Annotated in this window: 40 protein-coding genes and 1 pseudogene; 4 read left to right on the top strand and 37 right to left on the bottom strand. The window is 60.8% G+C overall.

What is annotated here, in order from left to right; genetic code table 11:
* Positions 1–133 precede the first annotated feature (133 nt).
* Positions 134–685 (top strand): hypothetical protein, encoded by a 552-nt coding sequence (locus HMPREF2845_RS04995; protein WP_141749079.1) that lies wholly within the window; start codon positions 134–136, stop codon positions 683–685.
* A 291-nt stretch (positions 686–976) separates the two neighbouring features.
* Here the strand turns inward: HMPREF2845_RS04995 and rpsT are convergent, their stop codons facing one another.
* The 19 genes from rpsT to pyrR all read right to left on the bottom strand — a co-directional run bounded on the left by rpsT (position 977) and on the right by pyrR (position 23,204).
* Complete coding sequence (gene rpsT, locus HMPREF2845_RS04990; RefSeq protein ID WP_005505969.1) at positions 977–1,240, bottom strand: 30S ribosomal protein S20; 264 nt, start codon at positions 1,238–1,240, stop codon at positions 977–979.
* A 261-nt stretch (positions 1,241–1,501) separates the two neighbouring features.
* On the bottom strand, positions 1,502–2,161 hold the full coding sequence (locus HMPREF2845_RS04985; RefSeq protein ID WP_070634042.1) for a type II toxin-antitoxin system PemK/MazF family toxin: 660 nt from the start codon (positions 2,159–2,161) through the stop codon (positions 1,502–1,504).
* A gap of 15 nt (positions 2,162–2,176) precedes the next feature.
* A complete protein-coding gene (holA, locus tag HMPREF2845_RS04980) occupies positions 2,177–3,211 on the bottom strand; it encodes a DNA polymerase III subunit delta (RefSeq protein ID WP_070634041.1) in 1,035 nt (344 codons plus the stop codon).
* Between the two features lie 168 nt (positions 3,212–3,379).
* On the bottom strand, positions 3,380–5,425 hold the full coding sequence (locus tag HMPREF2845_RS04975; RefSeq protein WP_070634040.1) for a ComEC/Rec2 family competence protein: 2,046 nt from the start codon (positions 5,423–5,425) through the stop codon (positions 3,380–3,382).
* Positions 5,425–6,597, bottom strand: a complete 1,173-nt coding sequence (locus tag HMPREF2845_RS04970; protein ID WP_070634039.1) for a ComEA family DNA-binding protein — start codon at positions 6,595–6,597, stop codon at positions 5,425–5,427. Before HMPREF2845_RS04970 ends, HMPREF2845_RS04975 begins: the two co-directional genes overlap by 1 nt.
* Positions 6,598–6,842: 245 nt before the next feature.
* On the bottom strand, positions 6,843–7,808 hold the full coding sequence (gene whiA / locus HMPREF2845_RS04965) for a DNA-binding protein WhiA (RefSeq protein WP_005505961.1): 966 nt from the start codon (positions 7,806–7,808) through the stop codon (positions 6,843–6,845).
* Between the two features lie 83 nt (positions 7,809–7,891).
* A complete protein-coding gene (yvcK, locus tag HMPREF2845_RS04960; protein WP_049345462.1) occupies positions 7,892–8,944 on the bottom strand; it encodes a gluconeogenesis factor YvcK family protein in 1,053 nt (350 codons plus the stop codon).
* A 109-nt stretch (positions 8,945–9,053) separates the two neighbouring features.
* Complete coding sequence (gene rapZ, locus HMPREF2845_RS04955; protein ID WP_005505957.1) at positions 9,054–9,968, bottom strand: RNase adapter RapZ; 915 nt, start codon at positions 9,966–9,968, stop codon at positions 9,054–9,056.
* A gap of 371 nt (positions 9,969–10,339) precedes the next feature.
* Positions 10,340–11,794: a bifunctional phosphopantothenoylcysteine decarboxylase/phosphopantothenate synthase gene (locus tag HMPREF2845_RS04950; RefSeq protein ID WP_070634038.1), complete on the bottom strand. Its 1,455-nt coding sequence runs from the start codon at positions 11,792–11,794 to the stop codon at positions 10,340–10,342.
* A gap of 30 nt (positions 11,795–11,824) precedes the next feature.
* Positions 11,825–12,283: a DNA-directed RNA polymerase subunit omega gene (gene rpoZ / locus HMPREF2845_RS04945; protein ID WP_044150418.1), complete on the bottom strand. Its 459-nt coding sequence runs from the start codon at positions 12,281–12,283 to the stop codon at positions 11,825–11,827.
* A 311-nt stretch (positions 12,284–12,594) separates the two neighbouring features.
* Positions 12,595–13,152, bottom strand: a complete 558-nt coding sequence (gene gmk, locus HMPREF2845_RS04940) for a guanylate kinase (protein WP_005505951.1) — start codon at positions 13,150–13,152, stop codon at positions 12,595–12,597.
* 41 nt (positions 13,153–13,193) lie between these two features.
* Positions 13,194–13,574 carry an integration host factor, actinobacterial type gene (gene mihF, locus HMPREF2845_RS04935; protein ID WP_005505949.1) on the bottom strand — a complete coding sequence of 127 codons (381 nt, stop codon included), beginning with the start codon at positions 13,572–13,574 and terminating at the stop codon, positions 13,194–13,196.
* Between the two features lie 412 nt (positions 13,575–13,986).
* Positions 13,987–14,862: an orotidine-5'-phosphate decarboxylase gene (gene pyrF / locus HMPREF2845_RS04930; RefSeq protein ID WP_070634037.1), complete on the bottom strand. Its 876-nt coding sequence runs from the start codon at positions 14,860–14,862 to the stop codon at positions 13,987–13,989.
* Positions 14,862–18,182 carry a carbamoyl-phosphate synthase large subunit gene (gene carB, locus HMPREF2845_RS04925; RefSeq protein ID WP_070634036.1) on the bottom strand — a complete coding sequence of 1,107 codons (3,321 nt, stop codon included), beginning with the start codon at positions 18,180–18,182 and terminating at the stop codon, positions 14,862–14,864. Before carB ends, pyrF begins: the two co-directional genes overlap by 1 nt.
* Positions 18,183–19,370: a glutamine-hydrolyzing carbamoyl-phosphate synthase small subunit gene (gene carA, locus HMPREF2845_RS04920; protein ID WP_049327218.1), complete on the bottom strand. Its 1,188-nt coding sequence runs from the start codon at positions 19,368–19,370 to the stop codon at positions 18,183–18,185.
* A gap of 152 nt (positions 19,371–19,522) precedes the next feature.
* The gene (locus tag HMPREF2845_RS04915; RefSeq protein ID WP_049345467.1) at positions 19,523–20,062 is read right to left on the bottom strand and encodes a PH-like domain-containing protein; all 540 of its coding nucleotides are present in this window, start codon (positions 20,060–20,062) and stop codon (positions 19,523–19,525) included.
* A 143-nt stretch (positions 20,063–20,205) separates the two neighbouring features.
* Complete coding sequence (locus tag HMPREF2845_RS04910) at positions 20,206–21,507, bottom strand: dihydroorotase (protein ID WP_070506251.1); 1,302 nt, start codon at positions 21,505–21,507, stop codon at positions 20,206–20,208.
* Between the two features lie 30 nt (positions 21,508–21,537).
* The gene (locus HMPREF2845_RS04905) at positions 21,538–22,539 is read right to left on the bottom strand and encodes an aspartate carbamoyltransferase catalytic subunit (protein WP_070634035.1); all 1,002 of its coding nucleotides are present in this window, start codon (positions 22,537–22,539) and stop codon (positions 21,538–21,540) included.
* The gene (pyrR, locus tag HMPREF2845_RS04900) at positions 22,536–23,204 is read right to left on the bottom strand and encodes a bifunctional pyr operon transcriptional regulator/uracil phosphoribosyltransferase PyrR (RefSeq protein WP_070634034.1); all 669 of its coding nucleotides are present in this window, start codon (positions 23,202–23,204) and stop codon (positions 22,536–22,538) included. Before pyrR ends, HMPREF2845_RS04905 begins: the two co-directional genes overlap by 4 nt.
* 326 nt (positions 23,205–23,530) lie before the next feature.
* Between pyrR and HMPREF2845_RS04895 the strand changes: the two genes are divergently transcribed.
* Positions 23,531–24,250: a methyl coenzyme M reductase subunit gamma gene (locus HMPREF2845_RS04895; RefSeq protein ID WP_168163713.1), complete on the top strand. Its 720-nt coding sequence runs from the start codon at positions 23,531–23,533 to the stop codon at positions 24,248–24,250.
* 369 nt (positions 24,251–24,619) lie between these two features.
* Here the strand turns inward: HMPREF2845_RS04895 and nusB are convergent, their stop codons facing one another.
* The 16 genes from nusB to aspS form a co-directional block, all read right to left on the bottom strand.
* Entirely contained in the window at positions 24,620–25,030 is a 411-nt protein-coding gene (gene nusB / locus HMPREF2845_RS04890) for a transcription antitermination factor NusB (RefSeq protein ID WP_005505934.1), read from the bottom strand.
* Positions 25,030–25,593 carry an elongation factor P gene (gene efp / locus HMPREF2845_RS04885; RefSeq protein ID WP_005505932.1) on the bottom strand — a complete coding sequence of 188 codons (564 nt, stop codon included), beginning with the start codon at positions 25,591–25,593 and terminating at the stop codon, positions 25,030–25,032. Before efp ends, nusB begins: the two co-directional genes overlap by 1 nt.
* Positions 25,594–25,819: 226 nt before the next feature.
* Positions 25,820–26,950 carry a 3-dehydroquinate synthase gene (gene aroB, locus HMPREF2845_RS04880; RefSeq protein WP_070634032.1) on the bottom strand — a complete coding sequence of 377 codons (1,131 nt, stop codon included), beginning with the start codon at positions 26,948–26,950 and terminating at the stop codon, positions 25,820–25,822.
* A 25-nt stretch (positions 26,951–26,975) separates the two neighbouring features.
* On the bottom strand, positions 26,976–28,571 hold the full coding sequence (locus HMPREF2845_RS04875) for a shikimate kinase (RefSeq protein WP_070634031.1): 1,596 nt from the start codon (positions 28,569–28,571) through the stop codon (positions 26,976–26,978).
* Complete coding sequence (aroC, locus tag HMPREF2845_RS04870) at positions 28,571–29,788, bottom strand: chorismate synthase (protein ID WP_005508730.1); 1,218 nt, start codon at positions 29,786–29,788, stop codon at positions 28,571–28,573. The genes HMPREF2845_RS04875 and aroC overlap by 1 nt, the downstream gene beginning before the upstream one ends.
* A 119-nt stretch (positions 29,789–29,907) precedes the next feature.
* Positions 29,908–30,843, bottom strand: coding sequence for a shikimate dehydrogenase (locus HMPREF2845_RS04865; protein WP_049345481.1), 936 nt, complete (start codon positions 30,841–30,843; stop codon positions 29,908–29,910).
* Positions 30,844–31,115: 272 nt separating this feature from the next.
* Positions 31,116–32,309, bottom strand: a complete 1,194-nt coding sequence (gene mltG, locus HMPREF2845_RS04860) for an endolytic transglycosylase MltG (protein WP_049341921.1) — start codon at positions 32,307–32,309, stop codon at positions 31,116–31,118.
* Positions 32,306–32,869 (bottom strand): Holliday junction resolvase RuvX, encoded by a 564-nt coding sequence (gene ruvX, locus HMPREF2845_RS04855; RefSeq protein WP_012903482.1) that lies wholly within the window; start codon positions 32,867–32,869, stop codon positions 32,306–32,308. Before ruvX ends, mltG begins: the two co-directional genes overlap by 4 nt.
* Positions 32,870–32,871: 2 nt before the next feature.
* Positions 32,872–35,559, bottom strand: coding sequence for an alanine--tRNA ligase (gene alaS, locus HMPREF2845_RS04850; RefSeq protein ID WP_070634030.1), 2,688 nt, complete (start codon positions 35,557–35,559; stop codon positions 32,872–32,874).
* 132 nt (positions 35,560–35,691) lie between these two features.
* Complete coding sequence (locus tag HMPREF2845_RS04845; protein WP_070616387.1) at positions 35,692–36,189, bottom strand: peptide chain release factor 4; 498 nt, start codon at positions 36,187–36,189, stop codon at positions 35,692–35,694.
* Entirely contained in the window at positions 36,189–36,626 is a 438-nt protein-coding gene (locus HMPREF2845_RS04840) for a DUF948 domain-containing protein (RefSeq protein ID WP_012903480.1), read from the bottom strand. The genes HMPREF2845_RS04845 and HMPREF2845_RS04840 overlap by 1 nt, the downstream gene beginning before the upstream one ends.
* A 305-nt stretch (positions 36,627–36,931) precedes the next feature.
* Positions 36,932–37,564: a 30S ribosomal protein S4 gene (gene rpsD, locus HMPREF2845_RS04835; RefSeq protein ID WP_005505914.1), complete on the bottom strand. Its 633-nt coding sequence runs from the start codon at positions 37,562–37,564 to the stop codon at positions 36,932–36,934.
* A 728-nt stretch (positions 37,565–38,292) separates the two neighbouring features.
* Positions 38,293–39,789: a replication-associated recombination protein A gene (locus HMPREF2845_RS04830; RefSeq protein WP_070634029.1), complete on the bottom strand. Its 1,497-nt coding sequence runs from the start codon at positions 39,787–39,789 to the stop codon at positions 38,293–38,295.
* 164 nt (positions 39,790–39,953) lie between these two features.
* Complete coding sequence (dtd, locus tag HMPREF2845_RS04825; RefSeq protein WP_049327228.1) at positions 39,954–40,388, bottom strand: D-aminoacyl-tRNA deacylase; 435 nt, start codon at positions 40,386–40,388, stop codon at positions 39,954–39,956.
* Positions 40,389–40,494: 106 nt separating this feature from the next.
* Positions 40,495–41,022, bottom strand: a complete 528-nt coding sequence (locus HMPREF2845_RS04820) for a P-loop NTPase family protein (RefSeq protein ID WP_070634028.1) — start codon at positions 41,020–41,022, stop codon at positions 40,495–40,497.
* A gap of 192 nt (positions 41,023–41,214) precedes the next feature.
* On the bottom strand, positions 41,215–42,987 hold the full coding sequence (aspS, locus tag HMPREF2845_RS04815; RefSeq protein WP_044150411.1) for an aspartate--tRNA ligase: 1,773 nt from the start codon (positions 42,985–42,987) through the stop codon (positions 41,215–41,217).
* A gap of 407 nt (positions 42,988–43,394) precedes the next feature.
* Between aspS and HMPREF2845_RS04810 the strand changes: the two genes are divergently transcribed.
* Positions 43,395–44,351, top strand: a complete 957-nt coding sequence (locus HMPREF2845_RS04810; protein WP_246824599.1) for a DUF559 domain-containing protein — start codon at positions 43,395–43,397, stop codon at positions 44,349–44,351.
* A gap of 267 nt (positions 44,352–44,618) precedes the next feature.
* Here HMPREF2845_RS04810 and hisS read toward each other — a convergent pair whose 3' ends face one another.
* Positions 44,619–45,980, bottom strand: a complete 1,362-nt coding sequence (hisS, locus tag HMPREF2845_RS04805) for a histidine--tRNA ligase (RefSeq protein ID WP_049350086.1) — start codon at positions 45,978–45,980, stop codon at positions 44,619–44,621.
* Between the two features lie 302 nt (positions 45,981–46,282).
* On the opposite strand from hisS, the gene HMPREF2845_RS04800 reads away from it, so the two are divergent.
* Entirely contained in the window at positions 46,283–47,551 is a 1,269-nt protein-coding gene (locus HMPREF2845_RS04800) for a DUF349 domain-containing protein (RefSeq protein WP_044150409.1), read from the top strand.
* 592 nt (positions 47,552–48,143) lie between these two features.
* Here the strand turns inward: HMPREF2845_RS04800 and HMPREF2845_RS04795 are convergent.
* Positions 48,144–48,543: pseudogene (locus tag HMPREF2845_RS04795) on the bottom strand (peptide ABC transporter ATPase); the annotation flags it as partial.

Raw genomic sequence — 48,543 nt, 5'->3', positions numbered from 1 at the left:
GCAAGCGGTTTCGTCACCGGGCGGGCGCCTCCCCATAATCCTGCTAAAAAATTCAGTACCGAATCATCAAGTACGAATACATCATTCACCCGCAGTTGCGTTTAGTCTTTCACATGTTGCAGTGTGACTGGTTATGATGACTGGTATGGACTCACAATTCATAGCAAACTTTCACTCTGGTATAGCTGCTTACGCAGCGCTCTTTTCTCTTATTCTCGCGATAGTGGTGTGGTACTGCTCCAGTGGCTCTAAACGTGCAAAAGAAAAGGCTGAAGCAGCACACCAAGCAGCACTACAGATGAGTGATGCAGTTGTCCGGTCTGCGGAAGCGGCTGAGAAGTTGCTTGAACAGAAGGAGCAGGTTGTTACAAAACAACCAATTCAATTACAGTCTGAAATTGCAACTAATCTACGGCGGCCTGAGTTTGAACTGACTCATGTAGTGAGGACGACCTTTAGTCTACGTAATGTCACTATGGGTCCTATTAAGGTTCTTGATGTGGTGAACTCAGACCAGTTTATTGAACTAGATCTCGAAAAGATTGTTAAGGAGTTTCAATCCGGCGAGATGGTCCAAGTTACCCTAAATTATTATGGGGGCGACGCTAACCTGAGCCTCCGAATCGACGGGCGGGAGAATATCCTCTGCGTCCCAATTGAATATAATCTCGACCTCCTAAAATAGGTCGAGTGCATTATCAATCTATTTTAAACCAGTTTAAGGTTAAAACTGGTAAGGGTCTTTCTGAAGGAGTCTCTAATTTTAGTTGTACTAATGACAACTAGGTTATAGTTCAGAGAGCGTCATCAGGTACATAGATTGATTGATTGCGATTTACTCACAACTTTATAACGGGTAAGCACCCACAATAAACGATTCGGGCATAAAGAAACCCCCTGCGTTCCCCTTAGAGGAGGGGGAACACAGGGGGTCTCTGCCCTTAAACCAGAGAGGTACTTAGGTACCCCGCAAGTTTTAGAAAGCCTTGTTTACCAGCGCAGCAAGACCGGACTTCTTGTTTGCAGCGGTCTTCTTGTGCAGAACACCCTTAGAAACAGCCTTGTCCAGCTTACGGTTCACAAAACGCAGAGCCTCAACAGCAGCTTCCTGGTTCTGTGCCTCAACAGCAGCCTTGACCTTGCGGGTCGCGGTCTTCAGCTCGGACTTTACAATGTTGTTGCGCAGGCGAGCCTTCTCGTTGGTGAGGATACGCTTCTTCTGAGACTTAATGTTAGCCACAATTAAACTTTCTGTTTTGTCTTATTGGTCGGTGAGGGCGACGCTGGCCGATCATCGACTGAGCGGCGTGGGGATGCCTATGGCAACCGGCCAGCAGTGCCCGATGACCATCGGACACTCAACCACACATAATACCAGATGAACAGCCTCCACGACAGACCCCCGCGGAGAGAAAAATACTGTGAAAACCGCTACACACAGCCTCCACATCCGGCGCAGATAATCCGCACCAGTCGCCGGTGAAACTACCGGCACAGGGCGTTAGCTGTTATGGCGAGTCCACGCACGCTCAATCAGACGGAACGTATCCTCCGGCATAATGGCACCCTCGCGGCGCATCGCATCCGGGCGAACACGAATCACACGGTTCAGCTTCACCTCAGAAGCGCGGCCCTGCGGATCCCACGGACCCGAACCAATATCAAGGTAGTTCGGGTCAGCGTGCTCACGGTTATTGTGATCCTTGCTGGTCATCATCAGCGCCAGCAGGTACTCACCGTCACGACCCACCAGAAGCACCGGGCGGTCCTTACCCTGCGAGTGGTCCTCCTCGAAAGGAACCCACGTCCACACGATTTCACCCGGGTCAGCGTCGCCGTCCAGGGAGGGCGAGTACTCAAAGTTGATCATGTCGCGGTAATCGCCCGGGTAATCCGAACCGTCGGATGCGACGGTCGAAGCCGGTGCGGAAGGCTTAGGTGCCGAGGGCTTTGCCGAGGAAGGCTTCGGGGCGCTCGGCTTAGGCGCCGAAGAGCCGGAGGTACGAGCCTCACCCCGACGAGATTCATCCTTGCGGGATTCACTCTTCTGGGAGGACTCGGAGCCGCCCTTAGACGCAGTAGCGTCGTTCAGGGCATCCTCTGCCGCCTTCTGCAGGAAGGGCAGCAGGGCAAAGAAAATTTTCTTCAGAATTTCGAGCATGGGCTCTATTATGCACTACAGGCGCGGAGGTAGAGCAATCGCCAAAACAGCCTGCTCCACCGCATACACCGCGTCCTGCGACTCGCCCTTCAGCTGGGCGTCCGCATCAGCCAGAAGCTGCACAATATGCGCCAACTGGGCGCCGGTAAAACGGCGGCCGTCACGCTGAGCCTGCTCCACCTGCCACGGTGACATACCCACCTCACGCGCCAGCTCGTTAGCACTCAAACGCACGTGGTGCACGCGCGCAATATTGCGGATACGCATGGCGAGCGCACCCAGCATCGGAATCGGCTCCGTGCCGGTGGCAAGGGAGTGGCGGAGCAGACGCAGAGCCTCCGGGGCGTTACCGGAAATCGCGGCGTCACTCACACGGAACGCGGTGACTTCGGTGCGGCCGCCGTAGTAGCGGTTCACCGCCTCTTCGGTGATTTCGCCGGGCACGTCAGAGAGCAGCTGCTGGCATGCGGCGGCAAGCTCCGCAGTGTCAGAGGCGGCGGCAGTCAGCAGGGCCAGGGCCCCGCCGGTAATCGGGCGCTGAGCTGCGGCGAACTCCCCCGCCAAGAACTCACTCTTCTCACGATCGGTCTTGAGCGCCTTGCAGTTAATGAGCACGAACTGGGAACGCACCAGGTCGATGAGCTTCTTGCCGCGGTTACCGCCCGAGTGGTTCAGAATCAGCATGATGTCCGGCTCGGGGGCGTTCAGGTAGGCGAGCGTATCGGTCAAAAACTCGTCGCTCATGGAGGCTACGTTCTCAACCTCAATGATCTTCGCCGAACCGAATAGGGAGGGCGAAGCGTGCAGGATCAGCTCTCCCGCCGTGTAGGTGGCGGCGTTAATCTGAACGCGGTCCACCTCCGGGTGGATGCTACGGAACAGCTCACGCAGGCGTGCTGCAGCGCGGGAGGCGAAGTACTCCTCCGGGCCGTAGAGCATGACGGCGGGTGCCGGGGTGACGGTACGCCACGCGGTGTCGAGGGCGGGGCCGCCTCGGCGGGCGTAGCCTCGGGAACCACCACGCTGGGTTGAACGCTTACGCTCGGACACGCTTATCACTCGCCTTTATCTGCAGGGTACGGGCTGAACTCGACCCCGCTGCGCACGGGGTGCTGCGCGGGTAGAGTCTCGAGTATCCATCATAGCGTTTTCTTCTCAGATGCCTCCTAGCGGTGGTTAGGGGTAGTCAGTCAGAGGTAGATGCCCAGGGTTAGTCGGTCAGGAACGGGCGGGCTGATGGGAGCGCGCGGTGCGCGGTACCACCCGCAAATACTGCCGGTGCGTGACCGCACGGTAGCGGCGCGCATCCACCCACCACAGGGCAATACTCAACGCCAGCACACAGAGGGCGCTACACACCACCGCAGGCATGCTCGAACCGGGCTCCCACGGGTTACCCGGCGCGTGCGCGGCAGTGTGTGCCGCCCACTCGATGCCCTGCGAGGCAAGGCCACCGGCACGCAGGCACAGATCCGCCGCAGTGGGCAGACCCAGGAGCATGAATCCGAGCGCCGCCAGCCCGGCGAGCATACTCAGCGGCGCCAAAGGAGCCGCAATCAGGTTCGCCGGAACCGAGTAGAGCGGCACCTTACCGCTCATCGCCAAAATCAGCGGGGTGCACCACAGGGACGCCACAATCGGCGTGGCGAGCATTTCCGCGCAGAACACCGGCATGACGCGCATGAGCAGACGAATCAGCGGCGGGCCCAGCAGAATCAGCGCGGAGGTTGCCGTCACCGACAGGGCGAACCCCATATCCACGGCGAGGTGCGGGGCGGCAAGCAGACACATCAGCACCGTGGTTTGAAGCGCCGCCAAAGACTGGCGACCCGAACCGCGCAGCATCGCGTAAGCACCGAGCAGACCCATGGCGAGGGAACGAATCACGGAACCCTCAGAGTCCAGCAGCATGGCGTAGGCGAGCACCGCCGTAACCCCGCACAGCACCATGACGCGGTGCGGAATGGCGAGGGTGCTCAGCCGGTGCACGAGCGGCGGCAGGGGTTGGGCGTTTGGAGGAGCAGGTAGCTGAGGGCGGGCAAGTTGATGAGGCTGGGCGGGATTCCGGGGGTACGCGGGGCGGCGAGAACGAGCCGTGCCTCTCCCCCGCAACCACTGCATCCAGGAACGGAACAGCAGGTATGCGCTGGCGAAACGGTACGGGCGAACCGCCAACACCAGCCGGTACGCACCCAGAAACACAATGGCAATATTCGCCCCGGACACCGCTGTAATATGGCTGAGCCCGCTGAGCTTATACTCCTCCCGCGCGGTGGAACTCATCAGCGAATCGTCCCCGTAGGCGGTGCCCAAAACTAGCGCCGCCGACTCCGTGCCGAGGGTGTCCAGGGCGCGGGTGCGCAGCTGCTCCTTGACCGTGGACAGGTACGGCTCCGCCGCCGTCCGGGTGACAGCGTTCGACCCGGTACCGTAGGCGGGCGCAGGAAAAATAGTCGCGCCGCTCAGCTTCGCCGTGGAACCGTTGAACTCCACCGTGCCGAGGGCGGTCACCTTCATGCCCGGATAAATCGCCTGCGAGCGCGCGGTACCGCTCCCCTGGTGCTGAGCTACCGAGCTCGCCGCTGAACTTGCCTCTAGACGCTGCGCGGCGCTCTTTGCCGAACCGTCACGCCGATACACGCGCACCCGCTCATTAACCAGCGCACGCACGCTCCGCCCCTGAATTTCCTCCAGCTTAATAACCACCAGAGTAGTGCGCGGATCCACGCGGCGAACCTGCTCCACCGTGCCATTCAGACGAAGCGAGGCACCCTGCGCCTGCTGTAGGGTGGCGCGGGATGCATCCACCCCCGTAGCGCACAAAAGCACCGCCTGAACCGTGACAATACACGCCAGAAAAACCAGCTGACCGGTCGTGCGAAAGAGTAAGCTGTAGGACATCACCGCACGCGGCGGAAAGAACAACAGAATCGCCAGGCACCCCAGCAGGGCAATGAGCACGCACGCCAGCGGATGCACCACCCGCCACGTGCCCACGGTCAGCGCCGCCGCGGTAAAAGCCCACAGCGCCAGCACCGTAAAACTCAGGCGAAAGTCCAGGTGAATGAGGCTTCCCTGGGCGCGCAGCTCCTGCTCATCACGGCGGGTACGCCACCGTTCAGCGCCGATGCTCCAGCGGTAGCGGACGCGGTCATACGCCGTAGCCGCGGACCGGATGAGGCGCTGGGTGAGGCGCAAGGAACCGGGAAAGAGTTCCTGCTCCCCTGCCTGCGGGCGGTTCGGCCTGCGGTTTTGCCGGGGCATTAGACCGTCACCAGCGGACGCAGATTCTCCAGCATCGACGGACCAATGCCAGGCACCGCATCCAGCTCATCCACGCTACGGAAACCGCCGTGCGCCTCACGCCAGGCAATAATGCGCTGAGCCATCGCCGGACCAATACGCGGCAGGGTCTGTAGCTCCTCAGCGGTGGCGGTGTTAATGTTCACCGGGGTTGAACCCTTCTGCGCGCTGCCCGCAGGAGTTAGCGTGCGCGCAGGCTGAGGCTGAGTGCCACCCTGAGAAGCGCCGTTCTGCGCTGCACCATTCGCCGCGTTACCCTGACCCGCATTTGCCGTTCCACCATTGGGCTGAATCTGCGCCGGAGCAGCCGTCTCACCACGATGGGGCACATAAATCTGCACCCCGTCACTGAGCGCACCGGCAAGATTCACGCGGTCCAGGTCAGCATCCGCGGCGGCACCGGAGGCGGCGGCAATCGCATCCACGGCACGACCCTGCGCGGGCAGCGTGTACACGCCGGGGTTGTTCACGGCACCCGCCACGTGCACTCGCACGGTAGTCTCACCGGAGGCGCCACCACCCTGCGCAGATTCACTCGGGTTAGCGCCCGGCTGAGCAGTGGACTGGGTGCCAGGCTGAGCACCGGGGCTCTGCTGGGCACCCACCGCCTGCACCGACTCAGCGGAAGCACTCGGGGAAGTGCTCGGGGAGGCGACCTGCTCGGCACGCGGCGCCGCCGAAAACTGGGTCACACCCCACACCACGGCAACCAACGCCAACACCGCCACCAGAAGCAGCACGCGCGGCGACAAGCCCCAACGGGTACTGCGGGTGGTGCCGGGCTGATCAGCCTGCTCCCACTCCGCCCAGTCGTCCACCTCGTTCCAATCGGGTTGCTGATCCCAGTCAGCCCAACCATTCGACTCCGGCTGGGATGCCGCGGGCTCGGCAGGTGTTTCTTCGGCAGGCGCCTCCGCGGGCGTTACCTCAGTTGAGATTGCCAGCGGCACGGTGTCCTCAGCATCCGGCGCACCGTTCTTGCGGGCGCGCGGGCTGCGGTAGAGGCTGTTCATCAGGGAGCGGGCGCTACGCTGCGCACCGCTCGGCTGAGTTGTGCCGCCCTGCTGGGCTGCACTATCCTGCACAGGGCTCTGTACAGCGTTCTGGTCGGGGTTGGGGGTCATGCTCGTCATACCCCTACCCTAGGCTCACGCGCGCGAACGCACGAGCGCGAACAAAGAGCCTGTGGATAACTTCCCTCTCGCAACGAGAAAGGAGCCATCCACAGGCTCATTTTTGAAAAATATGCGGTTTTTGTTCAAAAACGGCGGGTTCAGGTTTGTCATAAAACCGTCACAAACACCTCAGCCACACGCCCAGACACATGCCTCACCACACGGGCAGTCAGCCCCGCGCAAGACCAGAATCTAGTCCTCGCCTAGTCCTCACGCGGCAGCTCAGTGCCCGGAACACCCAGCTCCGAAGCACGCTTATCAGCCATCACCAGCAGGCGGCGAATACGGCCCGCAATCGCATCCTTCGTCATCGGCGGATCAGCCAGACGACCCAGCTCATCCAGCGAAGCGTGCTTATGCAACACACGCAGCTCACCGGCATAGCGCAGGTGATCCGGCGCCTCATGACCCAGAATCTGCAGGGCACGCTCCACGCGGGCGCTCGCCGCAACAGCTGCCTGGGCGCTACGGCGCAGGTTCGCATCATCAAAATTTGCCAGGCGGTTCGCGGTCGCACGAACCTCCTTGCGGGTGCGCGCCTCACGCCAGGTGGTCAGGGTGCCGGTCGCGCCCATACGCTCCAGCAACTGCGAAATGGTCTCGCCGTCACGAACCACCACGCGGTCGGTGCCGCGCACCTCGCGCGCCTTCGCGATAATGTCCAGGCGACGAGCCGCACCCACCAGCGCGAGCGCCGCCTCCGGGCCGGGGCAGGTAATCTCCAGCGAGGAGGAACGACCCGGCTCAGTCAGCGAACCGTGCGCCAAGAACGCACCGCGCATGACCGCCTCGGCGTCCTGCAGGGAACCGTTCACCACAGCCGGCGGCAGGCCGCGCACCGGGCGGCCACGCAAATCCAGCAGACCGGTCTGGCGAGCCAGCGCCTCACCGCCGTGATCCACGCGCACGATGTACCTGCCGCCTCGACGCAGACCGCCGCCGCTGACGCTGGTCAGCTCGGAGTCGTGGCCGTAAATCTCGGCGATGGTGCGCCGCATGCGGTGGGCGGTTGCCTCGTGGTCGACCTCAGACTCCACCACGATTCGCCCCGAGACAATGTGCAGGCCTCCGGTAAAACGCAGAATCGTAGAGATTTCTGCCTTACGAGCAGAGACTTTCGTTGCCTCGTAGTTGGCGAGTTCGTCCTTGACGAGCGTGGTTAATGCCATGAACAGGTCCTTCTGGGCGTAGTGTCTAAGAGTCTATAACTTCGGGAAATGGGCACACCAAAATAGCAGCCGCAACGGTGATTCTAGGAGCTCAGCTCAAACGCTTCGTTATACGCAGCCGCAAGCTTCAGCGGGTCGTGCACATTCGGCTGGGAGCTCGAACGCAGATGCGCCCACACAACCTTCGCACCCATCGCAGAAGCCTCACGCTCCAGCTCGGAACGGTGATCAGCCTGCATGTCAGCGTCAGCAATCACCGCGTCAAGGTGAAGCTTCGGGGCGTACTGGCGCAACAAATCCAGGTGCGTTGCCGGGGTGAAGCCGACCGTCTCCTTATCGTCGGAGAGGTTCATGACCACGCAGCGGCGCGCCTCCGTGCGGATAATCGCCTCACGCTGAGCGTCCAACAGCAGATGCGGCAGAACCGACGTACGCCACGAACCCGGACCCAAAACAATCCAGTCGGACTCCTCAATAGCGGAGAGCGCCTCCGGGCAAGGACGCGCATTTGCGGGAGATAGACCAATATCGTGAACCCGCTCCTCCTTCGAGAGGTTCACCTGGCCGACCACCTTCACACGCTCAATACCGCCGCCGTTATGCTCACGCAACACGGTGCCGTAAATGACCATCGGATCCAGCGCCATCGGCAGCACGCGGCCGCGCGCATTCAGCAGCGCACCCGCCCAGTCCAGACCCGCAACCGGGTCATCCAGCAGCTGCCAGAGAGTAGCAATCAGCAGGTTACCGAGCGCGTGATAATCCAGCGGGAACTCACCCTCATAACCCTCGGGTGCGCTAAAACGATGCTGCATCACATCACGCCACGTGCGACCCCAATCGGTGTCATCACACAGCGCAGAAAGCGCCATACGCAAATCACCCGGAGGGAGAATACCCATCTCCTCACGCAAACGACCCGACGAACCGCCATCGTCAGCAACCGTCACAACAGCCGTCAAATCAGGCGTGACGTGGCGCAACGCAGACAGGGAACCGTACAGCCCGTGGCCGCCGCCCATCGCCGTAACCTTCGGCGAACGGTGCGTGGTCTTCAACAAGCGCAAAGCCTGAGTCGGCAGAGCCGGCAGGCGCGGAATACCCTGAGTGTCATAACTGGTCGAATGGGTAGACATAGTAATACCTCACATACCCGGAAGGAGTGGTATGCCGGCCCCACGGTGTGCGGGGCCGGACGGCGGCTAATGAAACACGACGCGGTGGTTGGGACGCGCCGGGAAAAACTTACTCGCGGCCCTTGTCGCGGTGCTGAACATTCACGTTCAGCTCACCGAAAGCAGAGAGACGACGAGCCAGTTCCTCCGTCACAGCCACGGAACGATGCTTACCACCGGTGCAGCCAATTGCGATGGTGGCGTAGTACTTACCCTCACGGCGGTAGCCCTCAAGCACGGGGCGAAGAGCCGCAAGATAGTTGCTGATGAACTCCTCGGTGCCTGCGTGCTCCAGCACGTAGTCGCGCACCGGGGCGTCCTGACCGGTCAGGGGGCGCAGCTCCGGAACCCAGTGCGGGTTCGGGATGAAACGCATATCAGCCATGTAGTTAGCGTCCGAAGGTGCGCCGTACTTGAAGCCGAAGCTCATCACGGTCAGGTTCAGCTTCTTATCCGCACCCTCAGCGAACATTTCACGCACGGTACGAGCCAGCTCGTGAACGTTCATGCCGGTGGTGTCAATGGTGCGGTCAGAAGCGAGACGCAGACCCTCAAAGAGAGTGCGCTCAGCACGGATGCCATCGAGGACGCGACCCTCACCCTGCAGCGGGTGCGGGCGGCGCTGAGCCTCGTAGCGGGCAATAATGGTCTCGTCCTTGGCGTCAAGGAAGAGCATGGAGAAGTCAATATCGGACTTGCGCAGAGTCTCAATCGCAGCGGGAAGATCGGAGAACAGCGCGCGGGCGCGAACGTCAATACCGAGCGCCACCTTCGGAACTCGCGCACCGTCGCGGGTCACCAGCTCAGCCAGGGAACCGAGCATCTGCGGCGGGATGTTGTCGATAACGTACCAGCCCTCATCCTCCAGCACATTTGCGACAGTGCTGCGGCCAGCACCAGAAATACCGGTAATGACCAGAATCTGAGGACGCTCCTCGCTCTGGGCGGACTGTACCGTGGCGGGCTTGCTCTGATTCTCGGGCATGGTGCTTCTTCCCCTTCGACGCGAAATACTCTCTATGCCATGATACAAGACCTTTATCTGACGGTTCGGGGGTACGGTCAGAAATTTCACCAGTATGACAGAAATATGAGACGCTCCCCGGCGGAAGCTCGGAAGGAACCCCAGAAGAAAGAAACCCGCATCACAAGTGCTTGCGCATAATGCTCTCCGAGGGGTCTACAAAAAGAGGCGGGCGGCAGAGCTACGGAGGGGACAGCAAAGTCGTAAGGGTACAAGCAAAGCCCGCACGATACCTCCCACAGGAAGTACCGCACGGGCTTTGAAGATACGTAAGCAAGCGCGCACTAGCTGAGTAGCTACGCGGACGCGCCGGGATTCTCGCGCCAGGACTCTTAGGCAGAAAGCTTAGGCAGGAAAGCCGCCACATGCTCCAACAGACGCACAGACAGCTCCTTCTTCGAACCGGAGAACACCGGCGCCTCATCATTCAGAGTCGACAGCAGCGTAATCGTGTTATCGTCCGTGCCGAAACCACGATTCACACCCACCGTATTGACCGCCAAGAAATCCGTGCCCTTACGCTGCAGCTTCTCACGACCCAGCTCCAACGGAGTCTTCTCCGCCGAACCGGTCTCCGCCGCAAAACCAACAATGAGCTTCGGACCGAGGGTGCTCTCCCCCGCCTCACGAGCCTGCTGGCGGCGCACCACGACCTCACGCAGAATATCCGGGTTGCGCACCAGCTGAATCACCGGCGCATCCTCAGAATCGGCGCTCTTCTTAATCTTGAACTCGGCGAACTCGGCGGGCCTAAAATCAGCCACCGCCGCAGACATAATCAGCACATCCGCCGCCGTGCTCGCCTCCAGGGTTGCCTCACGCAGCTCCAGGGCGCTCACCACGCGGGTCACCTGCACACCCTCCGGCGCGGGAACCTCAAGGTTCGCACCGATCAGGTGCACGGTCGCGCCCAGGTCGCGTGCCGCCTCCGCGAGCGCCACACCCTGCTTGCCGGTCGAACGGTTGCCGAGGAAGCGCACCGGGTCCAGTGCCTCACGGGTGCCGCCAGCGGTAATGACCACGAGGCGACCTGCCAGAGGACCACGCAGTGATTCGGATGCGCTAGCTGCCTGGCTGTGTTCACCCTGGCTGGGTTCAATCTGACCAGGCTCAGCCTTGCCCGAATCCCCCTGACCCAGTAGCGCCGAAGTCAGCGTCGCCGCACGCGCCGCCGCCATACGCTCCTGCTCCGTACCGGTGTACAGGGGCTCAGTCGGCGCGTAACCGGGCGTGTACACCGGGTGCACCTGACCCTTCGGGAAGCGGGCAATCACATCCAGCGCCACCGCGAAAATATCCTCCGGCTCGGGCATGCGACCCGGACCAGAATCCGGGCCCGTCAAACGCCCAATCGCGGGCTCAATCACGTGATAACCCCACGAACGCAGCGTCTGCACGTTCGCCTGAGTCGCCGGATGCTCCCACATCTGGGTGTGCATCGCCGGCGCCAAAATCACCGGGGCGTGCGTCGTCAACACCGTAGAGGACAGCAAATCATCCGCACGACCAGCCGCCAAACGAGCCAGCAAATCAGCGGTCGCCGGGGCAACCACCACAGCGTCAGCCTGCTCGGCCTGACGCACGTGGTTCACCTCAGGCACACGGTCAAACACGTCCGTTGAGACGGGGTTGCCGCTCAGCGCCTCCAGGGTGGGAACACCCACGAACTTCGTCGCGTTCGGGGTGGGCATGGCGATTACCTCGTCGCCATTCTTCGCAAAAAGACGAAGGAGCATCGCCGCCTTATACGCAGCAATGCCCCCTCCAATACCAACGATAATGCGCATGGTACGTCAAAGAATCCTTGTAGAAGCAGATTACTCAGCGGACTCGTCGAGGATAACCTCTTCGATAGCAATAACCTCTTCGCTACCTGCGGGGATGTACTCCTCCTCGATAGCGCCAGAGAACTCAGCCGCGCTGAAATCAATCACAGCGGACAGATCCTCGGGAATCGGGTAGCCGTCCTCGTCGAACTTAGCGTCCGGGCGGTGCTCTGCCACAACACGGTCAGCAATGATTTCACGCATTGCCACCGACAGGGACTTCTCGTTCGACTCAGCGTCAACCAGCGGGCCAACGTGCGCAGCAGTATTGTCCTGCAGGTTAGCGTAGTACGCGTTAATCTGGCGTGCACGGCGGGCACCGAAAATCACCAGGCCGTACTTGGACTCCGCCTTCTCAATCAGCGCGTCAGCGCTGGGGCTCACGATGCCCTCGGGAGCGACACCGTCAACGAAGTTGTAGTCCTCGTGTTCCTTGATTTCGTTTGCCACTAAAAACTCCAAATAGCTTGATGGAATGTACGTACCGAACGCCCCCGTACACCGTTCGCGCTATGGCGCAAACCGGGCAGACTGAGGGCACGGTCAAAACTAAAGAACTATTCTACCCTCTCAACGGCTAAAACGCACGTACCAGCCCAGATAAAAGGCAGACCGGCAGGCACAGAGTAGCGGGCACAGGGCAAACAAAAAGGTGGGGGCCCGAAGAAAACTCTTCGAAACCCCCACCTTTCACAACGCCTCACGGCAGAACTACAGGTCGGAAGAAACTCTAGCCCCACCGCAAACGCAAAGCATGCAGATTAGGCGGCGCCAATCAGCTCAGCAATCTCCTTCGCTGCACGCTCAACAGAGTCGTTGACGACCGTGACGTCAAATTCCTTCTCAGCAGCCAACTCAACCTTCGCGGTTTCAAGGCGACGAGCTTGCTCCTGCTCACTCTCGGTACCTCGACCCACCAGACGCGACACCAGCTCATCCCAGCTCGGAGGAGCCAAGAAAATCAGGCGAGCATCAGGCATGGTCTCGCGAATCTGGCGAGCACCCTGCAGGTCAATCTCAAGGATCACCGGGCGGCCAGCGTCCAGAGCCTCCTGGACCTTAGCGCGCGGAGTACCGTACTTGTTCTTACCGTGTACCACAGCGTACTCAAGCATCTGACCGTCAGCAATCATCTGGTCAAACTCTTCCATCGAAACGAAATAGTAGTGAGTACCGTCAACCTCACCGGGGCGAGGATCACGAGTAGTAGCGGAAACAGAGAACCACACGTTCGGGTAGTTCTCACGAATGTACTGGCACACCGTACCCTTGCCAACAGCAGTGGGGCCAGCCAGTACGGTGAGAGTCGGCTGAGACATAGCTTCCTTACTGCGCCTTCATCGGCTGAAGGCACGATGTGTTAGGACTGAGAAGATTCAGGAGGCAGAGTATTAGTCCTGCGACGTGCACGGTTCAAATACCGCGAATTACGGTTGAAGTACTCCACCATCTTGCGACGCTGGTGTACACCCAGGCCGCCAAGGCGGCGAGTCGGTGCAATATGAAGTTCTTCAATGATGCGTTCAGCTCGAACGGCACCAATGCCCGGAAGTGCGCGCAGCATCTGCCCCACCGGCATTTTAGCCAGTGCAGGGTCGGAATCGACCATATCAAGCACCTGACGCACGGAAAGTTCACGGTCACTCAGTGCACGCTTAATTTCCTGGCGGTGTGCTCGGGCAAGTACTGCCTTCTCGCGGGCGGAGGCGCGCGCATCCTCAGTTAGCGGAGTCAGCGGCATGGTTGGGTCCCCCATTTCTGCGAGTTATAGAATTTTACTTATCAACTAATGTAACACGGATAGCACGAGAATCCTCGTTCCACCCGCGGCACTCACCCTCGCACCAACAATGCGTCTACGCACGTCAGCACGTAAATATCAGGGAGTACCCCTATAGCATAGCGGAGTATTCGCCCTATCAAAAGTGGAGCCACGCACGCACCTCAAAGAGCAGGCACGCTCCCCCACTACAGAGGTGAGCAAACTCGCATCGGCGCGAGCGGGCGGTGGCAAAATTATGCATGCGGGTGTACCGAAAAAATGCGATAAAACAGGAACGCACAGGGGGTACGCAAAAGGGGGGGCGCACACCCCGAGCAGACCCTCAACAGAATCCACTCGGAGCACACGCCCCTCTCACACAACACGCGAACTATGCGCCGCGAGCCGCCAATAGGTCATCACGAGCCGCCTGCGCAGCCTGAGCCAAACCCTCAACCGACGGGCCAGCAGCAAGCACGCCACGGCTGGAATTCACCAGCACCTGCGACTCAACACCCGCAAACACGCGGTACAAATCAGCCGCCGAAGCGCCCTGCGCACCATAACCCGGCGACAGAATCGGGCCGTTGAACACGCTCAGGTCAATACCCAAATCAACCAGCGCCTGACCAACAGTCGCGCCAACCACCAGGCCGCACGGGCCCATCTGCTCCCACTGGCGGGAAGCATTCTCAGCGGTAGCCGCAGCAATAATACGCTTAGCCACAGCGCCCCCAGACTCGCCGGAATGACCAGACTCCGACGCGCCCACGTGCTGAACGCTCTTACCCTCAGGGTTCGAGGTCAACGCCAGCACGAACGTGCCGCGGTCATTCTCATCAGCCAAATCCAGCGCCGGACGCAGCGATTCAAAACCCAGATACGGGCTCAAAGTCACCGAATCGGTACCCAGCGGCGACGAGGAGCCGAGCCACGCATCCGCGTACGCCTTCATGGTCGAACCAATATCGCCGCGCTTAGCGTCAGCAACAATCAGCACACCATCGGCAGCAGCGCGGGCGAACAGCGCCTCCAGCACAGCCAAACCAGCCGAACCGTGACGCTCAAACAACGCCACCTGAGGCTTCAACGCAGCCGCAAACGGTGCGCAACCCTCATAGACCGCCTCAGTAAAAGCAGCCAGACCGGTAGCGGAATCCTCAAGACCCCACTGCTCCAGCAGATTCGGATGCGGGTCAATACCCACACACAGCGGGCCGCGCTCCGCCATCGCCTTCGCCAGGCGATCACCAAAAGCAGCGGACATTACGCCTCGCCACCCTCGGAACGAGCATCCACAGCGGCAGCCAGCTGAACGCCGTGCTCCTGCAGGCTCATGATGTCCCAGCTGTGCTCACGCAGAGCATTAATCGCCTGAACAGCCGCAGCGAACTCAGAAATGGTAGTCATGACCGGGCAACCCACCGAAACCGCAGCGGCACGAATCTCGTAACCATCGCTACGAGCAGCACCACCGGCAGGGGTGTTCAGAATCAGGTCAATGTCACCGTTGCGGACCATGTCCACAATCGAGTGGTCGCCATTCGCCTCAGCGAACTTCGAAGCCACAATCACCGAGTTCAGGCCGTTACGGCGCAGAATCTCAGCGGTACCACCGGTCGAAACGATCTCAAAGCCCAGCGACTCCAGCATCTTCGCGTAAATAATGACGTTACGCTTATCGTGGTTAGCCACCGAAATGAACACCTTACCGGAAGTCGGCAGCGGCGAACCAGCACCAGCCTGAGCCTTCGCGAACGCGGTGTCATAGTGCTTATCCAGACCCATGACCTCACCGGTCGAACGCATCTCCGGGCTCAGCAGCGAATCCACCACAACACCCTCGGGGGTGCGGAAACGAGCGAACGGCAGAACCGCAGCCTTCACAGCAATCGCAGTTTCCTCAGGCAGGGACGCGCCATCCATGTTCGACGGCAGGTAGCCCTCAGCCTTCAGCTCAGCAATGCTCTTACCCAGACCAATCAGCACAGCAGCCTTAGCCATCTGCACGCCGGTAGCCTTCGACACGAACGGAACAGTACGAGAGGCACGCGGGTTCGCCTCAATCACGTACAGGTTCTCAGACACGTACGCGAACTGAATGTTAATCAGGCCGCGCACACCGGTGCCGCGAGCAATCTTCTCGGTAGCGTCCTTCACCTTCGCGATGATGTCCGGGCCGAGAGTAATCGGAGGCAGAGTACAGGAAGAGTCACCCGAGTGAATACCGGCTTCCTCAATGTGCTCCATGACGCCGCCCAAGTACAGCTCCTCGCCGTCGAACAGGGCGTCAACGTCGATCTCGATAGCGTCCTCAAGGAACTTATCAATCAGAGCAGGCTGCGAAGGCGAAACCTCGGTAGCGTTCTCCAGGTAGCGTGCCAGGTTCGCCTCATCGTAGACGATCTCCATGCCACGGCCGCCCAGCACGTACGAAGGACGAACCAGAACCGGGTAACCAATCTCGTCAGCGATGCGCTTAGCACCCTCGAAAGTGAACGCGGTACCGTTCTTGGGCGAAATCAGGCCGCCCTCCTCCAGCACGCGGGAGAACTCGCCGCGGTCCTCAGCCAGGTCAATAGCCTCGGGGGTGGTGCCCAGAATCGGCACGCCCGCATCCTTCAGGGCACGAGCCAGTTTCAGCGGAGTCTGACCGCCCAGCTGCACGAACACGCCCATCAGACCGCCGGTACGACGCTCCGACTCAACAATCTCAAGCACATCCTCAAGGGTCAGCGGCTCAAAGTACAGGCGAGTCGAAATATCGTAGTCAGTCGAAACAGTCTCAGGGTTGCAGTTGACCATGACAGTCTCGTAACCGAGCGAACGCAGCACCAGCGAAGCGTGCACACAGGAGTAGTCGAACTCGATACCCTGACCGATACGGTTCGGGCCCGAACCCAGAATCATAATCGAGGGCTTCTCGTGGTGCGCAACCTCATCCTCCAGGTCGTAGGAGGAGTAGTGGTACGGAGTGAACGCCTCAAACTCGGCTGCACAGGTGTCAACAGTCTTGAAGACCGGGCGGATACCCAGAGCGTGGCGAACACCGCGCACAACATCCTCAGAAGAGCCGATAATCTCAGCAATCTGAGCGTCCGAGAAACCGTGACGCTTAGCCAGCTTCAGGGTCTCCGGGTCAAGGTTGTCACGCTTAGCGTGAACCACACCGGCAACCTCATTCAGCAGCACCAGCTGATCCAGGAACCACGGGTCAATCTTGGTCGCCTCGTGCAGCTGCTCCACGGTAGCGCCAGCCAGCAGAGCCTGCTGAACCTGGTAGATACGCTGAGTGGTCGCAACCTTAGTCTTCTCAACCAGCTCAGCCAGCTCAGCCTCAGACAGGGACAGCGGCTTGAACGAGAAGGACGCACCCTTCTGCTCCAGCGAACGCATCGCCTTCTGCAGAGCCTCAGTGAAGTTACGGCCCAGAGCCATAGCCTCACCAACACTCTTCATGGTGGTGGTCAGGGTCGGGTCAGCAGCCGGGAACTTCTCAAACGCGAAGCGCGGAACCTTCACGACCACGTAGTCGAGGGTCGGCTCGAAGGACGCCGGGGTCTTCTGGGTGATATCGTTCGGAATCTCATCCAGGGTGTAACCCAGGGACAGCTTGGTCGCAATCTTCGCAATCGGGAAGCCGGTAGCCTTCGACGCGAGCGCCGAGGAACGAGACACGCGCGGGTTCATCTCAATGACGATGATGCGGCCGGTCTTCGGGTCAATCGCGAACTGGATGTTACAACCACCGGTGTCCACGCCAACCTCACGAATCACGTTAATCGCGATGTCGCGCAGCTTCTGGAACTCACGGTCGGTCAGGGTCAGTGCGGGTGCCACGGTGATGGAGTCACCGGTGTGCACGCCCACGGGGTCGAAGTTCTCGATGGAGCAGACGACCACGACGTTGTCGTTGGTGTCACGCATCATCTCCAGCTCGTATTCCTTCCAGCCGAGGATGGACTCCTCCAGCAGGACCTCGCTGGTCGGCGAGTACTGAATACCGGCGCCAGCAATACGGTAGAGGTCTTCCTCGTTGTACGCCATACCTGAGCCGAGACCACCCATGGTGAAGGAGGGGCGGACCACCATCGGGTAGCCCAGCTCCTTAGCGGCTTCCAGCGCCTCCGGCATGGAGTGAACAATCACCGAGCGTGCAGACTCGCCGCCGGCGCGATCCACCACGCCCTTGAATGCTTCACGGTCCTCACCGAGGTTAATCGCCTCAATGTTCGCGCCGATCAGCTCAACATTGTACTTGGCGAGCACGCCGCGCTCATCCAGGGAGATAGCCGCGTTCAGCGCGGTCTGACCACCCAGGGTCGGCAGGATTGCGTCCGGCTTTTCCTTCTCGATGATCTTCTCAATCACCTCGGGGGTGATGGGTTCAATGTAGGTGGCGTCCGCGAACTCGGGGTCGGTCATGATGGTTGCCGGGTTCGAGTTCACGAGGATGACGCGCACGCCCTCCTCCTTCAGCACGCGCAGTGCCTGAGTGCCGGAGTAGTCAAATTCCGCTGCCTGACCGATGACGATGGGGCCGGAACCGATGACGAGGACGCTATTAAGGTCAGTACGACGAGGCATTTATGCTTCCTTTGCAGTCTTGGTTGCGACCATCAGGTCGATGAAACGGTCAAAGAGGTAGGCGGAATCGTGCGGGCCCGCGGCAGCCTCGGGGTGGTACTGCACGGAGAACGCGGGGATGTCCTTACAGGTCAGGCCCTCAACCACGTTGTCGTTCAGACCCACGTGGGAGACCATGACCTGACCGAACTCAGCGTTCGGTGCGGTCACGTAGTCGCCAATCGGCGCGTCCACAGCGAAGCCGTGGTTCTGCGCGGTGATTTCAACCTTGCCGGTGGTCTTGTCCATGACCGGCTGGTTGATGCCGCGGTGGCCGAAGGGCAGCTTGTAGGTGCCGAAGCCCAGGGCGCGGCCGAGCAGCTGGTTACCGAAGCAGATGCCGAAGAACGGGGTGCCCTTACGCAGCACGCCCTGCAGCAGCTCAACCTGCTCGTCAGCGGTTGCCGGGTCACCGGGGCCGTTGGAGAAGAACACGCCGTCGGGGTTGTGGGAGTAGATGTCCTCGAGGGTTGCGCTTGCGGGCAGCACGTGCACGCGCACGCCACGCTCAGCGAAACGCTGCGGGGTCATCGACTTAATGCCCAGGTCCAGGGCGACGATGGTTGCGACCGGGGGTGCGAACCAGTTGAACTGGTGCGGCTCAACGGTGTAGGCGGTGTCAACCGAAACGGAGTCAGCGAGCTTACGGCCAGCCATCGGCTCGGAGGCGCGCACCTCCTCCAGCAGTTCAGCTTCGGGGCGTTCTGCGTGCTCACCGGAGAACACGCCCGCACGCATCGAACCGCTCGAACGCAGGCGGCGGGTCAGGGCGCGAGTGTCAATGCCCTGAATACCGACGATGCCCTGCTCGATGAGCTCTTCGTCGAGGGTGCGCTCAGAACGCCAGTTGGATGCCACACGTGCTGCGTCGCGAACCACGTAGCCGGCAACCCAAATCTTGCGGGACTCAGCGTCGGTGGTGTTCACGCCGGTGTTGCCGATATGGGGAGCGGTCTGAACCACAATCTGACCCGCGTAGGAGGGGTCGGTCAGGGTTTCCTGGTAGCCGGTCATACCGGTCGAGAAAACCGCCTCGCCCAGGGACGCGCCGGTTGCGCCGTAGCCGTAGCCGCGGTAGACGGTGCCGTCCTCCAGGACGAGCAGCGCGCGGTCCGTACGCAGGGCGCCGGATCGTGTCATGTCAGTCATGCTCTTCTTCCTTTTCTCTGGTGTTCTCCCCCGCTTCCTGTACGGCCTCTACCGTGCAGGTTCCGGGGTAGTCTATGGTGCCTTCGGCGGGTGTTCGCCTGACCTCAGGCAAAATCTATGGGTGTGGGTGCGCAGGGATATTACACCGGGATTTAGGCTTCCGGTTCTGCCGTCCACTTCTCGGGCGCATCCACCGCGTTCGGGGCGATGCGGCGCAGCTCCTGCAGTACCGCCTGCTTGTCCTCGGCGTAGCGGGTGCGGAAGCCGGTCTGCACGCGGTGACCGTCCAGGGTCCAACCAATCACGACCAGGCCGTTCTTCTCCACAACCTTGCCCGCCATACCGCGGTCGGTGGTGATGACTGCGAGCTTCTTCGCCGGAATCCACAGGTCCTTCGCGCCGTTACGGGTGAAGATGATGCTGTCCGGGTAAATCAGCAGGGTGGACTTGCTCTTGAAGCCGAGCGAATCGAAACCCACACGGTCCAGCCAGTTACCGAAGATCGTGGTGCTGACGTACTCGCCCTCGAAAGCGGCGTCAGCGGTCATACCCTCGTAGCGTTCGGGAACTTCCTTGAGGGAGCCGAACATGTTCGCCTGGCGTGCCAGGCGCGAGCGCCATCCGTGCCACATGCCGTAGATGCACAGGGCGACCAGGGCGATGCAGATGACGGCGGTCAGGAACTTTCCCACGAAGGTTCTCTCTTTCGGTTGGGGTCTCGGTCGATGATCTCGGCCTGGGTTGGTGAGGTTGGGGACGGTGCTCCCGGCGAGGCGGTGGCAGGCGTGAACCTACCACCGCCAGGCACGGTCACTACGTACGTTTGCCTCGCGGGTTAACGGCGCGGGGTTGCCAGCTCGCCGTTCAGCACGGTCGGGTGGCCAGCGTAGAAGGTTGCACGGATCGAGCCGGGTACCTCCATGTCGCGGTAGGGGTTGTTCTTACCCTTGGTTGCCTGCTCCTCCGGCTTGATGACGCGGGTTGCCTTCGGGTCGACCAGCACAATGTTTGCCGGTTCGCCTTCGGCAAGCGGGCGGCCCTGCTCGTGGTCCAGGCGACCAATCTTCGCGGGCTCCTCGGAGAGGATGCGTGCCACATCGCGCCAGGTAATCATGCCGGTGTCAACCAGGGTCATCTGGATGATGGACAGTGCCTGCTCCAGGCCGGTCATACCGTTCGCGGCGCACGCCCACTCGCATTCCTTGGTCTCTGCGGGGTGCGGTGCGTGGTCGGTACCGATCACGTCGATGATGCCGTCAGCAACAGCCTGACGCAGCGCCATGACGTCCTCTTCGGTGCGCAGCGGCGGGTTCACCTTGAAGATCGGGTCGTAGGTGCGTGCGGTCTCGTCGGTGAGCAGCAGGTGGTGCGGGGTTGCCTCCGCGGTCACCTTCACGCCGCGGGACTTAGCCCAGCGCACAACCTCAATGGAGCCCTTGGTGGACAGGTGGCAGATGTGCAGCTTGGAGTCCAGGTGCTCAGCCAGCAGCACGTCACGGGCAATGATTGCCTCTTCAGCGACGGCGGGCCAACCGGTCAGGCCCAGGTCAGCGGACACCTTACCTTCGTTCATCTGGGCGCCTTCGGTCAGGCGCGGCTCCTGCGCGTGCTGCGCAATAACGCCGTCGAAGGTCTTGACATATTCGAGGGCGCGGCGCATCACGGCGGGGTCGTACACGCACATGCCGTCGTCAGAGAACACTCGCACATTCGCGGTGGAGTTCGCCATGCCCCCAATGTCGGAGAGGCGCTCGCCCTTCAGACCCACGGTCACTGCGCCGATGGGCTGCACGCGGCACCATGCGGATTCCTTGCCGAGGCGGTCAACCTGCTCAACGACTGCGGCGGTGTCTGCCACGGGCATGGAGTTTGCCATGGCGAACACTGCGGTGTAGCCGCCCAGGGCTGCTGCGCGGGTGCCGGTCTCGACGGTTTCGGATGCCTCGTAGCCGGGCTGACGCAGGTGGGTGTGGATGTCGACCAGGCCGGGCAGCGCCACCTGGCCTGCCGCCTCGACGACCTGTGCGTCTGCGGCGTCAATGTTCTCTGCGATGCGGCTAATCACGCCGTCCTCGATGAGGATGTCGGCGACCTTTTCGCCGTAGAGGCTTGCGCCCTTGATCAGGTACTTGCTCATGGTGTTGGTTCCTCTCGTTAGGAAGGTCGTTTAGGATTCGTCGCCGGCGTAGAGCTTGGCGCTGGAGCCGTCGGTCAGAAGCAGGTAGAGCACCGCCATGCGCAGCGCCACACCGTTGCTGACCTGGCGCAGGACCCAGGAGTTGGTGGCGTCGGCGGCTTCGGCGCAGATTTCCAGGCCGCGGTTCATGGGGCCCGGGTGCAGGATTGCGACCGGCTGCGGCTGCTCCTGCAGGGTTGCGAAGCGTTCGGCGGTCAGACCCCACAGGTCGGTATACTCCTCTGCGGAGGGGAAGTACGCGGCGTTCATGCGTTCCTTCTGGATGCGCAGCAGCATGACGGCGTCGGGGTTGGTGGCGATGGCTTCGTCGAAGTCGTGGAAAATCTCTACGCCGGCTTCTTCAACCCAGGAGGCGGTGTTCAGCGGCAGCAGGGTCGGCGGTGCGACGAAGACGACCTGCGCGCCGAGGGTGTGCAGCAGCCAGAGGTTGGAGCGTGCCACGCGCGAGTGCAGGATGTCGCCGACGATGAGCACGCGCATGCCGGACAGGTCGGTGCCGCGAGGGCTGTCGAGGCCGTCGCGTTCTGCCTTGTACTGGCGCAGGGATACGGCGTCGAGCAGTGCCTGGGTGGGGTGTGCGTGGGTGCCGTCGCCCGCGTTGAGCACGGGGATGTCGGTCCAGCCTGCCTCGGCGAGGCGCTGCGGTGCGCCGGATGCCGAGTGGCGGATCACGAACGCATCCGCGGCAATCGCCTTGAGGGTCTGCGCGGTGTCCTTGAGCGACTCGCCCTTAGACAGGGAGGAGCCAGAAGCGGAGAAGTTGGTGACGGCTGCACCCAGGCGCTTCTCCGCGGCTTCGAAGGAGAGGCGGGTTCGGGTGGAGTCCTCGAAGAAGAGGTTGACGACGGTCTTGCCGTTGAGCACGTTGAGGGTGCGGTTTTCGGCTTTGACCTGCGCCATGTAGTCGGCGACGTCAAGGATTTCGATAGCTTCTTCGCGGGTTAGTTCGCGGGTGTCGAGCAGATGCTTCATGAGAGCCCTCCCAGCTGGATAATGTCAACTCGGTCTGTTGCGTTGTCGGTTTCAGTCAGTACGACGCGCACGGTTTCGCTGGCGCTGGTGGGCAGGTTTTTGCCCACGTGGTCGGCGCGGATGGGTAGTTGCCGGTGTCCGCGGTCTACGAGGACTGCCAGGCGTACGAGGGCGGGTCGTCCGTGGGCGTTGAGTGCGTCGAGGGCGGCGCGTACGGTGCGGCCGGAGTAGAGGACGTCGTCAACGAGGACTACGGTTTTGCCTTCAATGCCAATGGAGGGCATGATGCTTTCCCCTGCGGTGTCTGGGGAGGTGGTGCCGCCGGTTCGCTGGTCGTCGCGGTAGGCGGTGATGTCCAGGGCGCCGATTCGTGTTTCTGCGTTGAAGTTCGGCTCGATGGCTTGGATGCGGGCTGCGAGTCGTACGGCGAGGGGCACGCCGCGGGAGCGGATGCCGATGAGTACGAGGTTTTCTACGCCTTTATTGGTTTCAATAATTTCGTAGGCGATGCGGGTGAGGGCGCGGCGGATTTCGTCCTCGCTGAGGATGGTGCGGCCGACGGTGGTCGCGTCCTCCAAGGTGCTTTGAGGGGTTGCCAAATGGGGGGCTGCGGTTACGTTTCGCCCCTGATTCGCGCCGGATGTGGGTACAGCTGACCCAGGCATAGCCGTCTCCTTCCCCGCCTCACGGGACGGATTTAAAGGTTTTGTGCTTCTAGTAGGGTACCACAGTTCACAGGCTACGTTCAGGTTCGGCGAGAGACCGCTCACGGTGAGGGGGAGACAGCGATGAGGCACGTACCGCGTCCCTTATCTGCGCTGCAATAAGCAGGATCTCGACAACATGGACAAATAGTGAGCCGGGGTGTGTGCTCCGTGGATATATGTTAGGGTAATGGCATCAACCGATAACATTCCGCTGAATTCCACACGTTGTTGTATGGATAATTCTGCGGTTTACACAACCACACACCAGAAAAGAACCAACAATGATGTTCAACCGTAGTTCCATTGCCGCGCTCTCGGCGGCAATGATGCTCACCCTGTCCGCTTGTTCCGGAGGTGCGCAGGTCAACGCAGAATCGAGTGCTTCCACTTCCGCAAGCGCTGAATCAGCAAGCGCTGAGGCTTCCGCAACTCCCACTCCTTCACCCACTCCGACGGGTTATGAGCCCGTGCTGATTCGTGCGAACGTTGATTTGGATAACCCGTCGAAGGAAGCAGCAGATGCGACCCTCAAGGCTGCATACGATGCGTTGGAACAGTACCGACGTGTTTGGAATGCATGGATGCATGGGAGCCTGGAGCACACGAGTGATGAAGAGCTGCTCCGATACGTGGATAAATCCTTCCTGGAAGACACAAAGGAGGAAGTGGAGAATATTCAAAAGTTCACAGAAGAAAACCACGGTCCTATCAAGGGCGAAATTGCCTTCAATAACATCGATCCAGTCACCTATGGAACCATGCACGACGATGGTTCTGTCTCATACAACACCGGCGCAACCATCACGTTCTGTGAAGACTGGAGTAACGTTCGCTCTGCTGAGGGTAAGAAATTTAAGGACCCTCAACTAACGCGACGGGTCTTTGTTCTTCGCCGTTCTGAAGATAATGCGTTTGTTGTTGTCAAATCTGAGACCCTTCATTACGGTTGCGGAGACGAAGCAGACGCTACGAGCGAGGCGACCGCATCCGCTCAAAGCGAGTAGTGATACTAAACGAGGCGCATACCGGACACGCAGGGCGGGGGCTCCGTCCTCAAGGCGCTCAGCGCCGCAGAGGGGGCACTCCCCCGCCTGCGTTGTCCGGTGAAGCCTCGACTGTTGCCGCCTACCCTACCCACGGGCTCCGATGAAACCTCAACTGTTGCTAACAAACCCTGCGAGCGCATCCGCACCCAATACGGAACCCCACGCAGAACTGCACCAACCAAACGCAACCTAGACACAGAAAACCCCCGCCGTCCTGTAGCGAACTACAGTACGGCGGGGGTTTCACGTACGCTCCCCTGCGGGCGCATCCTCAACGGCAGCAAACCAACCAGCTACGGGTTGGCAGGCAGGCCGCGGCGGGACGTCTTACGCGAGCAGGGTCGGCTTCACCTGACGGAGCTTATCCAGCAGACCGTTCACGAACTTCGGAGATTCATTCGTGGACAGCACACGCGCCAGACCGACAGCCTCAGAAATTGCGACAGCATCCGGAACTTCGTCATTGTACAGAAGCTCCCAAGTGCCAATACGCAGCACGGCACGGTCCACGGCGGGCATACGCTCGAAGGACCAGTCACGGGCGTAAGTCTCCACAAACTCGCGGATCTCTTCGTCGTGGTCGCGAACGCCACGAATGATTTCCTCAGAGTAAGCAGAGATCTGCGCTACCGTGTACAGTCGGCGGCGGCGGAGTACCTCAATATAATCTTCGTTGCGCTGATCCGCCTCGAAGAGCACTTCGAGGGCGCGCAATCGGGCTTTCGTACGCGAATTCATTAGTCGTTCACGCGACCGAGGTACTCACCGGTGCGGGTGTCAACCTTGACCTTGGTGCCGGTCTCCAGGAACAGGGGAACCTGGATCTCGTAGCCGGTCTCAACGGTTGCGGGCTTGGTGCCGCCGGTGGAGCGGTCACCCTGCAGGCCGGGCTCGGTGTAGGTGATTTCGAGGACCACGGATGCGGGCAACTCGATGTACAGGGGGCTACCCTCGTGCATTGCGATGGTTGCGGTCTGGGACTCGAGCATGTAGTTTGCTGCGTCACCAACAACGGTTGCGGGAACGTTGATCTGGTCGTAGGTCTTCATGTCCATGAAGACGTAGTCGTCGCCGTCCTGGTACAGGTACTGGTAGTCGGAGCGGTCAACGGTTGCGGTTTCGATCTTAGCGCCGGCGTTGAAGGTGCGGTCGACGACCTTGCCGGAGGTAACGTTGCGCAGCTTGGTGCGGACGAATGCGCCACCCTTACCGGGCTTAACGTGCTGGAACTCAACGACGGACCAGAGGTTGCCGTCAATCTTCAGGACGGCGCCGTTCTTAATATCGGTAGTGGATGCCATGGGGCTCTCCTTCGTGTCATCGACGCTCACGCCGTAGTGGTACCCGGCGCGGCGCTAAGTTTTCAATGAGCAAAATTATGTCCCGTACATTCTACAGGATGCGCACGAATTTGCCTAGCAGGTGCGCCACAGAATCTGTGGCACCCCGCCCGGCTGCCGCGCGCTGACTGTCATATGCTGGCAGCCGCGTGGCGTGTGCTTCTGGTGAATGTACGGGACTCATCACCTACTCGGAGATAACTTCCTGGTAGGTCATGTACAGGATCGAGTCGTCCGGCACCTCGTAGACGCGCGGGCGAGCCAAACCGTCAAGAATGATGAAGCGCAGCAGGTTGCCGCGTGCCTTCTTGTCGCGGCGCATGGCCTCCAGAAGCTGGGGCCATGCGTCCGCCTTGTACGAGGTCGGCAGGCCCAGCGACTCCAGGATGCGGCGGGTACGTGCCACGAGTTCTTCGTCGGCGTGGCCGGTTGCCAGCGCCAGTTCGGCGGCGTAGACCATGCCGACGGATACTGCCGCGCCGTGACGCCACTGGTAGCGTTCGTTACGTTCAATGGCGTGGGCGAGGGTGTGGCCGTAGTTCAGGATTTCGCGGCGGCCGGATTCGCGCAGGTCCTCGGAGACGACCTCCGCCTTTACGCGCACGCTGCGTTCAATGAGCTCACGCATCACGGCGGACTGAGAGTCGCGTACGGCGTTCGGGTTCGCCTCGATCAGGTCGAGAATTTCGGGGTCTGCGATGAAGCCGCACTTGACGACCTCACCCATGCCGGTCAGCAGCTCATGCTCGGGCAGGGTGCGCAGGGTGCCGATTTCGCAGAGCACCGCGGCGGGCGGCCAGAACGCGCCGACCAGGTTCTTACCCTCGGCGGTGTTGATGCCGGTCTTACCGCCCACGGCAGCGTCCACCATGCCGAGCAGGGTGGTCGGAATGTGAATAACGCGCACGCCGCGCAGCCAGGTTGCCGCGACAAATCCGGCAACGTCGGTAATGGCGCCGCCGCCCACGGAGATGATCGCGTCGGTGCGGGTGAAGTCGTTCTGACCGAGCACCTGCCAGCAGAACGCCGCCACCTGGTAGTGCTTCGCCTCCTCAGCGTCCGGGATTTCGGCGCTGAACGATTCGTAGCCCATGGCGCGCAGGTCTTCCATGACCAGCTCACCGGTGGAACGCAGGGCACGCGGGTGAATCACGAGCACCTTCTTGGTGCGGTTGCCCAGAATTTCGGGGATTTTACCGAGCAGGTTGTGGCCGATGAGAACCTCATAGTTCTCACGCGGGGAGCTACCGGTCACCGGGATGCGGGTAATATCTTCCGCGCCGGAGGCACCGAAAGTGGGGGTGGGCTGAGTGCTCATCATGTGTCCTTTCACAGGTGAGGGGTTATGCTTGGGGGCGCTGCGCGCGGGAGGCGCGGGTTGCGGTCACGTACGCCTGGATTTCTGCGGTCATCTCGGTGATGGGGCGGCCGCCTCGTGCGTCCAGGGTGAAGTGCGCCAGCTCTTCGTATCGGCTGCGGCGTCGCTCAAAAATTTCGGTCCACCGCTCGACCGGGTTCGGCTGCAGCAGCGGGCGGGTCTTGTTGCCGGTAATGCGCGGGGTGACGGTGTCAGCATCAACGAGGATGTACACCACGCATTCGTCCTTGAGCAGCTCCGCGACCGAGTCGGTCATGGGCGCGCCACCGCCCAGGGAGAACACCGTGTTGCGGTACACGGGCGAGGTGAGGACCTCTTCGATGGTTTTGCGTTCGAGCTCGCGGAAGTACGCCTCACCGAAAATTTCGAAGATTTCGGAGACTTCGCCGTAGCGTTCGACGATGAGCTGGTCGGCGTCGAGGAACTCGTAGCCGTAGAAACGCGCCAGGTGCGTACCAATGTAGGTTTTACCTGCCGCCATGGGGCCGATGAGCACGATGGGGCGGGAGCGTTCCGCGAAGTTCTCGTGCATTTCACGCACCTGCTGCGGGTGGATGCGAGCGCCGCCTGCGGACTCGTCTTCTGCGAGCGCTTCTGCGGGGACGGTGAGCTCTGCAGGGACGGTGAGCTCTGCGGGTGCCACAGATTCAGCCGGGGTTGCGGGCAGCTCGGAAGCGTCGAGGGGTTTCTCCCCCGCCTGGTTCTCTTCTTCCGCGGGGGGCGCGGCAGGTTCGGTGGGCGCAGCAACCTGAACTTTGCCGAACAGCGCCGGGGTCGGACGGACCGGCTTGGCGGGTTCAGCCGCGGGCACAGCTACGGAAGTTTCGGGCACACCTACGGGGGCTGCGGGCGTGACCGGTACAGGCTTGGGTTCAGCCTTCTGCACGGGTGCAGAAGCGGTAGCGCTCTCCCCCGCCGCCTCTGCAGGCTGAGCCTGTTTCGGAGGTGCCGGCTTGGGCGCGGCAGGCTTAGGCACGGCCGGTTTTGGAGCTGCGGGCTTAGGTGCTTCCGCTTTTGCGGGTTCCTTGCGGGGTTCCTCTTCAGCGGTGCCCATGCCCTGCAGGGCGCTGAGCAGCTTCAGGCGCAGGTCCTCGTCCAGGCCGAGCGCCGGGTCGGCGTCCTCAGATACCGAGGAGGCGTACAGGCGCACACCCTGCGTGCTCGCCGTAGCGGCGGCGGGCAGGGGACGGGCGCCAGAACGCATCAGATCAGCTGGGGTGGGCACGCGAGAAGCCGGGCGCACAGAAGAAACTGACGCAGAAGAAACCGAGGCGGCATCCTCACACGCAACAGTCTCACGAACCCCAGCGCCAGCAACCTCAACAGCCCCAGCGCCTGCAACCTCAATAGCCTGCTCAGCCGCAGCAGATACACCGGGTTCCGCACCGGATTCTGCGCCGGGTTCCGGGCGCGGCGAAGCGCCCCCTCGCGCACGCTGCGTCGCCGCAGCAATACGCGCAAGGGGGCTCGAAGCGACCGGGCGAACACCCTGCTCCACAGAAACCTCCCCGGAACCGCGACCCTTCGTGCCGCGGCCCTCAGACTCCGCCGGAAGGGGCACTACGCGTCCCAACCAGCCACGTTAGACTCCCACGCCAGAGACGCCGGAATGGCGTCCAGGTAGGAATCCATGTTGCGGCGAGTCTCACCAATCGAGTCGCCACCAAACTTCTCCAGTGCAGCCTCAGCGAGCACCAGGGCGACCATAGCCTCCGCCACCACGCCGGCGGCGGGAACGGCACACACGTCCGAACGCTGGTGGTGGGCGCGAGCCTCTTCACCGGTGGAAGTGTCAATAGTCTTCAGGGCCTTCGGCACGGTCGCAATGGGCTTCATTGCCGCGCGCACGCGCAGCAGGTCGCCAATGCTCATGCCGCCCTCAATACCACCGGCACGGTTGGTATCGCGGGTAACGCCGTGCTCGCCGATGGAAATCTCGTCGTGAGCGGCAGTGCCCGGGCGGTCAGCGGTCGCAAAACCGTCGCCAACCTCAACGCCCTTAATCGCCTGAATACCCATCAGCGCTGCGGCAAGGCGCGCGTCCAGGCGGCGGTCCCAGTGCACGTACGAACCCAGTCCGGGAGGCATACCGTATGCGAGCACCTCAACCACACCGCCGAGAGTCTCGCCGTCCTTGTGCGCCTCGTCCACGCGCTGAACCATCGCGTCGGAGGTCGCCTTGTCGAAGCAGCGCAGCGGGTCAGCGTCCAGCTGGTCAACGTTGCGGGGCGAAGGCACCGGGGCGCCCTCGGGAGCGTGCACGCCACCCACAGCAACGGTGTGAGAAACCAGCTCAACACCCAGAGCCTTCAAAATCTGGGCGGCAACCACGCCAAGAGCCACGCGGGTCGCAGTCTCACGCGCGGAGGCGCGCTCCAGCACCGGGCGAGCCTCCGAGAAGTTGTACTTCTGCATACCCGCAAAATCGGCGTGACCGGGGCGCGGACGGGTCAGCGCAGCATTACGCGCACGACCCTCAATCAGCTTCGGATCCACCGGGTCGGAGCTCATCACGTCAGTCCACTTGGGCCACTCGGTGTTCGCAATCTCAATCGCGACCGGGCCGCCCTGAGTCAGTCCGTGACGCACACCGCCCAGGATGCGCACGCGGTCCTCCTCGAACTTCATGCGGGCACCGCGGCCGTAGCCAAGGCGGCGACGAGCCAGGGCGTCACGCACCATGTCGCTAGTGAGTTCCACACCGGCGGGTACGCCCTCAATAATGCCGACGAGCGCCTCGCCGTGGGATTCTCCGGCAGTGAGCCAACGCAGGGCCATAGGTTAACCTCTTTTCATCGCACCCGCACCGCAGCGCAGGAGGAAGGAATAATAATTCTTCACGTGTATAAATAGTGTATAAAATGCCCGTTTACTGAGCGAGTGAAAGCACGCTTTTTTCACGAAACGGAAGCACGAGGCGCAAGATCAACCGCCGCGCACATCGCATTGATTAGACCCAGCAGTTCGGCGGGCTGCAGTTCACGGCCGGTAAACAGCAGAACCTGCTCCACCGCCTGATACAGCAACATCTCCAGTCCAGAAACCACCGTGCCGCCGTTAGCCTCCCAAGCGCTCGCCAGCACCGAAGGCCACGGGTTATACGCAACATCGAGCAGTACTGGCCGGTGCGTCGCGGAGGCGCCCTTCAACCCGCTCAGCTGGCTCGCCCACTCATCCGCCGCATGGGCAGGAAGAGTAGACACCACCGGGTGATGGCCGCGCTCCACAAGATTCTGCGGCAGCTCAGCCAGGGAAACCTGCTCCAGCTGAACACCCAGGCGGTCCGCCGCCTCCTGCACGCTACCGAGCTTATGCAACGAACGGGCGTACACGCTCACACGGGAATACCCCAGCTGATGCAGTGCGGTCAGGGCGGAAATAGCGGTCGCTCCCCCGCCCACAATCGCGGCAGAATCCTTGAGCGGCTGCGGCTCCAAACCGGCGTGGCGCAGCGCGTTCACAATGCCAATCACATCCGTGTTATCGCCCAGCACCTTCTCACCGCGCGGATACACCGTGTTCACCGCACCGGTCACTCGGGCAGTCTCACTCAGCTCATCGCAATACTGAATGACCGCGGTCTTCAACGGCATCGTCACCGACAGACCCGCAATATACGGGGCGTCCTCCGTACCCTTCGGGTGGCGCACCCCGTGCATAATCTCCGGCAAATCATCGGGCAGAGTATCGCGGCGATCATAACCCAAATTCTGCTCACCCAAAAAGTCATACGCGGCACGATGCAGCGCAGGCGACAGCGAATGCGCAATAGGGTGCCCCAGCACGTAGGCGCGGCGAAGATACGGGGCTTCGCGGTACGGTTCAGTCTTCATCGATAGATACTCTCTCGCTCTCAACGCTGGGGAACGCTCTCAACACTCAACGCTCGGGGCTTGCGGACATGCACACCACGAACCCAAGTTCATAGGCGCACTCTACCCATTTTAAGGGACAAACCAATATTCGGGTATAGCCCAACAACCGAGCACCCAGCATTCGGGTACAGCAAAGGCGGGCACCTCCCCCACTCTCGTGGAGGCGGTACCCGCCTCAGCAAGGAACCTTCAGCCCAAAGCTACCGGCTCGTAGCTACCGGCTAAACCGATTAGCTACAACGGTTCGGGTGCTTAGAACACCACTGGTTGTACTCTTCAACATAACGCTGGTGCTCAGCGTAAGTGCGGGAGTACTTAGTCTCACCGGAATCCAGGTCCACAGTCACCCAGTAGTAGTACGGGTTCTTCTCAGGAGCCGCAGCAGCCTTAATCGAAGCCAGCTGCGGGGAACCAATCGGACCCTTCGGAAGACCCTTATTCGCATAAGTGTTGTACTTATTGCTCTTATCGGCCTTCTGCTCTTCAGTCAGGTGGTACGAGCGGACACCCAGACCGTAAGTCACGGTCGCATCCGACTGAATCAGACCCGAGGTCTCACCATCGGGGTTGTTCAGGCGGTTCTCAATGATGCCTGCAACCGCCACGTAGTCCTTCGGCTGAGCCTCAAGCTCCACGATGGAGGCGATGGTCAGCACCTCGAAGGTCTTCTGGTCGCCGCTCACGCCGGCTTCCTTCAGGTCAGCCTTGGTCTTATCAACCATGGTCTGAATGACCTTCTTGATGTCGGTGTCCTTCGGGAAGCGGTACTCACCCGGGTGCAACCAACCCTCAATCGAGGGGAAGTTGCTCGGCACACCGTACTGGGTGTAGTTGCTGACCGCGTCCTCAACCTGCTTGCGGGTGAACGCGCCATCGGAGCCAGAAACAATCAGGTCGATGGTTTCGCTCACGCGCTTACCCTGCGGAATCGCCAGGTACAGTACGTTGCTGTTCGCCTCGATAATGGTCGTAATCGCGCTCGAGCTGCTCATGTGCTGCTGCAGTTCGTAGGTGCCAGGCTGCAGGTACTTGCCCTTGCTCTCCTTGGTGTACACCTCAACAAACTTATCAGCATCAGCAACCACGCCCGCTGCCTCAAGCTCCTGCGCCACCTGCGCGGTGGACTGGCCAGAACGAATCGTGAAGGTCACGGTCGTACCATTGCCGCCACCCGAGTAGTCACGAGTCTTGAACGGGTCGTAGCGAGTAATCAAGGCACCCGAAATGATGACCAGAGCCACCACAAACAAGGAAATAGCGCTCAGCATGATGGCGCGGCGGCGGCGCTTACGCGCACGCAACGTAGCCACCGACACGATTTCCTGTTCCATCGTGATGCCGGTGATGCCCTTACGTTCATCCTCGGCTGTCGGCCTAAAGAGGTCGAGCCCGCTCTCTTCGGGATGTTTATTCTGTTCGGTCACTGAAGGTTCTCCGTTTCGTTGACGGCACCGACCGTGGTCCCTTCTGACTCGGACGGTCGGTTTTCTTCGTGGGCCGGATCGCTCACCTTGTACCCGGCTACGGACTGCCCCGCCTTGAGGGCATCCAGGCTGTACTGCAAAATGTTCACAGCCGCCACCTGGTCAACCATAGTCTTGAAATCTCGGCTGGAAACCCCAGCCTCGTGCAGTGCACGGTGAGCGCTCACGGTGGTGAGTCGCTCATCCACCAGCCAAATGTTAATGTGTGTTTTCTCTTCGGCATCCAGCTCGGAGCGCAGAGCCTGAGCGTACTCCCGAGCCATCTCCGTGGAGGGAGAATCCCCACCACGCATGGTCTTCGGAAGCCCGACGAAAACCTCCACCACCTCGTTCACCTCAATCAGCTTGCGCAGAACACGGCGGTCAGAGTTCTTCTTCGCGTCGCGGCGCAGCGTCTTGAGCGGGGTGGCGAGGATACCGTCGGGGTCGCTGAGGGCGGTGCCGACGCGGGCGTTACCCACATCGACACCCATCCGCACTCCGCGCTGGAATTCTGCCATGTTTAGGCCTGAGCCTGTGCGATAGCGTCGCGGACAGCGTCCAGTGCAGCACCAATCTTGGATGCGTCCTGGCCACCACCCTGAGCGACGTCGTCCTTACCGCCGCCACCGCCGCCGAGAACACCGGCAGCGACGCGGACCAGAGCGCCAGCCTTCACGCCAGCCTCACGAGCACCCTCGTTGGTTGCCACCAGGACGACGGGGCGGCCATTAGCCACACCCACCACGGCGACAACAGCGGCCTCGGAGCCGAAGCGCGAACGCAGATCCAGAGCCAGGTCACGAACGCCGTTAGCGTCCAGTTCGCCAGCGTCATGCGCCAGAACGCGCACGGAACCGATGGTCTGTGCGTTCTCCAGCAGCTTGCCAGCCTCAGCCTGCAGCTTCTCGCGGCGCAGCTGAGCCAGTTCCTTCTCAGCAGCCTTCAGCTTAGACAGAGTCTGGTTAATCTTCTCCGGCAAATCAGCGGAAGACTGAACCTTCATCAGGCCGGTCAGCTGGTTCACCAGGGTACGCTCAGCAGCCAGGTGGTTGAAGGAGTCCAGACCCACCAGAGCCTCAACACGGCGGTTACCGGAGCCAACAGAGCTCTCGGTCAGCAGGGTCAGCGAACCAATCTCAGCGGACGAACCAACGTGGGTACCACCGCACAGCTCGCGGGAGAACTCGCCGCCGATTTCAACAACACGCACCACGTCGCCGTACTTCTCGCCGAAGAGGCTCATAGCGCCCAGAGCCTTAGCCTCAGCCAGCGGCATCTCACGAGTAATCACCTCGTGGTTATCGCGGATCGCGAGGTTAGCAACCTCTTCAACCTCACGCTTAGCGGACTCGGACAGGCCCTCGCCCCACGCGAAGTCGAAGCGCAGGTAGCCTTCCTTGTTGAAAGAGCCACGCTGAGTAGCCTCGTTGCCGAGCACCTGGTGCAGGGCAGCGTGAATGATGTGGGTACCGGAGTGTGCCTTCTCACCGTCGCGGCGGCGCTGAACATCAACCTGTGCCACAACATCGGCACCGGTGTGAACCTCACCCTCACGCACAACGGCGCGGTGAACGCTCAGGCCCTTCACGGGCTGCTGAACGTCCTGAACGTCAATGATGAAGCCGTTGCCGGTAATGACACCGGTATCAGCTGCCTGGCCACCAGCCTCCGCGTAGAACGGGGTCTCGTCCAGAACAACCTCAATCTTGTCGCCAGCCTTAGCGGCGGGCACGGAAACGCCGTCCACCAGGATTGCACGCAGCTTAGTCTCAGTACGCAGCTCGGTGTAACCGGTGAAGATGGAGCCGCGCTCGTCCACAAGCTTACGCAGCTCGGACAGGTCAGCGAACGCACCCTTCTTCGCCTTAGCGTCAGCCTGCGCACGGTGACGCTGCTCAGCCATCAGCTCGCGGAAGGACTTCTCATCCACCTTCACGCCAGCCTCAGCAGCCATCTCCAGGGTCAGGTCAATCGGGAAGCCGTAGGTGTCGTGCAGAGCAAACGCCTCAGCACCAGAAACAGCGTTGGAGCCGTCCTTCTTAGCGGCAGCAACAGCCTCTTCCAGACGCTCAGTACCGGTCTCAATGGTGTGCAGGAACGCCTTCTCCTCAGCGTACGCAATACGGGAAATACGCTCGAAGTCGTCAGCAACGTACGGGAAAGCACCCTTCATCGCATCACGCGAAGCCGGGAACAGTACGGGCAGGCAGGGCTCAGTAACGCCCAGCAGACGCATCGCACGGATAGCACGGCGCATCAGACGGCGCAGAATGTAGCCGCGACCCTCGTTGGAGGGGGTCACGCCATCAGCAATCAGCATCAGCGAGGAACGGATGTGGTCAGCCACCACGCGCATACGCACGTCGTCCTCGTAGCCCTCGTCCTCAGCGGACTCAGAGCCGTGGTACTTCTTACCGGACAGCTTAGAAGCAGCGTCCAGAACGGGGCGAACCTGGTCGGTCTCGTAGAAGTTCTCAACACCCTGCAGCAGCATGGCAAGACGCTCAACGCCCAGACCGGTATCGATGTTCTTCTTCGGCAGATCACCCAGAATCTCGAAGTCATCCTTACCGATACCCTCGCCACGCTGGTACTGCATGAACACAAGGTTCCAAATCTCAATGTAACGGTCGTCGTCAGCCGCCGGGCCGCCTTCCTTACCGTACGCGGGGCCACGGTCGTAGAAGATCTCCGAGTCAGGGCCTGCGGGGCCGGGCTGACCGGTGGACCAGTAGTTTTCCTTCATACCCATACGCTGAATACGCTCAGCCGGGAAGCCCACCTTGTTGTGCCAAATGTCGAAGGCCTCATCGTCACCCTCATAAATGGTGACCCACAGGCGCTCCGGATCCAGGCCGAAACCGCCCTTATCCTGAGGGGTGGTCAGCAGCTCGTAAGCAAACGGAATCGCCTGCTCCTTGAAGTAATCACCGAACGAGAAGTTACCAGCCATCTGGAAGAAGGTACCGTGACGCGCAGTCTTACCGACCTCTTCAATATCCAGGGTGCGGATGCACTTCTGCACGCTGGTCGCGCGGGAGAACGGAGGGGTCTCACGGCCCAGGAAGTAGGGAATGAACGGCACCATACCGGCGATGGTGAACATAGCGCCGGGCTCGTTCGAAATCAGCGATGCCGAAGGCACCACAGTATGGCCGCGGGAAGCGAAGAAATCGATCCAGCGCTTAGAAATCTCCTGTGAGAGCATCTCGTTCCTTAGAGTAATCTGTGCGAAATTCTAAATTAGTCTACTGACCTATGGTGCCTGTCCGAGAGCAAAATGGCTAATCGAGCCAGTCTCGTACCGTGGTTAACGGACAAAAGCACCACCTTTAAAAACCTAGTTGAAGAAGCCGTCGCCGAGCTGACGGTCACGCGCAATACGCTGCTCACGCGCTCGCTTCTGAGCCTCTTCCAAGGAGGCAATCTCAGCCTCCACCTCAATGAGTTCACGCTCAGCCAGGCGGCGGTTCGTGGACTCAATCTCAGCCGAGCTCATCTGGCGGTCCCAGGTATCCAGGGAGCCAGGACGCAGATCCTGCTTCTGGCGCTCCACCTTAGCGTTGAGCTCCATCTCCTTCTCCTGCATACCTTCACGCACGCGGGCGGCGAACTCAACAGCACGCAACGCATACGGCTGCAGGGGCTTGCCAATCGGCGAATCGAAGAACTTTCCCATCTGAGACTCCGGGTTGAGGGCAAGCTCACCGTGCTCACGCATGAGCAGGGCGCTGCCGGGGGTACGCTGAGCAGGTTCGGAGGTGGTGGCACGCCTGGAAGCGAAGTAACCAACCGCCGCTCCGGCGCCGAGCAGAAGAGCTGAACGAAGCAGACCCATTAGTTCTCACCGCCTGCAGAGTAAGAGGACTGTGCCGAACCGTACTGACCACCAGCGTGGGTGTTGCCAGCGGTGCCGTGTGCATCGCCGGTCTTGCCGCCGCGGAACGCCTGACGCACACCGTACGAGAAGGACGCAACCTTAATCAGCGGCTGACCCACAGTCGAGGTCACCAGCGAGGACAGCGCAGAAACGTTCGCGGACGCATCCGAAACGTTCGAGGTGATGTCGTCAACCTTCTCCAACTGCTCATTGGTAGTCACCACAGTGCGAGTCACCTCTTCAATGAGGGGGCCGGTGCTCTGGTTCAGCGAACGAATCGTCACGATAAGCTCATCAAACACCTTAGTCAGGCGAATAATGGGTAGCGCAAGAAGAGCCACCAGAATCGCAAAAACTCCTGCTGCAATCAGGCCCGCAATATCTCCGCCGGTCATCTATAACCCCATTCCGCTCAATGCATGATGCTTATCAATAGTCGTACAAGGCTGGACGCCACCGTGGCGCGCAGCCGGATCGTGCATACAGTTCAGGACTGTATACACAGCTCAATCCCCTATTTTAGTCGAAAAATCCTTCAAGCGCCCCCTAAACTCTCATGAAACTCCCAGCGAAGGAAGATTCACAGGTTCAGCGGCACCACTGCCCTGTAGTGTATATACCCCAAAAACCCGCGCGTTAAACGGGAACAACCCGCCCCCACCGAACGGTGCAGGACGGGTTGCTTCTCGAAAAATCGAGATTATGCCAGACGCGAGTAGTACTCAACGACCAGCTGCTCGTCGCAGATCACGGGGATCTCTTCGCGCTTGGGCTTGCGCTCAAGCTTTGCGTGCAGCTTCTCGATCTCAACGTTCAGGTATGCGGGAACCTCGGGCAGAACTGCCTGGTGCTCGCCTGCAGCCGCAGCCTGGAAGGGGGTGGTCTTCTCAGCCTTGGGGTGAACGTGGATCAGCTGGCCGGGCTTGACGTGGAACGAGGGGCGGTCCACGCGAACGCCGTCAACCATGATGTGACGGTGAACAACCATCTGACGTGCCTGTGCAATGGTGCGGGCGAAGCCTGCACGCAGAACCAGAGCGTCGAGGCGGGTCTCGAGCAGCTCGACCATGTTCTTACCGGTCTGGCCCTCGGTACGCTTTGCCTCGAGGTATGCGCGGCGCATCTGTGCCTCGCGGATGTTGTACTGAGCGCGCAGACGCTGCTTTTCCTTCAGCTGGGTAGCGTAGTTGGAGTCAGCCTTCTTACGGGCACGGCCGTGCTGGCCGGGGCCGTAAGGACGACGCTCGAGGTACTTTTCTGCCTTCGGGGTCAGTGCAATGCCCAGGGCACGGGACTGACGCACGGTACGGCGGGTGCGGTTGTGCTTAGCCACAATCTACCTTTCATATGTGAGGCTCCTGCACCCTCACGGGTGGGGCCTCGGTCTGTTGAATACTGGCCTCCTCGGTTGACCCCGCCGGGATCCGTACGCGACCGGTTCGGTCGTTGCTGTACGGCGGTGGGGCGGAGAGCTCGGGGCAGAGTACCCCGCAGCTACATTACTGACGCACGCACGGATGCGGGCACAGTAATTGCCAGACCCGTCAAGCTTACCGGATGCGCCCCGGCTTTACCAGCCTTTTGGGGAATCTTTGGTTCAAATCACGGTGCATGTGGGTTTTTAGTACTTACCCACACGACCCCAACAGAAAATATTTGCACCCGTCAGCGCTATTTAGGTGCACCTTCCCCAAAAAATTGCGGCGCCGAGATGTTGGATTGTAATCATTTCGTTATTTTTAACCTGTGAATCTATGGGAATAGCTTGAATCAGACCCCCATATCGCCTAGACTAGAGACCATAACAAGCTTGACCTCCGCCCTTCCGGGATTGGCCGACAGTCAAGACGTCTATCACAACTCAAAACTCTGATGCGGTGCGCAGTACTACCGAGGTACTACGCACCGCTTTCTGTTTACCCTCTTTTAGGCGGGGCGGTAAGCTGCCCGGCGAGCCCTCACGCGCGGCTAGTTTGGTGGCTAGCTTGCATGATGAATCCGCGCGCGGGCTGGTTTGGGCGATGAATCTGCGCGGCTGGTTTGGGTGGTGAGCCAGCGTGGCTAGTTGCCGCCGTCAAGAATCCTGCGGATACGCTCACGACGCTCCGTCAACGTACGCTCAAAACCATGCTGAGTCGGCTCATAGTAAACCGTACCGCGCAGAGTATCCGGCAGGTACTGCTGCGCCGCCACATGCCCCGGCTCATCATGCGCATACACATACCCCACGCCGTGACCAAACTGCTCAGCCCCCGCATAATGACCATCACGCAAATGCACCGGAACCTGACCCGAAGCACCCGCCCGCACATCCGCAATCGCGCGGTTAATCGCGTTATACGCCGCGTTTGACTTCGGCGCGAGCGCACAATAAATCACCGCCTGCGAGAGGATAATACGCGCCTCCGGCATGCCCACCAGCGCCACCGACTGCGCCGCAGCCGTCGCCACCTGCAACGCCTGCGGATCAGCCAGACCAATATCCTCACTCGCCAAAATCATGATGCGACGCGCCACGAAACGCGGATCCTCGCCGCCCTCCAACATGCGCGCCAGGTAGTGCACCGCGGCGTCCGCATCAGAGCCACGCATGGACTTAATGAACGCACTCACCACGTCATAGTGCTGATCACCCGAACGGTCGTAGCGGATCGCGGCACGGTCCACCGCCTCCGTGGCGTGCGCCAAGGTGATGCGCACGGGCGCGGTAGGTTCGGCCTCTTCGGCACCGGTTTCTGCCGGGCCAGTTTCTGCAGGGGCATTTCCCGCAGCTTCAGCCTCGCTAAACGCAATCGCAGCTGCCGCCTCCAGCGAGGTCAGGGAGCGGCGAGCATCGCCTCCAGAAACCGCCGCGAGGTGGGCGCGCGCTTCCTCATCAATGACCGCCGCACCATCAAAACCGCGCGGATCAGCCAACGCACGATCAATCAGACGCTCAATATCGGACTGCTCCAACGAATGAACCCGCAACAGCAGCGAGCGCGAGAGCAACGGCGAAATAATGCTGAACGACGGGTTCTCCGTCGTAGCCGCCACCAGAATCACCCAGCGGTTCTCCACGCCGGGCAGGAGCGCATCCTGCTGAGCCTTCGTGAAACGGTGGATCTCGTCCAGGAAAAGCACGGTGGTCGTGCCGTACATGTCGCGGTCGAGCAGCGCCTGATCCATGACCGCGCGAACATCCTTCACGCCCGCAGTAATCGCCGAAAGCTCCACGAACTTACGACCCGGCGCGCGCGCAATCACATGGGCCAGGGTGGTCTTACCCGTACCCGGAGGGCCGTACAAAATCACCGAGGACGGGCCAGCCGGGCCGGCATTCTCCCCCGCCAACACGCGCAGAGGCGCACCCGGAGTCAGCAGATGCTCCTGGCCGAGAACCTCATCAATAGTGCGCGGACGCATCCGCACCGCCAACGGTGCACGAGACGCCGAACGCGCAGAATGCGCACGCGGCATCGAGGCGCGCGAGGAGGTTGGCTCCTCGGCGGGCGCACCAATCAGGCTCACGCGGTCGCCGTCGTCGGGCAGCTCAAGATCAAATAGGGAATCAGCCATAGTCTTACTCTATCGTTTCACAATCTGGAGGCGGGTACGGGATGTGGATATACAGTTGCGGATTTAGCTCGCGGCGTGACACCACACGGGTTTTCGATAGGTTAGTGTCTTCGCCGTGGGTTTTAAACCCCGGGACAATCCACTAACCTATCGAAAGCGCCGGCCTAGAGGGTCTCACTATCGAGAATCAGGGTCACCGGGCCGTCATTGACCAGCTCCACCTGCATGTCCGCACCGAACACGCCGGTCTCCACGTGCAGGCCACGCTCACGCAGCGCCTGAACATAGTCGTTGAACAGCGGCTCACTCACCGCGCCGGGCGCAGCGGCAGACCAGGAGGGGCGGCGGCCCTTCTTCGCATCCCCGTACAGGGTGAACTGGCTGACCGCCAGCACGGGTGCGCCCTCATCGAGCAGGGACTTCTCCCCCTCCAGCAGGCGCAGGTTCGCGGTCTTATCGGCAAGCTTCGCAATCTGCGCCGCACCGTCACCGTGCGTGATACCGACCAGCACCAGGTAGCCGGGCTGCTCAATCGCGCCGACCGTCTCACCCGCCACGCGCACCGCCGCGCGGGTCACGCGCTGAATAACTACTCGCATCGTTCACCTTTCAACTTGGAGCCGGCCTTCACCGGGCTCATACATCTCTTTCGACGCCACTCTCGGCGGCTGGTTTAGGGGAGCCGCAGTTCTAGAGGCAACCGCCTCAGAGCACACCGCGCAGCTGCACGGCACGCAAAAACTGGTTCGCCGCCCGCGGGGTACGAAACTCAATAAAACGCTTCTGCAGATGCTGCCCGCGAGCCTCCGCCAGCAACTCCCCGACGTGCGGGTAGCTCCTCCACGTGTACCGAATCATGTTGTCCGGGTCGCGCAGAATATTCTTCAGCGGCGGCTCCACATTATCAGCCCACAGCCTCTGACCCGTCACCGCACGGCGCACCGTCCGGCGAACCACACGCCACATGACCAACGCACGGCTATAGCGTAGGTAAATCACCACATCCGCACGCTCCAGCAGGCGGCCGCGCACCTGCGGATACTGCCACTCCGTAATCCACGCAGGCCGCTCAATGAGCGCCTGAACATCCGCCTCAAAGCTAGGGCGCGGGGTCCAGTTCGGCCCCCAGTGCAGCGAGTCCATCTCCGTGTGCGGAATGTCCAGGAGGCGCCCCAACCGCGCCGCAAACGTCGTCTTACCGCTACCGCTCGGGCCGGCAATCAGAATACGCATGCTCCCCTCCCCCTTGGATAGTACACAAATCGGCACGCACGCCAGTTGATACAAAAGGTGGGCTGCGACCCTGCACCAGCAGAATACACAGCCCACCCTCAACGGCGACCCCGGCACAACTCAACGCCCGCCGGGTTCACGCCGCACAGGCCCGCACCCCCTACAGGGCACACGACCAAAGACTAGAGAAGATTACTCCTCGTCCTTCTTCTTCGGCTTGAAATCAACGCCGGCTTCCTTACGCTGCTCCGGAGTAATCGGTGCAGGAGCCGCAGTCAGCGGATCAAAACCATTACCGGTCTTCGGGAACGCAATAACCTCGCGGATCGAATCAACGCCAGCCAGCAGAGACACAATACGGTCCCAACCGAATGCAATACCACCCATGGGCGGTGCGCCGTACTTGAACGCATCCAGCAGGAAGCCGAACTTCTCCTGAGCCTCTTCCTCACCAATGCCCATCACAGCGAACACGCGTTCCTGCACGTCACGGCGGTGAATACGGATCGAACCGCCACCAATCTCGTTACCGTTGCAGACAATGTCGTAAGCGTACGCCAGAGCCGAACCCGGGTCGGTGTCGAAAGTATCCATGAACTCGGGCTTCGGGGAGGTGAACGCGTGGTGCACAGCAGTCCACGCGGAGTGACCCAGAGCCACGTCACCGGACTCAGTAGCCTCAGCAGAAGACTCGAACATGGGAGCGTCAACAACCCACACGAAGGACCACTCGCCGTCCTTAATCAGGCCGGTACGGTGACCAATCTCAACACGAGCAGCACCCAGCAGCGCACGGGAAGCCTTAGCCTCACCAGCAGCGAAGAAGATGCAGTCGCCGGGCTTCGCACCGGTAGCCTCAGCCAGGCCAGCACGCTCAGCGTCAGTAATGTTCTTAGCCACCGGACCGGTCAGCTCGCCATCCTCCTGAATGAGGACATAAGCCAGGCCCTTAGCGCCGCGCTGCTTCGCCCACTCCTGCCAAGCGTCCAGGGTACGGCGAGGCTGAGAAGCACCGCCGGGCATGACAACAGCACCCACGTAAGGAGCCTTGAAAACGCGGAAAGTGGTGTCCTTGAAGTACTCGGTCAGCTCAGTCAGCTCCAGACCAAAACGCAGGTCAGGCTTGTCCGAACCGTACTTCTCCATCGCATCCTTGTAGGTCATGCGCTGAATCGGGCGGGGAACCTTCACATCAATCAGGTTCCACACGGCCTCAACGATGCGCTCGCCCAGCTCAATGATGTCTTCCTGATCAACGAACGACGCCTCAATGTCCAGCTGAGTGAACTCAGGCTGACGGTCCGCACGGAAATCCTCATCACGGTAGCAACGAGCAATCTGGTAGTACTTCTCAATACCGCCCACCTGCAGCAGCTGCTTGAACAGCTGCGGGGACTGCGGCAGAGCGTACCACGAACCCGGAGCCAGACGAGCCGGCACCAGGAAGTCACGCGCACCCTCAGGGGTGGAACGGGTCAGGGTCGGGGTCTCAACCTCAATGTAGCCATCCTCAGCCAGCAGGTTGCGTGCCGCACGGTTCGCGTCCGAACGCAGGCGCATGATGCGAGCCGGCTCCGGGCGGCGAAGATCCAGGTAGCGGTAGCGCAGGCGCGCCTCCTCACCCACCTCAACGTGCTCGTCAATCTGGAAAGGCAGCGGAGCGGCAGTGTTCAGCACCTCAACGGCGGACACCTCAACCTCAATCTCGCCGGTCGCCAGGTTCGGGTTCTCATTACCCTCCGGACGCTTAGTCACCAGACCGGTCACACGCAGCACATACTCGTTGCGCAGGTGCTCAAAATCAGCCTCATTGTGGAAAACACACTGGGTGACACCCTCACGGTCACGCAGGTCAACGAAAGCGACACCACCGTGGTCGCGGCGGCGAGCCACCCAACCGGTCAGGGTAACAGTCTCTCCAATATTTGCGGCGGTCAGCTCGCCGTTGGTGTGAGTGCGAAGCACAGACATTCCTTTCATAGCGGGCACCTCACGACTATAGACAGTAGCCGGGTACACGCGGTTGATGATATGCGCACACTGCGTGCGCCTCATATATTGTATCCCCTCCGGGCAGGTCGATGGCGGGTCGGGGCAAGTCAGGCACCAGAAAATGGGGTGCGGAGGCGGGATGCGGGTAGGGCGGCAGGTTCGTGGGTGTCTGCGGTCGATAGGTTAGTGTCTTCGCCGTGGGTCTTTAACCCGGGGTGAAGGCATTACCCTATCGAAAAGCCGCTAACCTATCGAAGTATTACCGGGGAATCCACTCCGCATGCCTGTGGGCAAACACTTTTTCGGTAGAATCCGCGAAGTTATCCACAGATTTCACGAACAAGCCCCACAACCTCACACAGCCTGCCAGGATAAAGCCTATGAACACAGCAACTATTCCGTGGCAACGCGTCCCAAACGTACTACCGGCTACACCAGAAACTACCCGCGCCCCAGAACTGCACCCATTCGTGCTGAACTCCCAGATGCTCAACCTGCGAGGAATCGGGCCAAAACGCATTCGCAAGCTAGTGGCGGAAGGGTCTCTGCAACGTATCCAGCGAGGAGCCTATATTTACACCCGCAATGCCCAAGCACTCACCCCCGAAGAGCGGCTCACGGTACGATGCATCGCCGCCGACCTCGTGGGGTTTCAGGGAGTATTTTCACACGAATCAGCTGCGGTGCTGTGGGGCCTTGACCTGCTGACCGTTCCACAGATGCTGGACGCGTACAGCCGCAGTCACTGCGCCACGGACCGGGAACGGATTCACCGACATAAAACCGCCATTACCCCTGAGGAAGCCACCAGGTTGCCGGGCACATCCATCATGGTTACGACGGTGGCTCGCACGCTGCAGGATTGCACGCGCAGCATGCCCTTTCGGGAGGCGGTAGTCCTCGCTGACTCCATCATGCGGCGGGGACTGATGGAGCCCCACGAGGTAACCGAGATTCTACTGAGCCTCACCGGGTACGGCGGTTCCGCAGGGCCTTTCCTTGCGCAGGCGGTGGATGCATCCAGCGAGTCGGCCGGTGAAAGCCTCACCCGGTGCCTACTCATGGAGCACAGGCTGCCCCTCCCCGTAACGCAGTACCCGATTTCATGCGAGGGCCGTAACTATCGAGTGGACTTCGCCTGGCCCGAGGCGCGGGTCATTCTCGAGTTCGACGGCGAACAGAAATACGTGGACCACCCCGGCAGGGACCGCTACGAAGCCGCCCGCGACCGTGCCCTAGCCCGCGCCGGCTGGACGGTCGTGCACCTCACGTGGGCAGACATCTTTCAGAAAGAACGGGAAGTCATCACCCACCTGCGGAAACTACTCTTGAGATAAAGCGAGGAAACGCCTCAGTCGATAGGTTAGTGTCTTCCCCCCGGGTTAAAGACCCACGGCGAAGACACTAGCCTATCGAGAAGACACTAACCTATCGAAAATCTGGGCTCACACAAAAGACCCGCCCGGCAGGGAGGTCAATCCTCCCCACCAGGCGGGTACACATCCATATGCAGGCTACAGTAACCAAATTACTACAGCAGCCAGATATTACAGCGGCCAAACACCGCAGGGATTACAGGCCCTAAAATGACAGGCCCCTAATGTTTACAGGCCCTCAGCACGCACAATCTGAACGTGCAGGTCCTCAGCCGGCGGCATCCACGAAGCCGGATCAGCAGCAACCTGCTCACCCGAACGGATATCCTTCACCTCGTGAACCGGGGCACCCGACTCATCCGACGAAATGAACCACACGAACGGAATGCCGCGCTTCTCAGCGTACTTAATCTGCTTACCGAACTTCGCCGCATTCGCAGACACCTCGCAGGCAATGCCGCGGGCACGCAGCGCATCTGCAACATCATTCGCGGCCGACCAGCCCTCATCATTCGTCAGGGCAACAAACACAGCCGAAGGCACCTTACGGCTCGCCTGCGCAAAACCCTGCGACAGAATACGAGCCACCACACGAGTCACACCAATCGACAGGCCAACACCCGGGTACGTCTTCTTACCGTTCGACGCCAGCGACTCATAACGGCCGCCCGAGCAAATCGAACCCAGCGACTCGTGACCAACCAGAACAGTCTCATACACGGTGCCGGTGTAGTAGTCCAGGCCGCGAGCAATCGACAGGTCAGCCAGCACCTTACCCGGCGCACGGCGAGCCGCCTCCTCAATGACCTCAGCCAGCTCAGCAAGACCCTGATCCAGCAGCTCATGCTCCACCGAATACTTAGCCGCAAGCGCACGCACCTGCTCCACAAAAGAAGCATCCTCAGTGCGGATCTGCGCCAGCTCCAAGGCGGCAGCGGCAGCATCCGCGCTCGCACCAGCCTCAGCCTGCAGCTCCTCAGCCACACGCTCAGCACCGATCTTCTCCAGCTTGTCAATAGAACGCAGAACAGCCGCAGTATCAGTCAAACCCAAGCCCAGATAGAAACCCTCAGCCAGCTTGCGGTTATTCACACGCAGCTTGAACTCAGGAATCGGCAGCTTCGACAGCGCATCAACAACAACCAGCGCCAAGGTCACGTCGTAACGGAACGGCAGCTCACCGTCGCCAACCACGTCAATATCAGCCTGAGTGAACTCGCGGGCACGGCCCTCCTGCGGACGCTCACCACGCCACACCTTCTGAATCTGGTAACGCGAGAACGGGAAATTCAGGTAACCGGCGTTCTCCACCACGTAACGGGCAAACGGCACGGTCAGGTCAAAGTGCAGAGCCAGCTTTTCCTTAGCCTTCGCAGCCTCGTCCTCCTGCAGGCGAGAAATTGCGTAAACTTCTTTGTCAATCTCACCCTTGCGCAGCAGCTGCTCAATAGTCTCTACCGAACGAGTCTCAATCGGGGAGAAACCGTGCAACTCAAAAGTCTCACGCAAAGTGTCCAGAACATGATTCTCAACCAACCGCTCAGCCGGAAGATACTCGGGAAAACCAGACAGCGAAGCCTTGCGAGCCATACGCGATACTCCTTGACAAAGAACTCGACAACAAAACCCCGGAACACCTCCGGGCATATCTACCCATCATACCAACACCCGCCCCAGCACAGCACCCACTCCCCCAGCTCACCCGACACAAACCCGCGCAAACCCGCAGCCGGCAGGTTCGCCCACAACACAACACGACCAGACACTACTCACACACACCCCACAGAGGCTATGCTTAGGAGGTGCACACGCACACCCAAACGGGTGCCCACCACGGGGAACAGCGCAAAGGCGCCCCACCCCCAGCACCCCCGAGTGAAAGAGTTATAGCGGTGACTACCAAACCCGACGACACTGTAAACCTCGAAAAGGCACGCCAGTACGGCCGCGTCTCCGAGGACGGCCACGTCTTCGTCATTGTCGACGGCGAAGAATACGCCGTAGGCCAGCTGCCCGGCGCCTCCGAAGAAGAAGCGCTCAGCTACTTCGCCCGCAAGTTTGAAAACGTCGAGGCGCAGGTTGCCCTGCTCGAATCCCGCCTCGCCAACAACGCCCCCGCCGCAGACCTGCAGAAGGGCATCACCTCCATCGGTGCACAGATTGGTGTGCGCAACATGGTCGGTGACTACTCCGGCCTGCAGAAGCGCCTCATCTCCCTCGCAGAGCAGATCGCTGAACTCGGCGAAAAGCAGCAGCAGGCACGCACCGAAAACCGTGAACGCGCCCTCGCCGTCCGCGAAGAAATCGTCGCGGAAGCCGAGCAGATCGCCGGCCAGGACCCCGACCAGATCCACTGGAAGAACTCCCACTCCCGCATGAACGAACTGTTCGAAGCGTGGAAGAAGGCACAGCGCGAAATTCACCTGGCAAAGAGCGTAGAGGACGAGCTGTGGAAGCGTTTCCGTGCAGCCCGCACCACCTTCGACCGCAACCGCCGCGCACACTTCTCTCAGCTCGACGACCGCAACGCACGCATCAAGCGCGCCAAGGAAGAGCTGATTGCACGTGCGGAAGAGCTGTCCACCTCGACTGACTGGTCTGAGACTTCCCGCGTATACGGCGACCTGATGCGCGCCTGGAAGCAGGTACCCCGCGGCCACCGTCGCGAAGACGACAAGCTGTGGGCACGCTTCCGCGCGGCACAGGACGTGTTCTTCAACGCCCGCAACGAAGCCGAAGCAGCGCAGGACGCAGTCTACGCCGAAAACCTCAAGGTCAAGGAAGCACTGCTCGAAGAAGCACGCGCACTCCTGCCCGTCGAAGACATCGAGGCAGCAAAGGCATCCTTCGAGAAGATCCTGGACCGCTGGGATGCGGCAGGCCGCGTACCCCGCAACGACCTGCGCCGCGTCGACGGCGAACTGCGCCGTATTCAGGACGAAATCAACGGCGCCGAAGAGGCAAAGTGGAAGCGCAACGACCCCGCCAAGGCGGCACGCGCGAACTCCCTGCTCGCACAGATCGAGGACTCCCTCGCCGAACTGGAAGCAGAGCTCGCAGCAGCTGAAAAGGGCGGCGACTCCAAGAAGATCGCCAAGGCTAAGGAAGCTCTGGAGGCGCGCCGCGCCTGGGCAGCAACCCTGCAGGGCTTCGGCAACTAGGGTCTAGCCGACGGTCTAAATAACGGTCTAATTAACGCCGAGAAGCCACATGTGTTTCGAAAAGCCACTTCTTTGGTGGCTTCTCGAAACACATGTGGCTTCTGCGTGTCTGCGGGGGTTATATTCGCGCCCCCCCACCCGATGCAGATGGAGGGCGCACCGGGTTCATGGATTTTCGATAGGTTAGTGACTTTAATGCGGGTTAAAGACCCACGGCGAAGGCACTAACCTATCGAAAACCTCTGTCTAAAAAGCAGGCGGCCCCGGATGCGTCAGGTAGATGGGCGGGAGTCGGTTATGGTTTAGCTTTTTCGGTAATGGGTTAGTGACTTTGGGTTGGGGTTTTAACCATTACCAAAGATGCTAAGTCATGACTGAAATTGCTAAGTCATGACCGGATTTTCACCGGTGCTGAGGTGTCGCCTTCGCAGAATTTGTGCCATGGTTTAGCGTCTTTGACCATGGCTTTTAACTACGACCAAAGACGCTAACCTATGGTCGAAATTTTAGACACATAAAAGCAGGCGGCCCCGGATGCTCAAACATTCGGGGCCGCCTGTTGCGGTTATCTATATATTGGGTCAGAAGTGGCTTACATGTCGGGCCAGTCGCGGTGCAACGAATACTCCGTGTCCCCGTCACCGCTGTCGTTCAGGTGCCATCGCTGACCGGTACGGATGTCGGCCTTGCGCAGACGCGGGTTCGGATTATCCTTCTTGCCCATCGTCGGGTCATTCTTGCAGCCCCAACGAGTATCGTCTTCATCGCAGGTGCCGCCGACGCGTCCCACATCAACCCACCACACACGGATCAGCAACGGGTCACTGGTTGCCTGCGGGGTCACCTCCATCATCTGCCACGGGCCACCATCCACACGGAAACGAGCCGTGTAATGCACGGTCGCGTACGCGTGGAAGTTACCAGACCGCTGGTAGGCGTAGCTGGTATCCGTCTGCCTCGGACGCTCACGAGGGTAGGTGGTGACCGGTTTG

This window comes from Rothia sp. HMSC065B04, from assembly GCF_001812285.1.
Lineage (GTDB): Bacteria > Actinomycetota > Actinomycetes > Actinomycetales > Micrococcaceae > Rothia > Rothia mucilaginosa.
Note: the sequence above shows the minus strand (reverse complement) of the source record. Positions and strands in the feature narration are given on the sequence as shown.

Bases quoted from the DNA above. Each gene is read 5' to 3' on its own strand.
- HMPREF2845_RS04995 (WP_141749079.1), top strand. From the start codon at position 134: ATGATGACTGGTATGGACTCACAATTCATAGCAAACTTTCACTCTGGT.
- HMPREF2845_RS04985 (WP_070634042.1), bottom strand. From the start codon at position 2,161: ATGCTCGAAATTCTGAAGAAAATTTTCTTTGCCCTGCTGCCCTTCCTG.
- HMPREF2845_RS04975 (WP_070634040.1), bottom strand. From the start codon at position 5,425: ATGCCCCGGCAAAACCGCAGGCCGAACCGCCCGCAGGCAGGGGAGCAG.
- HMPREF2845_RS04970 (WP_070634039.1), bottom strand. From the start codon at position 6,597: ATGACGAGCATGACCCCCAACCCCGACCAGAACGCTGTACAGAGCCCT.
- whiA (WP_005505961.1), bottom strand. From the start codon at position 7,808: ATGGCATTAACCACGCTCGTCAAGGACGAACTCGCCAACTACGAGGCA.
- yvcK (WP_049345462.1), bottom strand. From the start codon at position 8,944: ATGTCTACCCATTCGACCAGTTATGACACTCAGGGTATTCCGCGCCTG.
- rapZ (WP_005505957.1), bottom strand. From the start codon at position 9,968: ATGCCCGAGAATCAGAGCAAGCCCGCCACGGTACAGTCCGCCCAGAGC.
- HMPREF2845_RS04950 (WP_070634038.1), bottom strand. From the start codon at position 11,794: ATGCGCATTATCGTTGGTATTGGAGGGGGCATTGCTGCGTATAAGGCG.
- gmk (WP_005505951.1), bottom strand. From the start codon at position 13,152: ATGTCTCAGCCGACTCTCACCGTACTGGCTGGCCCCACTGCTGTTGGC.
- mihF (WP_005505949.1), bottom strand. From the start codon at position 13,574: ATGCCGCTGACTCCGCTAACTGAGGATGCGCGCGCCTCCGCCCGCGAG.
- pyrF (WP_070634037.1), bottom strand. From the start codon at position 14,862: ATGTCCGCTGCTTTTGGTGATCGCCTGGCGAAGGCGATGGCGGAGCGC.
- carB (WP_070634036.1), bottom strand. From the start codon at position 18,182: ATGCCTCGTCGTACTGACCTTAATAGCGTCCTCGTCATCGGTTCCGGC.
- carA (WP_049327218.1), bottom strand. From the start codon at position 19,370: ATGACTGACATGACACGATCCGGCGCCCTGCGTACGGACCGCGCGCTG.
- HMPREF2845_RS04910 (WP_070506251.1), bottom strand. From the start codon at position 21,507: ATGAGCAAGTACCTGATCAAGGGCGCAAGCCTCTACGGCGAAAAGGTC.
- HMPREF2845_RS04905 (WP_070634035.1), bottom strand. From the start codon at position 22,539: ATGAAGCATCTGCTCGACACCCGCGAACTAACCCGCGAAGAAGCTATC.
- pyrR (WP_070634034.1), bottom strand. From the start codon at position 23,204: ATGCCTGGGTCAGCTGTACCCACATCCGGCGCGAATCAGGGGCGAAAC.
- HMPREF2845_RS04895 (WP_168163713.1), top strand. From the start codon at position 23,531: ATGTTCAACCGTAGTTCCATTGCCGCGCTCTCGGCGGCAATGATGCTC.
- nusB (WP_005505934.1), bottom strand. From the start codon at position 25,030: ATGAATTCGCGTACGAAAGCCCGATTGCGCGCCCTCGAAGTGCTCTTC.
- efp (WP_005505932.1), bottom strand. From the start codon at position 25,593: ATGGCATCCACTACCGATATTAAGAACGGCGCCGTCCTGAAGATTGAC.
- aroB (WP_070634032.1), bottom strand. From the start codon at position 26,950: ATGAGCACTCAGCCCACCCCCACTTTCGGTGCCTCCGGCGCGGAAGAT.
- aroC (WP_005508730.1), bottom strand. From the start codon at position 29,788: ATGGCCCTGCGTTGGCTCACTGCCGGAGAATCCCACGGCGAGGCGCTC.
- HMPREF2845_RS04865 (WP_049345481.1), bottom strand. From the start codon at position 30,843: ATGAAGACTGAACCGTACCGCGAAGCCCCGTATCTTCGCCGCGCCTAC.
- ruvX (WP_012903482.1), bottom strand. From the start codon at position 32,869: ATGGCAGAATTCCAGCGCGGAGTGCGGATGGGTGTCGATGTGGGTAAC.
- alaS (WP_070634030.1), bottom strand. From the start codon at position 35,559: ATGCTCTCACAGGAGATTTCTAAGCGCTGGATCGATTTCTTCGCTTCC.
- HMPREF2845_RS04845 (WP_070616387.1), bottom strand. From the start codon at position 36,189: ATGGGTCTGCTTCGTTCAGCTCTTCTGCTCGGCGCCGGAGCGGCGGTT.
- HMPREF2845_RS04840 (WP_012903480.1), bottom strand. From the start codon at position 36,626: ATGACCGGCGGAGATATTGCGGGCCTGATTGCAGCAGGAGTTTTTGCG.
- HMPREF2845_RS04830 (WP_070634029.1), bottom strand. From the start codon at position 39,789: ATGGCTGATTCCCTATTTGATCTTGAGCTGCCCGACGACGGCGACCGC.
- dtd (WP_049327228.1), bottom strand. From the start codon at position 40,388: ATGCGAGTAGTTATTCAGCGCGTGACCCGCGCGGCGGTGCGCGTGGCG.
- HMPREF2845_RS04820 (WP_070634028.1), bottom strand. From the start codon at position 41,022: ATGCGTATTCTGATTGCCGGCCCGAGCGGTAGCGGTAAGACGACGTTT.
- HMPREF2845_RS04810 (WP_246824599.1), top strand. From the start codon at position 43,395: ATGAACACAGCAACTATTCCGTGGCAACGCGTCCCAAACGTACTACCG.
- hisS (WP_049350086.1), bottom strand. From the start codon at position 45,980: ATGGCTCGCAAGGCTTCGCTGTCTGGTTTTCCCGAGTATCTTCCGGCT.